Origin of the sequence: Pseudohongiella sp. O18, assembly GCF_021729085.1 — a bacterium.
Taxonomy (GTDB): Bacteria; Pseudomonadota; Gammaproteobacteria; order Pseudomonadales; family Pseudohongiellaceae; genus Pseudohongiella.
This window is the reverse complement of the sequence record NZ_JAJSAR010000002.1, coordinates 1,059,445-1,117,115: the sequence shown is the minus strand read 5'-3', so window position 1 is coordinate 1,117,115 and position 57,671 is coordinate 1,059,445. Positions and strand designations below refer to the sequence as shown.

The 57,671-nt window shown below is 56.2% G+C and carries 40 protein-coding genes and 1 tRNA gene; 15 read left to right on the top strand and 26 right to left on the bottom strand.

Features of this window, described 5'->3' with window-relative positions:
- The first annotated feature begins 7 nt into the window (after window positions 1–7).
- Window positions 8–94: transfer RNA gene (locus LVD14_RS12340), tRNA-Leu, on the top strand.
- Between the two features lie 468 nt (window positions 95–562).
- Here the strand turns inward: LVD14_RS12340 and LVD14_RS12335 are convergent.
- The 8 genes from LVD14_RS12335 to LVD14_RS12300 form a co-directional block, all read right to left on the bottom strand.
- Window positions 563–880, bottom strand: coding sequence for a CcdB family protein (locus tag LVD14_RS12335; protein WP_237134368.1), 318 nt, complete (start codon window positions 878–880; stop codon window positions 563–565).
- Window positions 880–1,125 carry a type II toxin-antitoxin system CcdA family antitoxin gene (locus LVD14_RS12330; RefSeq protein ID WP_237134367.1) on the bottom strand — a complete coding sequence of 82 codons (246 nt, stop codon included), beginning with the start codon at window positions 1,123–1,125 and terminating at the stop codon, window positions 880–882. The genes LVD14_RS12335 and LVD14_RS12330 overlap by 1 nt, the downstream gene beginning before the upstream one ends.
- 92 nt (window positions 1,126–1,217) lie before the next feature.
- Window positions 1,218–2,936 carry an ABC transporter substrate-binding protein gene (locus LVD14_RS12325; protein WP_237134366.1) on the bottom strand — a complete coding sequence of 573 codons (1,719 nt, stop codon included), beginning with the start codon at window positions 2,934–2,936 and terminating at the stop codon, window positions 1,218–1,220.
- A 22-nt stretch (window positions 2,937–2,958) separates the two neighbouring features.
- Entirely contained in the window at window positions 2,959–3,240 is a 282-nt protein-coding gene (locus LVD14_RS12320) for a DUF2160 domain-containing protein (protein ID WP_237134365.1), read from the bottom strand.
- A gap of 12 nt (window positions 3,241–3,252) precedes the next feature.
- Complete coding sequence (locus LVD14_RS12315; RefSeq protein WP_237134364.1) at window positions 3,253–4,074, bottom strand: carbohydrate ABC transporter permease; 822 nt, start codon at window positions 4,072–4,074, stop codon at window positions 3,253–3,255.
- On the bottom strand, window positions 4,071–4,967 hold the full coding sequence (locus LVD14_RS12310; RefSeq protein ID WP_237134363.1) for a carbohydrate ABC transporter permease: 897 nt from the start codon (window positions 4,965–4,967) through the stop codon (window positions 4,071–4,073). Before LVD14_RS12310 ends, LVD14_RS12315 begins: the two co-directional genes overlap by 4 nt.
- Window positions 4,964–6,043, bottom strand: a complete 1,080-nt coding sequence (locus LVD14_RS12305; protein ID WP_237134362.1) for an ABC transporter ATP-binding protein — start codon at window positions 6,041–6,043, stop codon at window positions 4,964–4,966. Before LVD14_RS12305 ends, LVD14_RS12310 begins: the two co-directional genes overlap by 4 nt.
- 1 nt (window position 6,044) lies before the next feature.
- Window positions 6,045–7,121 (bottom strand): ABC transporter ATP-binding protein, encoded by a 1,077-nt coding sequence (locus LVD14_RS12300; protein WP_237134361.1) that lies wholly within the window; start codon window positions 7,119–7,121, stop codon window positions 6,045–6,047.
- A gap of 349 nt (window positions 7,122–7,470) precedes the next feature.
- Between LVD14_RS12300 and LVD14_RS12295 the strand changes: the two genes are divergently transcribed.
- Both LVD14_RS12295 and LVD14_RS12290 read left to right on the top strand, forming a co-directional pair.
- Window positions 7,471–9,939: a penicillin acylase family protein gene (locus LVD14_RS12295; RefSeq protein WP_237134360.1), complete on the top strand. Its 2,469-nt coding sequence runs from the start codon at window positions 7,471–7,473 to the stop codon at window positions 9,937–9,939.
- 191 nt (window positions 9,940–10,130) lie between these two features.
- Entirely contained in the window at window positions 10,131–11,249 is a 1,119-nt protein-coding gene (locus LVD14_RS12290; protein WP_237134359.1) for an OprO/OprP family phosphate-selective porin, read from the top strand.
- A gap of 69 nt (window positions 11,250–11,318) precedes the next feature.
- Here LVD14_RS12290 and LVD14_RS12285 read toward each other — a convergent pair whose 3' ends face one another.
- From LVD14_RS12285 to LVD14_RS12270, 4 genes are all read right to left on the bottom strand, one after another.
- A complete protein-coding gene (locus LVD14_RS12285) occupies window positions 11,319–12,497 on the bottom strand; it encodes a hypothetical protein (protein WP_237134358.1) in 1,179 nt (392 codons plus the stop codon).
- A 17-nt stretch (window positions 12,498–12,514) separates the two neighbouring features.
- A complete protein-coding gene (locus LVD14_RS12280; protein ID WP_237134357.1) occupies window positions 12,515–13,435 on the bottom strand; it encodes a hypothetical protein in 921 nt (306 codons plus the stop codon).
- A gap of 77 nt (window positions 13,436–13,512) precedes the next feature.
- On the bottom strand, window positions 13,513–14,904 hold the full coding sequence (locus LVD14_RS12275) for a c-type cytochrome (protein WP_237134356.1): 1,392 nt from the start codon (window positions 14,902–14,904) through the stop codon (window positions 13,513–13,515).
- Window positions 14,905–15,076: 172 nt separating this feature from the next.
- Window positions 15,077–17,545, bottom strand: coding sequence for a vitamin K epoxide reductase family protein (locus LVD14_RS12270; RefSeq protein WP_237134355.1), 2,469 nt, complete (start codon window positions 17,543–17,545; stop codon window positions 15,077–15,079).
- A gap of 209 nt (window positions 17,546–17,754) precedes the next feature.
- Here LVD14_RS12270 and LVD14_RS12265 point away from each other — a divergent pair, with 209 nt between their 5' ends.
- From LVD14_RS12265 to LVD14_RS12230, 8 genes are all read left to right on the top strand, one after another.
- Window positions 17,755–18,000, top strand: coding sequence for a DUF4142 domain-containing protein (locus tag LVD14_RS12265; RefSeq protein WP_237134354.1), 246 nt, complete (start codon window positions 17,755–17,757; stop codon window positions 17,998–18,000).
- Between the two features lie 138 nt (window positions 18,001–18,138).
- Window positions 18,139–18,735 carry a nitroreductase family protein gene (locus LVD14_RS12260; protein ID WP_317622719.1) on the top strand — a complete coding sequence of 199 codons (597 nt, stop codon included), beginning with the start codon at window positions 18,139–18,141 and terminating at the stop codon, window positions 18,733–18,735.
- 66 nt (window positions 18,736–18,801) lie between these two features.
- Window positions 18,802–19,656 carry a pirin family protein gene (locus LVD14_RS12255; protein WP_237134353.1) on the top strand — a complete coding sequence of 285 codons (855 nt, stop codon included), beginning with the start codon at window positions 18,802–18,804 and terminating at the stop codon, window positions 19,654–19,656.
- The gene (locus LVD14_RS12250) at window positions 19,653–20,864 is read left to right on the top strand and encodes a class I SAM-dependent rRNA methyltransferase (RefSeq protein WP_237134352.1); all 1,212 of its coding nucleotides are present in this window, start codon (window positions 19,653–19,655) and stop codon (window positions 20,862–20,864) included. Before LVD14_RS12255 ends, LVD14_RS12250 begins: the two co-directional genes overlap by 4 nt.
- Before the next feature lie 97 nt (window positions 20,865–20,961).
- Window positions 20,962–21,603: a methylthioribulose 1-phosphate dehydratase gene (locus tag LVD14_RS12245; RefSeq protein WP_237134351.1), complete on the top strand. Its 642-nt coding sequence runs from the start codon at window positions 20,962–20,964 to the stop codon at window positions 21,601–21,603.
- Complete coding sequence (locus LVD14_RS12240; protein WP_237134350.1) at window positions 21,600–22,160, top strand: 1,2-dihydroxy-3-keto-5-methylthiopentene dioxygenase; 561 nt, start codon at window positions 21,600–21,602, stop codon at window positions 22,158–22,160. The genes LVD14_RS12245 and LVD14_RS12240 overlap by 4 nt, the downstream gene beginning before the upstream one ends.
- Window positions 22,161–22,167: 7 nt before the next feature.
- Entirely contained in the window at window positions 22,168–22,857 is a 690-nt protein-coding gene (mtnC, locus tag LVD14_RS12235; protein WP_237134349.1) for an acireductone synthase, read from the top strand.
- A 350-nt stretch (window positions 22,858–23,207) separates the two neighbouring features.
- Window positions 23,208–23,561 (top strand): hypothetical protein, encoded by a 354-nt coding sequence (locus LVD14_RS12230; protein WP_237134348.1) that lies wholly within the window; start codon window positions 23,208–23,210, stop codon window positions 23,559–23,561.
- Between the two features lie 529 nt (window positions 23,562–24,090).
- Here the strand turns inward: LVD14_RS12230 and LVD14_RS12225 are convergent.
- The 9 genes from LVD14_RS12225 to LVD14_RS12185 all read right to left on the bottom strand — a co-directional run bounded on the left by LVD14_RS12225 (window position 24,091) and on the right by LVD14_RS12185 (window position 39,286).
- Window positions 24,091–26,100, bottom strand: a complete 2,010-nt coding sequence (locus tag LVD14_RS12225; protein WP_237134347.1) for an acetoacetate--CoA ligase — start codon at window positions 26,098–26,100, stop codon at window positions 24,091–24,093.
- A gap of 2 nt (window positions 26,101–26,102) precedes the next feature.
- Window positions 26,103–26,984, bottom strand: a complete 882-nt coding sequence (locus LVD14_RS12220) for a hydroxymethylglutaryl-CoA lyase (protein WP_237134346.1) — start codon at window positions 26,982–26,984, stop codon at window positions 26,103–26,105.
- A complete protein-coding gene (locus tag LVD14_RS12215) occupies window positions 26,981–28,810 on the bottom strand; it encodes an acetyl/propionyl/methylcrotonyl-CoA carboxylase subunit alpha (RefSeq protein ID WP_237134345.1) in 1,830 nt (609 codons plus the stop codon). Before LVD14_RS12215 ends, LVD14_RS12220 begins: the two co-directional genes overlap by 4 nt.
- A 2-nt stretch (window positions 28,811–28,812) precedes the next feature.
- Entirely contained in the window at window positions 28,813–29,685 is an 873-nt protein-coding gene (locus LVD14_RS12210; RefSeq protein WP_237134344.1) for an enoyl-CoA hydratase-related protein, read from the bottom strand.
- Between the two features lie 42 nt (window positions 29,686–29,727).
- Window positions 29,728–31,329 (bottom strand): carboxyl transferase domain-containing protein, encoded by a 1,602-nt coding sequence (locus LVD14_RS12205; protein WP_237134343.1) that lies wholly within the window; start codon window positions 31,327–31,329, stop codon window positions 29,728–29,730.
- A 155-nt stretch (window positions 31,330–31,484) separates the two neighbouring features.
- Window positions 31,485–32,648: an isovaleryl-CoA dehydrogenase gene (locus LVD14_RS12200; RefSeq protein WP_237134342.1), complete on the bottom strand. Its 1,164-nt coding sequence runs from the start codon at window positions 32,646–32,648 to the stop codon at window positions 31,485–31,487.
- Window positions 32,649–33,384: 736 nt separating this feature from the next.
- On the bottom strand, window positions 33,385–34,932 hold the full coding sequence (locus LVD14_RS12195; protein WP_237134341.1) for a methyl-accepting chemotaxis protein: 1,548 nt from the start codon (window positions 34,930–34,932) through the stop codon (window positions 33,385–33,387).
- A 75-nt stretch (window positions 34,933–35,007) separates the two neighbouring features.
- Window positions 35,008–37,965 (bottom strand): EAL domain-containing protein, encoded by a 2,958-nt coding sequence (locus tag LVD14_RS12190; RefSeq protein WP_237134340.1) that lies wholly within the window; start codon window positions 37,963–37,965, stop codon window positions 35,008–35,010.
- A gap of 142 nt (window positions 37,966–38,107) precedes the next feature.
- Window positions 38,108–39,286: an aspartate aminotransferase family protein gene (locus tag LVD14_RS12185; protein ID WP_237134339.1), complete on the bottom strand. Its 1,179-nt coding sequence runs from the start codon at window positions 39,284–39,286 to the stop codon at window positions 38,108–38,110.
- Window positions 39,287–39,450: 164 nt separating this feature from the next.
- Between LVD14_RS12185 and msrA the strand changes: the two genes are divergently transcribed.
- Both msrA and LVD14_RS12175 read left to right on the top strand, forming a co-directional pair.
- Window positions 39,451–40,077, top strand: coding sequence for a peptide-methionine (S)-S-oxide reductase MsrA (msrA, locus tag LVD14_RS12180; protein ID WP_237134338.1), 627 nt, complete (start codon window positions 39,451–39,453; stop codon window positions 40,075–40,077).
- A 176-nt stretch (window positions 40,078–40,253) separates the two neighbouring features.
- Window positions 40,254–41,384 (top strand): porin, encoded by a 1,131-nt coding sequence (locus LVD14_RS12175; RefSeq protein WP_237134337.1) that lies wholly within the window; start codon window positions 40,254–40,256, stop codon window positions 41,382–41,384.
- Window positions 41,385–41,504: 120 nt separating this feature from the next.
- Here LVD14_RS12175 and LVD14_RS12170 read toward each other — a convergent pair whose 3' ends face one another.
- The 5 genes from LVD14_RS12170 to LVD14_RS12150 all read right to left on the bottom strand — a co-directional run bounded on the left by LVD14_RS12170 (window position 41,505) and on the right by LVD14_RS12150 (window position 52,517).
- Window positions 41,505–44,132 (bottom strand): hypothetical protein, encoded by a 2,628-nt coding sequence (locus LVD14_RS12170; RefSeq protein WP_237134336.1) that lies wholly within the window; start codon window positions 44,130–44,132, stop codon window positions 41,505–41,507.
- 188 nt (window positions 44,133–44,320) lie between these two features.
- Window positions 44,321–47,005, bottom strand: coding sequence for a hypothetical protein (locus LVD14_RS12165; RefSeq protein WP_237134335.1), 2,685 nt, complete (start codon window positions 47,003–47,005; stop codon window positions 44,321–44,323).
- Between the two features lie 211 nt (window positions 47,006–47,216).
- A complete protein-coding gene (locus LVD14_RS12160) occupies window positions 47,217–48,245 on the bottom strand; it encodes an MraY family glycosyltransferase (protein ID WP_237134334.1) in 1,029 nt (342 codons plus the stop codon).
- Window positions 48,246–48,374: 129 nt separating this feature from the next.
- Complete coding sequence (locus tag LVD14_RS12155; protein ID WP_237134333.1) at window positions 48,375–51,014, bottom strand: hypothetical protein; 2,640 nt, start codon at window positions 51,012–51,014, stop codon at window positions 48,375–48,377.
- 372 nt (window positions 51,015–51,386) lie between these two features.
- The gene (locus tag LVD14_RS12150; protein ID WP_237134332.1) at window positions 51,387–52,517 is read right to left on the bottom strand and encodes a hypothetical protein; all 1,131 of its coding nucleotides are present in this window, start codon (window positions 52,515–52,517) and stop codon (window positions 51,387–51,389) included.
- 147 nt (window positions 52,518–52,664) lie between these two features.
- Here LVD14_RS12150 and smc point away from each other — a divergent pair, with 147 nt between their 5' ends.
- Both smc and LVD14_RS12140 read left to right on the top strand, forming a co-directional pair.
- Entirely contained in the window at window positions 52,665–56,165 is a 3,501-nt protein-coding gene (gene smc / locus LVD14_RS12145; RefSeq protein WP_237134331.1) for a chromosome segregation protein SMC, read from the top strand.
- Between the two features lie 30 nt (window positions 56,166–56,195).
- A partial coding sequence (locus LVD14_RS12140) for a hypothetical protein (protein ID WP_237134330.1) occupies window positions 56,196–57,671 on the top strand: 1,476 nt, incomplete at its 3' end.

The following is a 57,671-nucleotide window of genomic DNA, read 5'->3' as shown; positions in this document are numbered from 1 at the left end:
CTCCCATGCCCGGGTGGCGAAATTGGTAGACGCAAGGGACTTAAAATCCCTCGGTGGCAACACCGTACCGGTTCGATTCCGGTCCCGGGCACCAACTCAAGTCGCTTTTCAGCGCATTCTACGCTTTCAGTGGCACTACCGGTTCGATGAGCTCGCCCTGCGGGCTCGGGCTTCGCCCAGCCTGCGGCTGCGCAGTTGCGCAAGCGCAACAGTCCGGTCCCGGGCACCAACTCAAGTCGCTTTTCAGCGCATTCTACGCTTTCAGTGGCACTACCGGTTCGATGAGCTCGCCCTGCGGGCTCGGGCTTCGCCCAGCCTGCGGCTGCGCAGTTGCGCAAGCGCAACAGTCCGGTCCCGGGCACCAACTCTAGTCGCTTTTCAGCGCATTCTGCGCTTTCAGTGGTACTCCTATCTTAATCGTAGTTAAAACGTAGGAGGCCAATCCATGCTGATTGCACCCGTAGGGTGGTAGCGTGCCTTGCGCGACCCACTTCGTTCTCATCCAGTGCGCTAATGATGTTCTGGCACAAAGATCTGAAAAGGCCAGCGCACGATACAAATGTTATATGCCAGAGAGCACGAAATCGACAGCAGCGATAATTTCAGATCGGTAAAGTGCAAGATCGCAAAATTCACGGCCAAGCTGTTTACGATCTATGCCAGCCATATCTTGCACCATTGCTGTAAAGCGGTTGCCATTTATATCTAGCACAGGATTCAGCTTCGAAATGGTGATATTAGCGACTGACTCCGAAGGACTTAGTGGCACTACAATGGTAGTACGCAGATCATCAAGCAGGTTGCTTTGGATATCCAACAAGTAAGGGAACTGCTCGCAGCTATTGGGATTCGGGTTCTGGTACGCAACGAATTGAGCCATCAGAACTTCCTTGCAGAGTCGCTAAATGTGCCATTCTTTTCGACATGGTCGTTGTAGGCCTGGATAGCTGAAGCGTTTTCCTGGCGCCATTGAGCCCTCCGCTGTGCACGCAATTGTTCGGTAAGTGCTTGTTCAAGTGTCGCAGACAAATTGATTTTCAGGCTTCTTGCTTGGCTAAGTAAGTCACTGTTTATACTGACGTTAGTCGGTTTTTTCGGTGCTTCAGCATTGTAGAAATCGGCCATAGTGCGAGCCCTGCATAACAAATGCGCATAGTTTATGCGCATAATAATTGCCGTGCAAGGCATATAACAATTCGATTAACTACACGCCCAATCTACTGCCAGCTTTTCACCAGTTCATCATAGTCCACTGTCAGAGGTGTGGGTTTTTCATTGGCCAACGGCGGCTTGGGCGCCCCTGGCTGGGCGAACCAGTATTCACGACTTTGCGGTTCGTTCAGACGTGGTCCGCATTCCCCCAGCACATTGGCCCGCTCCAGGCGCTGCATCAGACGATCCTGGGCTGTGGCCAGGGCAGTCATTGCCTCCTGGGGAGACTTGGCGCCCGATGCGGCATCGCCAATGTTCTGCCACCACAATTGAGCAAGGCGTGGATAGTCAGGCACATTGGTTCCGGTGGGCGTCCATTGCAATCGTGCAGGTGAGCGATAGAATTCAACCAGTCCACCCAGTTCTGCAGATCGCTCGGTAAAACTTTCGTGGCGAATATCCGAGTCCCGGATGATGGTCAGGCCCACGTGGCTTTTCTTCAGTGATACGGTCTTTGAGGTCACAAACTGGGCATAAAGCCACGCCGCACTGGCCCTGTCTACCGGTGTTGATTTCATTAGTGTCCAGGATCCGGCGTCCTGGTAGCCCAACTTCTGACCCTCTTCCCAATAGGCCCCGCGCGGAGAGGGCGCCATGCGCCATTTGGGAGTTCCGTCCTCGTTCATTACCGGCAAGCCGGGACTGACCATGTCTGCGGTAAAGGTGGTGTACCAGAATATCTGCTGGGCAATATTCCCTTGGGCCGGGACCGGCCCCGCTTCGCTGAATACCATGCCGGCAGCTTCCGGTGGGGCGTACTTTTGCAGCCAGTCAACATACTTGGTCACCGAATACACGGCGGCTGGTCCATCGGTTGCACCACCACGCTCCACACTGGAGCCGACTGGGCGACAACCATCCACACGAATGCCCCACTCGTCAACGGGCAGGCCATTGGGGATGCCGACATCACCGGCCCCGGCCATCGACAGCCAGGCATCGGTAAAACGCCAGCCCAGGGAGGGGTCTTTTTTACCGTAATCCATGTGGCCGTAAACACGGCGCCCATCGATGGTCCCGATGTCATTGGTAAAAAACTCGGCGATATCCTCATACGCCGACCAGTTCACCGGTACACCCAGCTCGTAACCGTATTTTTCCTGAAACTGCGCCTTGATTTCCGGATCGGTAAACCAGTCATAACGGAACCAGTAAAGATTGGCAAACTGCTGGTCAGGTAACTGATAGACCTTGCCATCCGGCGCGGTGGTAAACGACAGCCCGATAAAATCATCCAGATCGAGCGTTGGCGAGGTGACATCACGACCTTCATTGACCATCCAGTCGGTAAGATTGCGCACCTGCTGATAACGGAAATGGGTACCAATCAGATCAGAATCATTGACGTAGGCATCGTATATGTTTTCGCCGGACTGCATCTGTGTCTGCAGCTTTTCCACTACATCACCTTCGCCAATCAGGTCATGTGTCACTTCAATTCCGGTGATTTCGGTGAATGCCCGGGCCAGCGTCTGGGCCTCGTATTCGTGTGTGGTCAGGGTCTCGGAAACAACCTTGATTTGCATTCCGCGGTAAGGCTGTGCCGCATCAATGAACCACTGAAGTTCGCTCATCTGCTCTTCACGACTGAGGGTGGAAGGCTGAAACTCGTCCAGCCAGCGCTGCGCCGCTGCGGTGTCTGCCAGCAGCGGCGATGATGAGAGCAACAACAACGGGCTGGCGGCGCCAATCAGGGCAGCGAGGGCAGTTTTTTTGTGGAACATGAGTGATCTCCGGTTATTGTTATCAGACAAACAAAAAAACGAACAGGGCAAACAGTAGACAGGCTCCCAGTGCCCACCACAGCGGTGGGCCCGCGAACATCAGCCAGGCCATATTGATAAAAGCACTGCCCAGCAGGCTTACAAAAAGACGATCCCCTCGCGTGGTTTCAAACTGCAGGATCCCCTTGCGCGGCGCGCCACCGGGACTGACTGCTTCCCAGGCGCACATCAGTACCAGCAAGCCAGCAATCACGGCAAAAAAAATTGCTGTTGGTGTGGTCCACGCCATCCATGATAGATCCATTGATTACGTCTCCTAAACGCGACCCAGTGCAAAACCCCGGGCGATATGGTTGCGCACAAAATAGATCACCAGCGCTCCGGGGATGACAGTCAACACGCCTGCTGCCGCCAGTACGCCCCAGTCCAGACCCGACGCTGATACGGTACGGGTCATGATTGCCGATATGGGCTTGGCCTCTGTCACTGTCAGAGTGCGCGCAATCAAAAGCTCCACCCAGGAAAACATGAAACAGAAAAACGCCGCTACACCAATCCCTGAGGCAATCAGAGGCATGAAAATTTTGCCAAAGAATCGCGGGAAGGAATAACCATCGATGTAGGCGGTTTCATCGATCTCCTTGGGTACACTGGACATGAAACCTTCCAGAATCCACACCGCCAGAGGCACATTGAACAGGCAATGGGCCAGCGCGACCGCGATATGGGTATCAATCAGGCCAAATGCGGAGTACAACTGGAAAAAAGGCAGCACAAACACCGCCGGTGGCGCCATGCGGTTGGTCAGCAGCCAGAAAAACAGATGTTTGTCACCCAGAAACCGGTAGCGCGAAAACGCGTAGGCCGCCGGCAGGGCCACGGCCAGAGAAATCACCGTGTTCATCACCACGTAAATCATGGAGTTGATATAGCCGCTGTACCAACTGGCATCGGTCAGAATGGTCCGGTAGTTCTGCAGGGTAAAGTCCTGCGGCCACAGCGAAAATGTCGAGAGAATCTCCTGATTGGTTTTGAAACTCATCATCAGCAGCCAGTACAGCGGCAGCATGAGAAAAAGAATATAGAATGTGGGTAACAACCAGTGTTTGCTGGTGACAGAACCTCTGACCGCTGTCATTGGTGATTCCCTCCCTGACGGCTGTCGGTGACCGAATCACTGTCCTGATGTGTCATGACCGTGTAAAACACCCAGCTTATCAGCAGGATGATCAGGAAATAGATCAGCGACATGGCGGCGGCCGGCCCAAGATCAAACTGGCCGATCGCCATCTGCACCAGATCTATGGAAAGGAAGGTGGTGGTATTGCCCGGTCCGCCGCCCGTCACAACAAAGGGTTCGGTGTATATCATGAACGAGTCCATGAAGCGCAGTAGTACAGCAATCACCAGTACACGCCGCATTTTCGGCAACTGGATGTAACGAAATACCGCCCAGCGTGAGGCACCATCAATACGCGCAGCCTGATAATAGGCATCCGGTATGGACACCAGCCCGGAGTAGCACAGCAGCACCACCAGGCTGGTCCAGTGCCAGACATCCATCAGAATCAGGGTCACCCAGGCATCAAAGGTGTCCTGGGTATAGTTATAGTCTACGCCCAGCGCAGCCAGGGAATGTCCCAGCAGGCCGATATCGACCCGGGCAAATACCTGCCAGATGGTGCCGACCACGTTCCAGGGAATCAGCAGCGGCAGGGCCATCAGTACCAGGCATACCGATACTCCCCAGCCGCGCCGGGGCATGGCCAGTGCGACTGCAATGCCCAGTGGAATTTCAATCAACAGGATGAGGCCGGAGAACAGCAGATTGCGCATCAATGAGTTGTGGAAACGCTCGGACGCCAGCACTTCCTGGAACCACTCCAGCCCTACCCAGTAGAACTCGTTATTGCCGAAGGAGTCCTGAACCGAATAGTTCACGACGGTCATCAGCGGGATGACGGCGCTGAAAGCCACCAGCAACAGTACCGGCAGGACAAAAAACCAGGCCTTGTTGTTCTGTGTTTTCATGAGGGATGCTCCCAGCCCAGCAACTGTGAGTTCTGATAAATGTTGATTCGTTTGTTATCGAACAGAACACGAGGGGCGGTGGGGATGGTCTGATGCTCCGGGACAATGATGTCCAGGGGATGACTGCCCAGCATGGCCCGAACGATCCGGTGCCGCCCCACATCTTCAACGCCTGTTATCTGTACCGGCAGACTCTGTTCACTGTCGTCAATGTAAACAAACTCCGGTCGAATTCCCAGTTCAATCACACCTGTCAGGGACGGGTACTCGCGCGCCAGGGTCACCCGGTGTGCGTCTATCAGGGCCTGTGTGCCCTGCAGCTCACAGGGCAGGATATTCATGCCCGGTGAGCCGATGAATTTGCCAACAAATGTATGTTGTGGTGAATCGAACAGCTCCTGTGGCGTACCTGTCTGAAGCACTTCACCCGCGAGCATCACAACCACCTTGTCGGCAAAGGTCAGGGCTTCGGTCTGGTCATGTGTCACATATATCATGGTGTGACCAAACTGCCGGTGGATCTGCTTGAGCTGGGTCCGTAATTGCCATTTCAGATGCGGGTCGATCACTGTCAGTGGTTCGTCAAACAGAATGGCATTGACATCGGTGCGCACCAGTCCCCGGCCCAGTGAAATTTTCTGCTTGTCATCGGCGCTCAGACCACGGGCCTTGCGATTGGCCATGGCCTCAAGGCCAAGCATGGTGATCGCCTGTTGCACCCGCTGCTGAATTTCCGTATTCGACAGCTTGTCCGGGCCACGCCTGTTGCGCAGCGGAAACGCCAGGTTTTCGGCCACTGTCATGGTGTCGTACAACACGGGAAACTGAAAAACCTGGGCAATATTGCGCTGCTCGGTGGGCAGGGTGCTGACGTCCACATCATCAAACAATAATTGACCTTCGCTGGGTTGCAGCAGTCCGGAGATGATATTCAGCAACGTTGTTTTGCCGCAGCCTGATGGCCCGAGCAGAGCATAAGCGCCGCCGTCATGCCATTCATGCGACATAGGCTTGAGTGCATGACCACTGTTGCTGTCGTAAGAATGTGCAATATTGTTGAGTGTTATTTTTGCCATGTCAGTCTGCCAGACTATCCGGCGCCAGTACCCGTTCCCCGGACGCATCAAACAGGTAGATATTTTCAGCCGAAAAATAAAGTGGGATTGTCCGTTCCACATCCAGTTGCCGGATGCCGTGACTCAGGCTCACCCAGGGTTGTTGTGCCACTTGTAGATGGACATAGGTTTCCGACCCGGTTATCTCAGTAACGCTTACCCTCCCTTCGATTGCGCTGAGGCGTGCCGCAGACTCGATCTCCAGGTGCCAGGGTCTCAGGCCCAGGGTGTAGTCACCATCGGGCAGTGAGGCCTGTCTTTCTGACAGACCAATCACAAAACGCTCCAGCATCAGTTTGGTCCCGCGCTTGGTAACGGGCGCTGTATTAAAGGGCGGATCAGAGAAAATTCTTGCTGTGACCAGGTCTGCCGGCCGCTGAAACACATCAATGGTACGTCCAAACTGAGTAACACGCCCCTGATGAAGGGTGGCGGTATTGCCGCCAAGCAACAGGGCTTCGGAAGGCTCCGTACTGGCGTACACCAGTATGGCGCCAAGCTCGCTGAATATACGTGGCAATTCCTGGCGCAGCTCTTCGCGCAGTTTGTAGTCAAGATTGGCCAGTGGCTCGTCGAGCAAAACCAGTTGTGACTCCTTGACCAGTGCGCGGGCAATGGCCGTGCGTTGTTGCTGGCCACCAGAGAGTTCCGCAGGGCGTTTGTCCAGGAATTCAGTCAATCTGAGCAGTTCAGCGGCATGACGCACTTTTTTGTCAATACTGGCTTTTGCCACTCTGGCAACGCGTAGCGGGGAAGCGATATTTTCGTAGACACTCAAGGTGGGATAATTAATAAATTGCTGATAGACCATGGCGACCTTGCGTTTCTGGACCGGAATGCCCAGCACGCTTTTACCGTCAAGCAGAATCTCTCCCGATGTGGGTTGATCCAACCCTGCCATCAGGCGCATCAGACTGGTTTTGCCCGACAGGGTAGGCCCAAGCAGTATGTTCATCGATCCGCGTTCCAGCTTCAGGCTGACATCACGGATATGATCCTCGTTGCCCAGCCGCTTGCTCACGCCTGCCAGTTCAAGCATCTCCTGTCCTTGTTGTCGTTGTTTTAGTCAGTTTTGGACGGATGTGTCACTTTGCCCCCGTATTTCTATCACATTAAACTGACGTTTTGCAGTAGCTTTGTTGGGAAAGTATGCTGGTTGTGCCTAACCAGCCTTTACAACGTGGCGACGGATCACGGCCGGCACCGGAAAAGGTGCCAAATGGCACATCAGTTCGCATTCGAACACACGCAGACTGATGGAAATATGGCCGACTGCACTCTTGACTGGCATTACTGACGTTAAACGGGAAAAGACTACCGTTTAGATGGACAGCTAGTAGTGTGGCATTTAAGCTGGACAGATCCGTTTCCCAGACGAGAGGTTAGCAATGACCACTATCCTGTATGTGCTGCGCTGCTTCGGGGCGCCCATCTCCCGTGCCCTGTTGCTGATCCCCATTGGTCTCTGGTCTTCCACTGCAATGGCTGCAGATGAACAATCTCTGTTCCTTGATGGCCTGGAAGCGCCGGTGGAGATTCTCAAGGACGCCTGGGGTGTGTCCCACATATACGCTGAGACGGAGCGGGATCTGTTTTTCGCCCAGGGCTACAACGCGGCCCGTGACCGGCTGTTTCAGCTTGAGATGTGGCGGCGCCAGGCCACCGGCACCATGGCCGAGCTGATGGGCGAACGTATGCTTGATCATGATATTGGCGCGCGGCTGATGCGCTTTCGTGGCAACCTGCAACAGGAAATGAGACATTACCACCCGCGCGGCGACCAGATCATCCCGGCCTTTGTTGCGGGCATAAATGCCTATATAGACCACGTGCTGGCCAATCCGTCGCAATTGCCTCTGGAGTTCCGGCTGATGGAGCTGGAGCCACAGCACTGGACACCAGAAATCGTCATCTCCCGTCACCAGGGTCTGGTTGGCAACATACGCGAGGAACTGAATCTGGCACGAGCTGTGGCGCGGACCGACAGCGAAACCGTGAAAGAGCTGATCTGGTTCCATCCTGGCGAGCCGGAACTGAGCTTCGATGAGTTTATTGATACCGAACTGCTGCATGATGATATTCTGCGGTTCTACAACGCAGCTCGCAGCAGTGTATCGTTTTTGCCACAGGACATTGTGGCGCAGTACCGGGCCACCGATACAGCCAGTCGTGAGCAGGTGGTCGATCGCCTCAATGATCAATTGGCGGCAGCCCAGACCGAGGTGTTGGGGCGCAATCATGACATCGGTAGCAACAACTGGGTCGTTAATGGCTCACTGAGTGAAAGTGGTTACCCGATCATGGCCAATGACCCGCACCGAGTGGCAGGCGCCCCGGCGCTGCGGTACTTTGTACACCTGCATGGACCGGGCTGGAACATTGCCGGTGGTGGCGAGCCCTCGCTGCCGGGTATCTCAATTGGTCACAATGGATTTGGCGCCTGGGGCCTGACCGTGTTCCAGGTCGATAGCGAAGATCTGTATGTCTACGAAACCCATCCCGATGATCCGAACCGTTACCGTTATCAGGGCCGCTGGGAAACCATGCGCATCGAGGAGACCGAAATTGCCGTGCGTGGTGGTGCCACGCGAACCGTGCAATTGAAATTTACCCGGCATGGCCCGGTGGTTCACGAAAGACCTGACCGTCAGGCGGCATTTGCCCTGCGCCTTGCCTGGCTGGACATCGGAGCCGCGCCCTATCTGGCGGGACTGCGCATGAGCCAGGCGCAGTCCTGGGAAGAATTCCGCGAAGCGGCAGCTTACAGCCGTATACCGGGTGAGAACTTTGTCTGGGCTGACCGTGACGGCAATATCGGTTATCAGGCTGTTGGTGTTGCACCCCTCCGAAACAACTGGGATGGCCTGTTACCGGTTCCCGGAGATGGTCGTTATGAATGGGACGGTTATCTGCCAATCATGGCACTGCCCAATGCCACCAATCCGCAACAGGGATTCTGGAACACATCCAATGAAAATCTGGTGCCGGACAACTACCCCTTCCGAAATGCGGTAGGCTGGACCTGGACCGATCCCTATCGCAGCAGTCGGGTACGTGAGGTACTGGCCTCGGGCCGCAAGTTCAACCTGCAGGATATGGCGCAACTGCAAAATGATTCACTGTCCATCCCGGCGCGCACACTGGTGCCCCTGTTGAACGGTCTTGAGCACAGTAACAGTGCTGTGGAAGGTGCTCGCCAGCAACTGATGAACTGGGATTACCACATGGCGATTGAGTCGGTGGGGGCCGGTATCTATATGGCCTGGGAGCGCGAATTGCGGGCGCGCGTTTCGGCGCTGCTCATACCCGAGGCTGTACAGGACTACATCGGTCTGTTGCAGATGAAACCGACCATCGACCGTCTGCTGTCTCCCGATGGCCGCTTTGGCACGAATCCCACCGCTGATCGCAATCGCTTGCTGCATGATGCGCTGATGGCGGCTGTGGACGATCTGAGCGAGCGCTTTGGCAACGATATGGCAGATTGGCAATACGGCCAGGAGGGATACAAACATGTGCGCCTGCGTCATCCGATGAGCGAAGCCGTCAACGATGAGCTGCGCAGCTCTCTGGAAGTGGGACCAGCGCCGCGGCACGGCTATAGCTATACCGTAAGTAACACCGCGTACGGTGACAATCAGACCAGCGGAGGCACATTTCGCATGATTGTAGATACTGAAGACTTTGATCGCACGCTGGCCTCAAACTCGCCCGGGCAATCCGGTGACCCGGACAGTATCTTCTACGACAATCTGTTTGACGAGTGGGTCGATAATCGCTACTTCCCGCTGTTCTATAGCCGTGACAAAGTGGAGTCGGTTACTGCCGAGAGACTGCGGCTGATGCCAGGCGAATGATGCCAGGCCTGGGGCAGCGCACGATCGTATATCTGCGGTGTCGCACAGCAAGCCATTGTCACGGAAATGTCGTTAAATTGTCTTAATGTCACGAGACTGTCATATATCTGTAATAAAGTTGCGCCGTTCACTGAAATGAGGCCAGAAACCTTCTTTCAATCCGGATTAATACCGGCAATTTGGAGATAAATGTGACTACAAAACCTACCTGGATCAAACTTTCGCTAGCAACAGCAATCAGCGTCGCGGCAACCGGAACTGCCTGGGCACAGCCTGAGTTCGACCTGCGTGGACGTGCTCATTTCGATGCAGCCTTCGTCGACGCCGACCAGAATCCGGAACTGGGCAGTGGCGCTTTACTCCGTCGTGGCCGTCTGGGCGTCGATGGTGATCTCAACGATGACTGGGATTTTCAGATCGAATACGATTTTGCTGGCGGCAGCGCGACGGCCAATGACGTTCGCTTGCGCCGCTCTTTGGGCCCAGGCCGATTGATCATCGGTCAGGTGAAGGTTCCAATGGGACTGAACGAACTTGCAAGTTCCAACAATATCACTTTCATCGAGCGTTCGGCTCCCAGCAATCTGGTGGTGGATTCACGACGTCTGGGACTCAGTTACCACATGTCGCAGGGACCAGTCACCTTCCAGAGTATGGTCTACACCAAAGCCATCAACCAGAGCACTGCTGGCAACGACCCGGTAGGCGTGGCGGGGCGCGTGGTCTTCAATCCGGTTAATGACGGTGGCAATGTAATTCACCTGGGTCTGTCGGCCGCGGTCGAGGATCTGGGCACGAATGGCAGTGTTCGCCTGCGCGAGCGTCCCGAGTCTCGCCCTGCGAATGGGGTCCGGGTCATCGACACTGGCACCATCAACAATGTCAGTTCCACGGCCAAGTTTGGATTGGAACTGGCCTATCAGGCTGGTCCTTTTTCAGCCGAGGCAGAGTACCTCAACGTGAATCTGGATCGCGCCGGTGTCAGCAGCCCAAGCTTTGGTGGTTACCACGTGCAGGCCAGTTATGTGCTGACGGGTGAATCGCGCAGCTATTCGGGTGGTGTTTTTGGAGGCATCAGCCCGTCGGGCAGTAAGGGCGCATGGGAATTGGCAGCCCGCTACAGCAGTGCAGACCTGGATGACAGCGGCATTGTCGGCGGGGGGATGGACAACATCACTCTGGGGGTGAACTACTATGTTTCGTCCAACCTGCGCTTTATGGGTAACCTGATCTTCTCCGATGTCACCGATGGCCGGTTTGGCGACGAGAACGTTAATATTTTCCTGATACGCGCCGCCTACAGCTTCTGACGTAGAAGTTTCGTATCGCCGGGGCCAGGGTGCCATTGCTGATCAAGTGCAATGGCACTCTGGCCCCATTCAATTCGGCCCGGACATGCTCATATGATGCTGCATGCCCATGGCGTCGCGGGATCGGTTACGCTCCGAGCCCATAAGCTCTCCGATGGCCGGACCGCCCTGATTGTAGATGCCGCCGCGCAGCGCTGACAAAAGGTAACTCATGTCATCGGTGGCGATATCCCTATCCGTAAACTGCGCCACTTTGGCCAGAATTGCCTGCTCTCGGGTCTGCGCATCCAGCCCCGGATAGGCGATGATATCGGTGATGGCAGCATCCAGCATGTTCAGATTGTCCACGATGATCGCGGCCTCAGGTGCCAGGGTGTACAGCGTCGGCGCTATGGTCGGTACGGTGGGCATTTCCACGGGTGCGGGGAACATGCTCATGCCACTGCCCGAACCCAGTTTGTTGTTGTAGCGTGCCAGTGTCTCTCCGACCTGGCCCTCAAACTGAGGGTCCACCTGTCCACGAATCATGGCTTCCAGAGAGGCCAGGTGCAGCCATTGATTGGACCAGAGCAGGCCGCTGACGCGCGGGTAGACACGCTTCAGGCTGCCCGCATAGGCATGATCAAGATACAGGGAGGCTGGCTTGGGGCGCGCGGAAACGGTATACATGTCGTCACCCGTTAGATACGTCTCGATAACTGCCTGCGTCGCCAGTAATTTGGCGTCGATGTCCAGGTCAGGATCGGCCCAGAGCTGCCACAGCTGTTCCTCGAATTGCCGGCCCCGGGCCAGCACCATTGCAGCGTGGCGGGGTAAGTCAGCAACATTTGAATAAGCTTCGGCGGCTTCTGCGTCGCTATGATCCCCGCGGACCACCCGTGCCAGTTCGACCCGCATCCCCAGGTCCAGCTCGTCCATATCACTGTTGTGTGCATGACTGGTTTCCGGAGCCGCTGTCATGCCATGAGACATCATCTGTCCGTGATTCTGGTGGCTGGGGCCCTGGTCCTGCATTTGTTTCAGCTGCAAACGCACCTCTGCCTGCGCCTGAGCAAACCGGGGATCCCTGTCAACCTCCGCGATAGCATTCAGCGCGGCGGCATGGGTGACGGTGAAGGCGTTATAGAGGCGGGCCAGTTCGGGGCTGGCCTGACCGAGTGCGGCAGCCGGTATCAGCAGGCTCAGGATCGAGAGACTCACGAACAAGTTGACGGCGGGCCTTAAAATGTTCAGTTGTTTGCGGGTCATAGCCCAATCCCCAGTTGTTATTCAGTGACGAGGACGCGCAGATAGGCGTTGCTCCAGCAACACTGGTCCAGCGCATCGCTATCGGAGGCGCGCCAGTTGTCGAGACGGGCTCGTATCAGGTACTCACCCGGTTCTGAAAACGAGGCGGTTACCCGTGCTGGACCCACACTTTCTTTCACCGCCACGGCATGCTGCGGCGGCGCGTTGCGGCTGAGCGGCGAGGCAGGGCGCGTGTCCAGAAACGGCATCGACACATGGGCGGTAAAGCTCACTTCACCAGGCCCCTGGTGCCGGTACCACGACACGCGGGTGTCCAGTGGTTTGGCATAGCGTGGATCGTTGGGGTCGTGTTTGGATGGGTCATTGGTCCAGACCTCAAGCGTAATGGGCTGATCGACAGGAGTCTGCAGTACCTGCTCCGAGATGATGCCCTCCGGACCACTGCCGTGGGGTCCGCTCTGGCTGAAAGCGATCAGTGGCTGAACGCTTCCCTGCGGACGCGGATTCCGGTCCAGTTCGTAGGCCGTGGATCCCCGTTCGCCGGGCACCTTAAGCTCTTCGCCTTCGGAGATCAGGTGCCACCAGATCGTAATGTCCTCCATTGAGGCGGGGATGGTGACTGCAAACACACCGTGGTGTCGCCCCGGTAGAAAGTACTCTGGCTGCATGCCGCCCAGCGCTTCCGGTTCAATGCGATTGTTCTCTCCAATCGGGATCAGGACTGGCTCCCGATTGCGGTTTTGATAACCGTAGGACACCGTCACCGAGCCGTCCTCATTGGCATACCAGCCTTCCATAAAGGGAATGACAGGTGTCCCGGCGCCAGGTGCCGGTCGCAGCAGGCGATCAGTCTGTTGCGCGCCCAGGCTGGTGATCATCAAGGCATTCACCAGTAAGCACAGCGCCAATCGCAGCGCATGGGAATTCACTATTCGCATGTAACCGCCCTCCAGTCTTATTATTAGAATCCGCTCTTCAATCTGGCGGGCTCTGAACCTGCCGGCCCGGCCTGGAATCAGTTGTTCGCCGTCGCAGCCATGGCCCTTGCTTCACGGGCTTCGCGCTCGGCCAACAATCGCTGATAGGTTTCATCATCCAGATGGGAAACGGCTATCCAGGCATGCGTCATTTCATCGGCGGTTCGCTGGCCCCAGGCGACCCACTGGCGAGGATCCGGGTTGTTGGGGTTGTCGGCGGTATTGTCATACCACTGCTTGATCACCAGGACGGCGCCGGCCGGCAGCAGCGGGGCAGCATCGGGCTCGAACAGATGGCTGTGATGCCAGGTCGCGCTCCAGTCGGAAATAGAGCTGACGACCTCGGTTTCACCCGTTTGCGGATAAAAAATCTCCAGCGACGCAGCGTTCATGCGCAGGTGGCCATGAGGCTGGAAACTGTCAATCCGGACCGGATGGTCAAATGTGTGGAAGCCCTGCGTCATAATCCTGCCATGGGGCGGAATGAGCAGTTCTCCCTGATCCAGTTGATACGCTGACAGGTCCTGGATGATGTCGGCCTGGTAATCCTCGTCGTGAAGCCAGATGCCCAGCTCGACAACGTTATCCTCGATGACCCCACCGGGAGCGGTCGCACCGAGCCCGCCCGGATACAGATGGATGTCCCACTGTACCAGTTTGCCGGCTGTGGCTTTGCGGCAGACACCTTCGGGAATGATCTCGCCCCATTTGCCCATGGCGTACTCGGTCAACGGGCTGCGGGATACGTTCCCGTTTTCGTCAACTTCTGCGAAGTAGGTGTTGGCATGGTGCACCACTGACTTGGCGTCCCCGCGCGGCTTCACCTGCACGGCCTTGATGCAGCGATCCGAGGTCAGCCCGCTGTCGACAAAATGGATGTCCCACAGATCATTGCCGCTGGCCGGCACATCTGACGGGTTGGACGCCAGCACAATATCCGGCTGGCCAAACTGGTCAGCAAAATTCCATTCGGCCAGATCCGGCAGATCCGGCATGGGTGGTAGTTCGTTGAGGTTACCGGATTGGGAGCCGTTCTCTACCCAGGCGACAATGGTGTCAATTTCGTCCTGAGACAGCCGCCAGTCGCCCTGCAGGTCCTGGATGCCTATTCCATGGTCGTAGGAGTAGGGGGGCATCTTGCGACTGACCACTCTGTCCTGGATCAGAGGTGCCCACGGGCGCACCTGTTCATAGCTGGTTAACTGCATGGGCGCGATACCACCTTCGCGGTGGCAGACTACGCAGTTTTCATTGATGATGCTCGCCACATCGGCGGCATAGGTGGGTGCAGACATGGCCGTGGTGGAGCTGTGAGCGCTGGTTTCCTGGGCCATGGCATCCAGCGACAGACCGGCGACGATCAACGCCGTGAGCATCGCGGGGCCTGCGTGAGTCTTGTGTAACATGCCGGGAGTGAGTCTTGTTTTCATTCTGTTCTCCTCGATTAATGCAATGGGTCGACCTGAACACGCTCCTTTTGGGAATGGCTACAGCTTCAAAAGACTAAAATATTTACTTAAATAAACAGTACAATAATCATCAGCACAATAGAAGCCGGTATTACACCAGAATTACCAAAATATTTGTGCCCCAGACACGGCCTCACCGTATCAAGGCCGACCAGTCTCCGTACTCGCCGTTCACCGGCCCGCGCGGAATTGACGCCACCACAATTGCCGCCGCCATGGCCAGCGTGAACAGCTGAACCAACAGTGTGCCCTCAAGTACAAAGGCACATATCGCCAGAGCCATGGCCATGATTATGTTCAGCAAGCGCAGCGGACGACCGACCTCGGCCAGGGCCGATATAGAGACGGTGATCATCAGCGCACCAATAAGATGATGGGTGTCGGCCATGGCGCCCTCGGCACCCGGCAGCAGGCGGGTGAACATCAGCACCACACCCAGTGCTACACAGATCCATAAACCGGTACACCAGCGTACGCCGCCGGTAAACAGCATACGCATGACCTGCAGCGGCGGCTGTTCGAAGTGCTCCTCTTCGTACACCTGTTTATTCTCTGGCATGTCGTCCGTGTCACCGAAGATGAATGTGCGCAGCAGGGAATGTCCCTGCCGTTTGCGGCGCGCCAGGAACTGGCAGGTGGCAAGAATCTCATCCAGCGAGAAAGGAATCTGCAACAGCATCGCAGCAGCCGCCATCAGACACAGGGTGCACCAGGTGTCGAGCAGAATAGGCTGAATGATGATGAAGGTAATCGAAACCGTGCCTAGTGGTACAATCAGAATGCCGAACAGTATTGTCAGCCAGGGCATGGTTCGCCAACGACTGGATGAACCAATCAGTCCGACAAGAATCTCCAGCAGGTAAACCATTGCGCCGGCACCGGCATCGGGTACAGGCCAGGCCTCAGAAATAGAGGAGGTGATAATCTCCCCGGTACCGTTTTTACCGTCCCCATTTATGGCGCCCACAAAGAATGGATCCCATACGGTGTCGATGTGCCCGAGTTGGTAGGCTGCCATGTAGGCGGAGATAAAAAACCCGATTAGTGCCAGGATAATAATCGGCAGACGCTGCGACCAGGTCGACGGCGAATACTGCCAGCCCGGTGGAACTGTCGGGCCGGTCATCACGGCAACTGGCGACACCCCGGGGGCAGGGCGTAGCGCTACCGCAAAACCGGCAACCAGGGTGCCCACAATACAGCCGTTAAGGTAGGCAGCAGGAGATGTACTCCAGAACACGAGCGGTGCCGACATTACCCACAGACCGACGATGGCCGTAGCCCATCTGGCGACCGGCAAGCGCCAGGACATAGATAATAGCGACAGCATGATAATGGCCGCACCGGAGATCATGTCGCTGATCACCATAGCCTGGGATTCGTAGGCAAGCCGTGGCACAGAAAACAGCAGCCAGCAGCCCAGGAACACATTGATCATGCTGCCCCATAAGTTGCGGGCGTGTTCGTCCCGGTACCACTTCTCGTGTGCCTTCAGCAGTTTGTCTGGGTCATCAACCTGTTCGTCGGCGACTGCCAGCGTGTCCGGCGGTCGCATGCCGTTGCGCTGATACCAGCCAACAGGATCTTTCTCCAGATTTTTGACCATGGCTGGCAGTTTTTTGCGGATAGAGTGTTTTGGTTTCCAACCAAGCATTTCCTCAGCCTTGCTGATATCAAGCGCGTAGTGGTCAGCCGCCAGATCAATAAGAAAGGGACGCACGAACGGCTTTTCGCCGTGGTCAATGGCATCGGGTATTACCGGCTCGCTTTTTTCCTGCAACCAGGCGCCGGCTTTGGCAAGCGGCTGTGGCAGATTGACAGTGGTCCATTTGTCTTCTCCATGAATCAAATTGCCCAGTGTGTTCTGCAGCTCCGAGTAGCTCATCACCTCGGGTTCGCCGGCCAGAATAACGCAGTCATCAGGCATCTTGTTGCGGCGATCAACACAGCGTTTAAAAAGATCCAGCATGTCATCCAGATGAATGAAGGACTGGCCAGCTTCGGTATCGCCAGCATACAGATGTGATTTGGGGTGGCGCTCATAGATCCAGGCGATTTGATGCGCCAGTGTTGGTACGGCGCTGCCATCGTCATACAGACCTGCCAGGTGCAGAAATGTGCATGGGATCTTGCCACGTTGTTCGCGAATTTTTGCCTCGGTATCCGCTTTTGATTGAGGGTAAGCCCAAGCAGGCTTCAAAGGTGTGAGTTCGTTGATCGATTCACCGGGTGAGCAGGGCTGATGGACCAGCATGGTGCCAGAGTAGATGAATCTTTCGACGTCAAAATCCCGCAGCGCATTGAGCAGCCGTTCCGAGCCGCGCACATTAACTTCATCGTAAAGTTTCGATTTGTCACCGCTAAAGTCGAAGTAGGCGGCCAGGTGGATGACGGCAGCAATTTTCTTACCGTGTTTCTTGCGAAGCTGTCTAAAGGCTTCCGCCATGGACTCGTCCGACGTCAGATCAGCCTGCACATCAGCAGGCTTGTCCCGGTCCAGGCCTATCACATGATAATCAGATGAGAGTGACTTGCCGAGCGCCGTCCCGATGTTGCCGTTGGACCCGGTGATCAACACCAGTGGTTTCGACTGTCTGGCCATGGCCGCGCTCCTCCTGTCTTGCTCCTCTTCAGCTTGCTTCTGAGCTTACCGTAACACTTTCACGACGCCATTTCATGTGATGCTGCTTTTCGTACGTAGCAATTATGGACTGTATGGTGCTGAAATAAAGCCACATTGAAGTTGTCAGTAGCCAGCTCTATTGCGGTTCCAATGTTGCAAAAACATCTTTGAACTTCAGGCCATGCCTGTTGTCACATTTAGTATGGTTCTTCATTTCACCAAGCGAATTTGTTGCGGCTGCCTCTGCCAGTCATATCGCTCAGGTCGCAGCTGCCAACGCAGCACTACAGGACGGCAGCAGTGAGATCCGGGCCTACGCCAGTGAAATGTCTGAAGGCTTCGCCGAGATCAACGCTGAGTTGGGGGCCATTGCCGACGAATATGATCTGCAAATGACTGACGCCCTTGACGCCCAGCAAGTAACCGGCAGCTGAGTCAGCGATCATCACATCATCCTGTTTTTCCATGAACGAGGGTAGTCTGCTCTGGTGCTGCCGTCGTATGCCCTGATAGTCTGGGTTGAATCAACCCTCGAAGTTATGGGTAAAGCAAAACGTAAATGGAGTGCTTTCATGGAAAACATCAAACAATACCCCGACACGATCAGGCCCGATTTTTCGGCACGCGACATGCTGCCAGGCGTTGATGAGCTGATTGCCCGGCGCTGGTCGCCGCGCGCTTTTGCCAAAACTGAAATAGCCGAGGCGGATGTAAAAACGCTGTTCGAGGCGGCACGCTGGGCCCCATCGTGTTTTAACGAGCAACCCTGGCGGTTCTACGTTTCCACAGACGAAAATTTTGACGACTTCCTGGGTCTTTTGCTCGATGGCAATCAGGCATGGGCTAAAAATGCCTCACTGCTTGGTTTCGTCGTGGTAAAAAAAACGTTCAGCAGCAACGGCAAACCCAATGCTTACGCCGAGTTTGACGCAGGTGCTGCCTGGATGGCGATGACACTTCAGGCGCGCCAGATGGGGCTGTACACCCACGGCATGGGGGGCATCAAACATGATGAGGTCGAGCGCTACCTGAAACTCGATGATGATTACAAGGTTGTCTGTGGACTGGCCATTGGCGTGGCGGCTGAACCTTCAGTGTTGCCTGAGGAAGTCGCGGCGAAGGAAAAGCCCTCACCGCGCAAACCTCTGTCTGAAGTTGTGATACGCTAAGCGGCGCTTAGTCGGGGACGGGGCTAAAGCTCCGTCCCCGCCTCAATTTTACGGAGAACCTCTGACATGGCAAAAGTACTCAAAGGCGACGACAAGGATCTGGGCGGATTCTCCGTCTCGCGTGTACTGCCCCATTTTGATAAGAAAATGGTCGGCCCGTTCATCTTCTTCGACAACATCGGTCCTGCAAAATTTCCGGCAGGCAAGGGCATCAATGTGCGGCCGCACCCCCACATTGGCCTTGCCACAGTCACCTACCTGTTTGCCGGCAGCATGCTGCATCGTGACAGCCTGGGCTCGGTTCAGGAGATCTTCCCCGGTGACGTCAACTGGATGATTGCCGGCAATGGGATAGTGCATTCCGAGCGTGAAACCCACGAAGTACGTGCGACCGAGCATCCGCTGCACGGTCTGCAGCTTTGGGTGGCGCTGCCGCCGGATCATGAACGTATCGACCCGGATTTTTTGCATGTTGGCAAAAACGATCTGCCCTGCATTTACCGTCCCGGTTTGATGATGCGTCTGATTGTAGGTGCAGCCTACGGTCGCAGCTCGCCGGTGCGTACGTTCTCGCCGATGTTTTATCTGGATGTGCTGGCCGACAAGGACAGCGAGCTGGAGCACCCGGCACGTGATCAGGAGGCTGCCATCTGCATCATTTCTGGCGCTCTGGAGATTTCTGGCCAGCGTTACGAGAAGGGTGATTTCGTCCTGCTCGACAGCGATGACACGTCTTTCACAGCGCTGGAGAATTGCCGATACGTCATCATTGGCGGAAAACGCTTTGAACGCATCCCGCACATACACTGGAACTTTGTTGCCTACGAACGTGCGACCATCGACGAGGCCCGCAAGCGTTGGGACGCAGGCGAGTTCCCGTCAATCCCCGGTGATGACGAAGAGCATATCCCACTGCCATGAATACCTTACAACTGAGTAAAGGGCGCGAAGCGTCGCTGTTGCGTCATCACCCCTGGGTGTTTTCCGGTGCTGTGGCGCGTGTCACGGGCAACCCCACACCTGGCAGCACCGTGCAGGTGGTGGCGGCCGATGGCAAACCGCTGGGCTGGGCCGCGTATTCACCGGAGTCCCAGATTCGCGCACGAATGTGGGCGTTTAACGCTATTGTGGGTGACAATTTTCAGGTGGATGCAGCCAATATTGCCTCGCGTGTTCAACGCGCGCTGCAACGGCGTCAACACCTGCTGGGTGAACGCCGCACGGCGATACGCCTGATCTATGCAGAATCCGATGATCTGCCTGGCCTGATTGTTGATCGTTATGGCGACTACCTGTCCTGTCAATTCCTCAGCGTCGGCGCCGAATTCTGGCGTGACACCATCATCGCGGCACTCAATGAGCACTCGCCCAATCGTGGCATCTACGAACGTTCAGACGTGACGGTACGCAAGCATGAGGGGCTGGAGTCCCGTAAAGGACTTATCAGTGGTGAGGAGCCGGCAGAATTCATCACGATCAATGAGGCCGACCGGCTGCTGGATGTCAGCATCACCGAAGGCCACAAAACCGGTTATTACCTGGACCAGTACGACAATCGCAGCCTGGTTCAGCAGCTTTGCACACAGGCAGGGCGCCCGCTGAAAGTGCTGAACTGCTTCTCCTACACAGGTGGTTTTGGCATCGCTGCGCTCAAGGGTGGCGCAGAGCACGTCACCAACGTGGACTCATCCGGGCCAGCGTTGGAGCTGGCGGGCCGTAATCTCGAACTGAATGGATTTGACCCGGATCAGGCGGAGCTGGTGCAGGCCAATGTGTTTGATTATCTCCGCGATCTCAAGCAGCAGTCGGGCAGCCGCTACGACATGATCATTCTGGATCCGCCCAAGTTTGCCGAGACCAAACATCAGTTCAAACGGGCGTCCCGCGCCTACAAAGATATTGCGCTGCAGGCTGGTGCGCTGTTGAATCCTGGCGGCTGGCTGGTCAGCTTTTCCTGTTCCGGTGCCATCGATCCACCGCTGTTTCAGAAAATCACGGCAGATGCGCTGCTCGATGCAGGAAGACAGGGACGAATCACTCACCATCTGCATCAGTCCTCCGATCATCCGGTGGCTTTGCCATTCCCGGAGGCACTGTATCTGAAAGGTCTGGTTTGTCATGTGGACTGATGGTGAGCTGGCGGCCAGACCCAGGACGACAATGTCGTGTCACTTTACCGGCAACGGCGCTTATGCCAGGCCGCAATTCAGTTTATAATCGCGCCCCATGACCCAAGCAGATTCCTTCCAGCTAGCCGTGAATGGCCTGATCAGCGCTGGCCAGCGTATATGGCAACAGGGCTGGTGTCCTGCGACGAGCAGCAATTTTTCGCAGCGCCTGGACGACAGCAGCTGCGCAATCACCGTATCTGGTCGTGACAAGGGGCAATTGAGCGCCGATGACATCATGCGCGTGGACCTTGATGGCAGGTCCCTGGATGGCAAAAAGCCGTCGGCCGAGACCCTGCTGCACACCACGCTGTATCGTCGTGACCCTGGTATTGGAGCGGTGCTGCATACCCATTCGGTCAAGGCGACGCTGGTCTCCATGCATGCCGATGGCCCGGTAGAGTTCAAGGGGCTGGAGCTGCTGAAAGCCTTTACCGGCACGGTCACACATGAGTCCAGCCTGTCGCTGCCGGTGTTTGATAACAGCCAGGACATCGCCGCCCTTGCAAAACAGGTCGATGACCATATGAATGAGACAGGTACCGGTCACGGTTATCTAATTCGAGGCCATGGTCTTTATACCTGGGGTCCGGATTTGCCGACAACACTGCGCCACCTTGAAGCGCTGGAATTTTTACTGGATTATTACTGGCATGCCAGCCGCTGGCAGCCAGCCGAAGCACGCGAGGTCGACCGATGAGTGAACTGAGTATCTTTGCCGACAACAAGCCCGATCACGAACTGTTGCACAGCGCCGATGCCAGCGAGATCGCGCAGGAGCTGGCCAAAGTCGGCATCCGATTCGAGCAGTGGCAGGCTGGTCAGGACGTCAAGGCCGGCGACAGCAGTGAGCAGGTACTGGCAGCCTACCAGGCCGACATCGACAAACTGGTCGAAGAAGAGGGTTATCAGACAGTCGACGTGATCAGCCTGGATGCCACCGATAATCCGGACGTACAGGCAAAAGTGCCTGAGCTGCGTCAGAAGTTTTTAAGCGAACACCGTCACAGTGAGGACGAAGTGCGCTTTTTTGTCGATGGACAGGGTTTATTCAGCCTGCATCTCAACGATAAAGTGTACGAAGTGCTGTGCCAGAAAGGCGACCTGATTTCAGTGCCCGCCAACACTCCGCACTGGTTCGACATGGGGCCAAAGCCCCGTTTTGTAGCGATCCGGTTTTTTAACAACCCCGAAGGCTGGGTAGCCAACTACACCGGGAGTGCGATCGCCGAGTCGTTCTCCAGACTGGAGTCATAAAAGGACAATGAAGCCAATCGCGATCGTTACCGATATCGAAGGTACCACCAGCTCCATCCGTTTCGTCAAAGACATCCTGTTTGTATACGCCGAGCAGTTTCTGCCCGACTTCGTTCGCAAGCACAAGGAAGAGCGTGACGTGGCCCGCCAGCTGCGCGCCATGTCCGAGAGCACCGGCATCCCGCTGCGCAACACCGAGGCACTGATCGCTCAGTTGCAGGAGTGGATGCGGCAGGACAAAAAGGTGACCGAGCTCAAAGCGCTGCAGGGAATGGTCTGGGAGCAGGGCTACCAGCGTGGTGAATACCAGGCGCACCTGTACCCCGATGTCCCCGAGAAACTGCGTGAATGGCAGGAGCAGGGCATCAATCTGTATGTCTACTCATCAGGTTCCGAAAAGGCCCAGCGCCTGTTCTTCCGCTACACCACCCACGGCGACCTGCGTCTGCTGTTTGCCGGCTACTTCGATACCACCATCGGCGCCAAGCAGGAAGTCGAATCCTACCAGCACATCGCTGACTGGATAGCGCTGCCGCCCAAGGACATTCTGTTCCTCTCTGACATCGAGGCTGAGCTGGATGCGGCGGCGGAGATCGGGATTCAGACGATACGCGTGGTCCGCCCGCAGGAGGGTGATGCTGACGTGGACTCGAAGCACCGGTTGGTTCACTCGTTTGCGGAAATCACGTTCGATTGATGTAATCGCATCCGACACCGAAATTCGCAACTCTTTCAAAAGCGGGCCGGAAGGTGGGTGTCAGATCACGCCCGGATCGCATCCTTTCACCTGTCACCCGGCGGGGGGGAACTCGACCTCGCGGCAATGCCGCTCGGGACTCGGACAGTCCCGCCCGCTTTTCGGGTGACAGGCAAAAGGATAAACGCGCCCTGATTGGGCGAGATTCTGACACCCACCTCCCGGCCCTTGTGCCAGCGTCGAGCGCGAATCGTAATCTGGTATTATCAAGTTAATACAATAACTGTCATCCAATTGAAACGGGATCAGTCGATGGCTTAAAGATAGCAGCCTGAAAGATCGAGGTTATATTGATCAACAAAGCGCTTTTCCCTCTCATGTTCCTGTCGATCACCTCTGCCGTTGTTGCAGGCCAGGAAAGTCAGATCATCAACGGTGTAAGGTTTTCCGCGCCAATGAGCGCCGAAGAACAACAGAATGCCATCGAGCGAAAAATTGCCCTTGATACTGCCATGAAGGACTCACAGATTGTGGTTAAGTCCTACATCCCGCAGCTGCTTTATCCGGATAACGCTGATAAGCCACATTTGCAAGAGCAGCTAGCTTTGCCAGGGAAGCGTTTACTCATCTCTCCCCCGATGCTGTCGCGATCAGTGATGGAACAAAAGTTTTGGTTGAAGAAGTCGGCTCAACCGTTTTTGTAACTGTAGAGGCATTTGTCCCCGAGGGGTTTACCGGCGCAGATTTTGCCGCGCAAGTTACACTAGATAAGGAATCGAAGGCGCTAATCTCAGTGCTTGGTAGCAGGTAGCATTTCAATGAATGAAATCGCTACAGAGGCGACTCTGGCTAGAATTTTCTGATTTGTTGCGAATACCAAAAATCTGTTGTTCACGGTTTTTCTGAAGCCGCATTACCAGTCGATCGGGGCAGTTCATATCAGGTTTTTGTCGCTTGTCGCCAAACTGTCTTCAAGGCGTCGATTAAGCATTTTGTCGCTTCCCGAAAGGGAAGGTGTTCGACGTTGGCACAAGGGGAGGGAGGCGGGTGTTACTTGTCGCCCAATCAGGGCGCGTTTATCCTTTTACCGGACACCCGATCAGCGGGAGGACTGTCTGAGTCCTGAGCGGCGAAGCCGCGAAGTCGAGTTCCGCCCCGCCGGGTGTCCGGTGAAAGGATGCGATCCGGGCGCCAAATAACACCCACCTCCCGGACCGATCCAGAACGGAATCATCAGCGGTGGCGTTCGGCGAAGGATTCGTACTCGCGCAGGGATTGCGGATTTGCGAGAGAGTCCTGGTTTTTGACAGGTCGGCCGTGGATCGCTTCGCGGACTGCCGTCTCAGCGATCTTGCCGTTCAGCGTGCGCGGGATGTCGTGCACCTGCTCCATCAGCGCCGGCACGTGCCTGGGTGAGGCACCGTGTCGGATGATCTGGCGGATGCGGGCCTGCAGAGCTTCGTCCAGCGTGGCTTCGTCCCGCAGGCGCACAAACAGCACGATACGGATGTCACCATCCCATTCCTGACCGACCGCAACGCATTCCAGTACTTCATCCACCTGCTCCACCTGACGGTAAATCTCGACCGTGCCAATCCTCACGCCGCCCGGGTTCAGCACTGTGTCCGATCGGCCGTAGATGATCCAGCCGCCATTGGCTGTCTGTTCTGCGTAATCGCCATGAGTCCAGACATTGTCAAAACCTTCAAAGTAGGCGGCGCGGTATTTCTGCTGATCCTCTGTGTCATTCCAGAAGCCGACCGGCATGCTGGGAAAGGACTGTCGGCACACCAGTTCACCTTTTGCGCCAACAACAGGCTGGCCCGCCTCGTTATAGACGGCCACGTCCATGCCAAGACCCGCACCCTGAATCTCTCCGCGGTGCACTGGCTGCCAGGGGTTGCCCAGTACGAAGCATGAAATGATATCGGTGCCACCTGACATTGATTGCAGATGGATGCCGGGTTTGATGTCGCGCCAGACGTAGTCAAAGCCTTCTTCGCTCAGTGGCGAGCCGGTCGACATCAGTGCGCGCAGTGCGCTCAGGCGATGTGTTGTCAGTGGTTTGACACCGGCTTTCTCGGCGGCAGCCAGATACCTTGCAGAGACGCCCAGCAAGGTGATGTCGAGCTCGTCGCACAGATCAAACAGTATGTCCGGTCGCGGGTGAAACGGCGAACCATCAAACAGCACCAGCGTCGCGCCGGATGCAAGTCCTGTCACCAGCCAGTTCCACATCATCCAGCCACAGGTGGTGAAGAAAAACAGGGTGTCGTCGCGAGTCAGCTGCAGGTGCAGGTGGTGTTCCTTGCGCAGTTGCAAAAGCGTGCCGCCTGTCCCATGAACGATGCATTTAGGCACACCCGTGGTGCCCGATGAGTACATGATAAAAAGCGGATGATCAAAGTCGGCGGGGTAAAAGCTTAATGCTTCGACCTCTGTCGCCCGGCTGTTCGAGCTACTGCCTGAGCTGAATTCCACGCAGCTCTGCCAGTCGTGGACTTTGCAATTGTCTGAACCTTGGGGTTGCTCACTGGCATCGTAGAGCTCTGGCAATACGATCAAGGCTTTCAGTGAGGGCAGAGCGGTAGTCAGTCTGTCCAGGGTGTGGTGGTGACTGTGCTGCTTGCCGGCGTAAACATGGCTGTTAACAGCAAACAGTGCCACGGGCTCGATCTGCGAAAAACGATCCAGCACACCATTAACACCAAAATCCGGAGAGCATGAACTCCATATCGCGCCCAGGGAAGTGGCAGCCAGCATCGCCACCACGGTCTCTATACGATTCGCGGCAAAACCTGCAACCCGGTCACCGGCCTGCACACCCTGATCCCGAAGCCAGGCGGCGACGTGTGTCACCTGTTCTGCGAGTTGCGCGTAGCTCAGTGTCTGCCGATTGCCGCGCTCATCGGCAAATATCAGCGCTGCCTGATCATCGCGGTAGCGCAACAGATTTTCGGCGAAGTTGAGCTGAGTGCCTGGGAACCAGCGATCCTGCCAGATGTGCTCGCCACGCTCCAGCGTCACATCGCCCAGCGTGTGGGTGATGATGCCAGTGGTGGCGAGGCAGGCGCGCCAGAAGGCCTCGCGTTGAGTGATACTGTGCTGGTGCAGCGTGCTGAAGGGGACGGGCGGAGTAAACGCAGCGAGCTGCCTGTTGTGGTCGCTGTCCGGTTCCGGGCTGTGTGATGGCGTATTGTGAAGTTGTTTAAGAAGCTGCCGGAAATCGATGTCAGTGCTCATGACTATGCTTCCATTGCCTGCGCAACTTTGGAGCGGTTCTGACATTCCAGCTGCCCGCAGATCCAGTGACTGACGGCGACCAGTTGCTGGAGGTCTACACCGGTGTCCATGCCCATGCCGTGCAGCATGTAAATCACATCTTCTGTGGCTACGTTACCACTGGCACCTTTGGCGTAGGGGCAGCCACCAAGACCCGCCACTGAGGCGTCAATGGTGGTGATATCCAGTTCCAGCCCGCTGAGCAGATTTGCCAGCGCCTGGCCGTAGGTGTCGTGGAAATGCATGGCCAACTGCGCCGGGGATGCAACCGACAGGCAGGTCTTGAGAACCTGCCTGACCTGTCTGGGTGTACCGACACCAATCGTGTCGCCCAGTGAGACCTGATAACAGCCCAGTGCCAGCAGTTCTTCGATGGCCATGACCACATCAGCCTCAGGTACTTTGCCCTGGTAGGGACAACCCATGACAGTGGACACATAACCACGTACCGGAATGTTTTTGTCGCGGGCCGCTTCGCAGACCTGGGTAAAACGCTGAATGCTCTCGCGGATGCTGCAATTGATATTCTTCTGACTGAACGCCTCTGATGCAGCGGCAAACACTGCAACTTCATCAGCGCCCGCTGCCACGGCCCGCTCAAAACCCTGCATGTTAGGGGTCAGCGCAGAATAGGTCACTCCGTCCTGCCGCTTGATCAGACCAAACACGGCCTCCGAGTCAGCCATCTGCGGTATCCAGCGCGGTGATACAAAACTGCCCGCCTCAATATGCTGCAGACCGCTCTGCGCCAGTCGATCAATCAACTCGGCCTTGACGGCGGCTGGCACCATGACCGGTTCGTTCTGCAGCCCGTCGCGTGCTCCCATCTCATACAGTGTAATCATGCGTCCAGCTCCATCAGTAACTGGTCAGGCTGTACCATGTCACCCTCATTGCAGTGCAGCTCGGCAATCACGCCATCGTGAGAGGCGCGGAGCGTATGTTCCATCTTCATGGCTTCCATCACCAGCAGTGCGGAGCCGGCTTCCACTTTGTCACCCGCTTTAACCTGCAAGGCAATCACGCGGCCGGGCAGGGGTGCCTTGATGTGCCGCTGAGCCTCGCCTGCGTGGCCGGCACCGGACAGGGCCTCTGGCAAAGTGGCCGGTGAGGGGGTGCCACCAGCAAAACGCGGTGACAGATAAAGTGCATCCAGATGGTAACGGCGCGAAGCTTCTGACTGCTGCGTGCGCCAGGCGTTCAGTGCGCCCCAGTCACCGGCGTGGTGTCCCGCATGTGATGCCAGACTGGCAGTGCCTGATGCGGCATTGTTAGTTTGTGGCTGTGACATCGCGCGTGTTGCCAGTGACGCCGCAATGGCCTCATGGTGTTTCTGCAAAAACGCCGTCGTGACTTCACCACGGCGAAAGGCAGCCGTATCAACGATGGCACCCAGATAACTGGCATTATGGTCGATGCCCACAATGGTCAGTTGCGCCAGTGCTGCGGACAGACGCGCCGCTGCTTCTTCACGACAGCTGCCATGGCAAATGATTTTGCCCAACAGGCTGTCGTAATAGACGCTGATACGATCGCCGCTGCGAAAACCCGCGTCGACGCGAACCTGCTCGTCCTGCGGCCAGGCCAGGTGCGTGATGGCGCCTGTTGATGGCAGAAAATCCGGAGCGCCTGTCTCGGCATTGATGCGGGCTTCCATGGCCCAGCCCTGGCGTTTGATCTCGTCCTGCTTCACAGGCAGGGCTTCGCCACTGGCCACCCGCAGTTGCCATTCAACCAGATCCAGACCGGTGATGAACTCGGTGACCGGGTGTTCGACCTGTAGTCGGGTATTCATCTCCAGAAAGTAAAACTCGCCATCCTGATAAAGAAACTCAACCGTGCCGGCGCCGCTGTAGTTAATGGCCTTTGCCGCGTTAACCGCGGCCTCGCCCATGGCCTGACGTGTTGCTTCTGTCAGTCCTGGTGCCGGTGCTTCCTCAATCAGTTTCTGGTGGCGCCGCTGGATGGAACAGTCACGTTCATGCAGGTGAATACAGTTGCCCTGCGAGTCGGCAAAAACCTGAATTTCCACATGCCGGGCATTGGGAAGATATTTCTCCAGCAATACCTGATCATCAGAGAAAGCCGCTTTGGCTTCGCGCTTGACGCTGGCCAGTGCTTCGGCAAACTCACTGCTGGACTGAACCACACGCATGCCACGACCACCACCACCGGCACTGGCCTTGATCAGCACCGGGTAGGCAATTTCATCCGCCTGCTTCTGGAGAGTAGCAGTGCTCTGATCAGATTCATGATAGCCCGGCAGGAGTGGGACACCTGCCTCTGACATCAAGTGTTTGGCCTGCGACTTCGATCCCATGGCGGCAATCGCATCAGCCGAAGGACCCACAAAGATCAATCCGGCCTCGCTGACTTTACGCGCAAACCCGGCGTTCTCCGACAGAAAACCGTAGCCTGGGTGTATCGCCTCGGCGCCCTGCGCTTTGGCGATTTCGAGTATCAGCGCCTGATTAAGATAGGTGTCAGTGGCGCTAAATGCCTCCTTGCCGACCGAATAAAGTGGCACTGCTTTGTCGGCCAACTGCACATGCAGTGCCTGACGATCGGCCGCCGAATAAATGGCGATGGTGCGAATGTTCAGCCGGCGGGCGGTACGAATGATGCGGCATGCTATTTCGCCGCGGTTCGCAATCAGCAGGGATTTGATCATGGTCAATTCCCACCCTTGCCTGTGGGCTGTTTCTGGCTGCTTGCAATCCAGGGCGCGTCAGCCTTGTCGAAGAATGCCTGCAGACCACCCTGTGCCTCTTCAGCAGCGCGTACCCGTGCGATCAGCTCGCAGGTGTACTCAGTCACTGCCGCATCTTTGGGTACCGGCACCAGATAACGGATCAGGTTTTTGGTGTCGGCCATCGCGCCAGGTGCATTGCGCAGCAGTTGAGCTGCCAACTCGTGCGCGCGTGTCATCAGGGAAACAGCCGCCACGGTTTCGTGGATCAAATGCACCGCAGATGCTGCTTCTGTATCAAACACCTCTGCAGTCAGGAAATAACGACGCGCCAGGTGCGGCCCCATCCGACTGATTACAAAAGGACTGATCACCGCAGGTACCAGTCCGAGTTTGACCTCACTGATGCTGAAGCGGGTATTCTCGGCCGCCACTACCAGGTCCGAACAGCAGATCATGCCGGTGGCGCCGGCGAATACGTTGCCATGCACCGCAGCAATGATCGGTTTCGGGAAGTCATGCAGCGCCCGCAACATGGCCGCAAGCCGGGCCGCATCGGCCACATTCTCTGCATGGCTGTAGTTCACCATGGACTTCATGTACTTCAGGTCAGCGCCAGAACAAAAACTCTTGCCACGGCCAGCGATGATCAATACACGCGTGTCCGCATCAGCGGCCAGTCGTGTGATGGTCTGATGGATGCGCGCGATCAGTTCGGGATTAAATGCGTTATGTTTATCTGGCCGGTTCAGCCACATTTCTGTAATGCCGGGGGCAGGGCGCACAATTTCCAGAATGTCGGTGTCAGCACCCTCTGTCAGCGATACCTTGTCCGTGTTCTTCTTTGCTGTAGTCATAGTGTTTAGCCTGTTCTGATCCGCTATCCGAATGCAGCTCTGTTACATACGGAAAATGCCAAAGTCAGTTTTGTTCTGTGGCGCGTGACGCGACGCAAACAGAGAGAGTCCCAGAATCTGACGCGTGTCAGCCGGTACCACAATGCCGTCGTCCCAGATTCGGGCGCTGGCGTAGTAGGGGTGCCCCTCACGTTCGTATTTTGCCTCTATTGGCGCCTTGTAGGCCTGCTCCTCGTCCGCGGTCCAGGCCTGTCCCTTTGCCTTAAGCATGTCGCCACGCAGTTGCCCGAGCACGCCTGCTGCCTGCGCGCCGCCCATTACCGAAATTCGGGCATTGGGCCAACTCCAAAGGAAGCGCGGATCAAAGGCGCGTCCCGCCATACCGTAGTTGCCGGCCCCAAAACTTCCGCCAATCAGCGTGGTAATCTTTGGTACGCCGGCGGTGGACACCGCGTTGACCAGCTTGGCACCGTTCTTGGCGATGCCTTCATGCTCGTACTTGCGACCGACCATAAAACCGGTGATGTTCTGCAGGAACACCAGCGGAATATTGCGCTGGCAACAAAGCTGAATAAAGTGAGTACCCTTCAGGGCACTTTCAGAAAACAGAATACCGTTGTTAGCCAGAATGCCGACGGTTTGACCGAAGATTTCTGCAAAGCCACAGACCAGCGTGGCGCCGTACAGCGGTTTGAACTCATCGAAATAGGAACCATCCACGATACGCGCGATGACTTCACGCACATCATAGGGGCTGCGAACATCCGCCGACACGATGCCGTAGATTTCGTCCGGATCATAAGCGGGTGCAGCTGCTGACACATCAATGGCAGGTGAGCGGCGACCCAGCCTGGCGATACTGCGGCGCACCAGTGCCAGTGCGTGCACGTCATTATCCGCCAGGTGATCGGCAACGCCGGAAATTTCCGCGTGAACACGGCCGCCACCCAGTTCCTCAGCAGTGACTTCCTCGCCAGTGGCGGCTTTTACCAGCGGCGGACCGCCCAGAAAGATGGTGCCCTGGTCGCGTACGATGATCGATTCATCGGCCATCGCCGGTACATAGGCGCCACCCGCTGTGCAGGAGCCCATCACCGCAGCTATCTGGGCGATACCAGCAGCGGACATGCGCGACTGATTGTAAAAAATACGACCAAAATGATCCCGGTCCGGAAACACTTCTGCCTGATGCGGCAGGTTGGCACCACCGGAGTCCACCAGATAAATGCAGGGCAGGTGGTTCTCCATGGCGATCTGCTGCGCACGCAGATGTTTCTTCACCGTCAATGGATAATACGTGCCCCCTTTTACCGTAGCGTCATTGGCCACGATCATGCACGCCTGCCCCGAGACCATGCCGATACCGCTGATCATGCCGGCGCCGGGTATATTGTCTTCGTAAACCTGGTAGGCGGCCAGCTGCGACAGCTCCAGGAACGGAGAGCCGGTATCCAGCAGCGCTTCAACGCGTTCGCGTGGCAGCAACTTGCCGCGAGACACATGGCGCTCCCGTGCTTTCTCGTCGCCACCCAGAGCCAGCGTGGCTGTCAGCGCTTGCAGTTCGTCGCGCAGCGCGGTGTGGTGGGCGTGGTTGCGTTTGTACTCCTCAGATTGCGGGCTGATCTTGCTCTGCAACTTATTCACGCTGTCTGCACTCCTCTTGCCTCGATACGTAGTTCAACGCATCCGGTGCTGGAACCAATGTGGCAGTCCTCGTCAGGTTTTCCTCGCTCCTTGCCACATTGTTCCCAACACCTCGATGAACTGTGGTGCTGCATCTGTATGCAGGCTGTTTGAGGTCAAGCGGTTTCACGGAAGAGCTCCCGTCCGATCAGCATGCGTCGGATCTCCTGGGTGCCGGCGCCGATTTCGTAGAGCTTGGCGTCGCGGAGCAGGCGGCCGGTGGGGTAGTCGTTGATGTAGCCGTTGCCACCGAGGATCTGGATGGCATCGAGCGAAAGTTTAGTGGCGTATTCGGCGCTAAAAAGGATGGCGCCGGCGGCGTCTTTGCGGGTGGTTTCACCGCGGTCGCAGGCGCGTGCCACAGCGTACACATAGGCGCGCGAGGCGTTCAGCGCAGTATACATGTCGGCGACCTTGCCCTGTATGAACTGGAACTCACCGATCGCCTGACCGAACTGTTTGCGGTCATGCACGTAAGGGACGACGACATCCAGGCAGGCCTGCATGATGCCCAGCGGGCCGCCAGACAGCACCACTCGTTCGTAATCCAGGCCGCTCATCAGCACCTGCGCGCCCCGGTTTTCACCGCCCAGAATATTGGTCGCGGGTACCCGGCAGTCGGCAAACACCAGCTCGCAGGTGTTGGATCCGCGCATGCCCAGTTTGTCGAGTTTGGGGGAACGGGAGAATCCTGGCGCGTCGCGTTCGACTATAAATGCAGTGATGCCGTGCGGCCCGGCGCTGGCGTCAGTTTTGGCGTAGATGACATAGACGTTTGCATCCGGACCGTTGGTAATCCACATTTTGCTGCCATTCAGTACAAAGTGATCGCCGTCGCGTTTGGCGGACAGCTGCATGCTGACCACGTCGGATCCGGCATTGTGCTCACTCATGGCCAAAGCGCCCACGTGTTCGCCGCTGATCAGTTTCGGCAGATATTGCGCCCGTTGTTCGTCGGTGCCATTACGATAGATCTGATTGACACAAAGATTCGAGTGCGCGCCGTAGCTGAGGCCGACGCTCGCAGACGCGCGGCTGATTTCCTCCTGCACCACCACGTGCGCCAGATAACCCATATCAGCGCCGCCATATTCATCAGACACGGTGATGCCCAGCAAACCCAGGTCACCCATTTTGCGCCAGAGCTCGGCAGGGAACTGATTGCTGCGATCAATCTCGGCCGCCATAGGTGCAATCTCACGTGCCGCAAACTGCTGCACCTGTTCCTGCAGCATGCGCAGGCTTTCGTCGAAGTCGAAGCTAAGTTGGGGGTAGTGCATGGGTGCGCTCTCATTCTAATTTTAGTTCGGGCTTGTCCCGATTCTAAACCAAAACTGAATGGATTCACACAAGGCTGCTGAACGCCCAGCGGGATCGCTTCCTATTGCAGATCGGTCCGGAAGGCGGGTATTGGTCATCGCCCGGATCGCATCCTTTCGCCTGTCACCCGGCGGGGCGGAACTCGACCTCGCGCGCTACGCGGGCTCGGGACTGAGTTCATCGCTTCCGGCCTCGGAACTAGGGTGGCAGTCCTCGTCAGGTTTTCCTCGCTCCTTGCCACCCTATCCCCGAGACCTCGATCTGACCGCAGTGCCAATCCCCCACAAGGCTCAGTTCGGAGTTCAACTAGTGATTGCCCGGACGGACCTTAAGGATAGTGTGGGTTTCCATCAACCCAGAAAGTTGTGTCTTATTAGACTTTGGCACAAGGGGAGGGTAGCGGATTGCAGAATTGCGCCCAATCAGGGCGCGTTTATCCTTTTGCCGGTCACCCGATCAGCGGTAGGACTGTCTGAGTCCGGAGCGGCAACGCCGCGACGTCGAGTTCCGCACCGCCGGGTAACCGGTGAAAGGATGCGATCCGGGAGCAATCTGCAACCCGCTGCCTGGACCGTAGCTTAATACGAAGCACTGCTTTCGGAGCCGTAAGCGCTGAGGTTTCAGTTGGCAGAGCGGGCAAAAAGAAGCCGGAAGACAGACGATACTACATTGCCTGCCGACCGGCTTGAGGAGCGATCAACGCGATGAAAACTGACGAACAAGCTCATGCATGGCAGAAATATCCTGCGCCAGACGCTTGCTGGAGTCCGCAGTCGAACGCGAGGCCTCGCTGGTGCGCTCCGACTGCGTCTGAATATTAACGATATTGCGGTTTACCTCTTCAGCCACCGCACTCTGCTCTTCCACAGCTGTTGCCACCTGGAAGGTCATGTTGCGGATATCCGAGACTGCCTGGCTGATGGCACTGTAGGCATTGCCGGCGTCCTGGTTGTACTTGACGCAGTGCTTGGCCTTTTCCTGCGCGCTGGCAATCGAGTCCACGCAGCTTTGCGTGCTGCCCTGGATGCGGTTAATGATGTCCTTGATCTGTACGGTGGAATTCTGGGTGCGCTGTGCCAGAGTGCGCACCTCATCGGCTACCACTGCGAAGCCCCGGCCCTGTTCACCGGCGCGAGCAGCCTCAATCGCCGCGTTCAGAGCCAGCAGGTTGGTCTGCTCAGCGATACCGTTAATCACCTCGATGACAGAGCCAATCGCGTTGCTATCATTACCCAGGTCCTGGATCATGCGGGTAATATCGTCGATATTCGCGGCCAGTTGAGTCGTAGCTGACAGACTCTCGTCAATCGAGTGGCGACCTTCTCCCACACTGTGGTCTGCCTGTTCGGCCGCAGTGGAGGTGTTGGAGGTGTTGCTGGCCACTTCATGAATAGCGCTGGACATCTCTGTCACAGCTGACGACACAGAGTCGATTTCTGCCTGCTGCTGTGCAATGGCCTGGTTGGTCGTAGCAACTGCCTTGTTCGCCTGGTTTGCCAGGCGGTCGAGGCTGGCGGCCGACTCGTCGACACGTTTCAGAATGGTAGTGACTTCTGAGCTAAGCTTTTTCATGGCCAGTTCTACGGTGCCAAGCTCATTCTTGTGGCTGGTGTACACGGCCCGCGAAAGTCTGTCGCTGGCGATTTTTTCGGCAGCGTCGATCAGCGGGTTCATCTGAGCAAGCAGGACTGCGCCGGCTGCGACACCGCCTACAGCGCCAAGGGCTGCCAGAGTCCAGCCCAATACGCCACCCAGCGCTGGGAACGTCAATCCAGCAATCACGACCAGCAGACTGAGAACCTGAGCTGCGAGTATGCTTTGACGCCACCCAATCACGGCATTCAGGCGAACGGACGCACCACTGCGCAGGCGGGCGTAGAGGCTGCTGGCAGCTTTTACGTGCTTCTCGTCTGGCACTGAACGGACTGACTGGTAGCCGGTCACCTTGCCATTTTCAAAAACTGGTGTGACGTAAGCATCCACCCAGTAATAGTCACCGTTCTTGCAGGCGTTTTTGACCATACCCATCCATGGTTTGCCGCGCTGAACAGTTCCCCATAGCGATTTAAATGCTTCTTTGGGCATATCCGGATGGCGCACGATGTTGTGCGGGGAGCCGATCAGCTCCTTCTCGGAATAGCCTGATATTTTAATGAATTCTGGGTTTGCGTAACGAATATAGCTGTTCAGGTCAGTGGTGGAAACCAGCTTTTCGTTAGTGGAGAATAACTTGCGTTCGGCCATTTTGCGTGTCTCGCTCTATGACAGGGATTGTCAAAATAGCTAGCGGCATTGGCCTGCAAAACTTGAATAATATCCCTACAAATTTTGTGTTTGTTTTAGGTACCAGCTTACAAACTCATCAGACGGCACTGGTCGATGATAGAAGAAGCCCTGAATCTGATCGCACTGGTACCGGCTTAGCAATGCCAACTGATCCGGTGTTTCCACACCTTCGGCAACGACTGCCATCCCCAGTGTCTTGCCCATGGAGATGATGGCCTTGCTGATCGCCTGGTCTTCCCGGCTGTTGGCCAGGTCGCGGACAAAGGCGCGATCGATCTTGAGGGTGTCGATAGGGTAGTGGCGCAACTGGCCCAGCGATGAATAGCCAGTTCCAAAATCATCCAGCGCGAAACGCACGCCGGTAGCTTTGATCGCCTTGATCACAGCAATGGCATGCTCCGGATTCTGTATCATCAGGCTTTCGGTGATCTCAAGCTCCAGGCGCTGTGGGTCAATGCTGGCGGCGCTTAAAGCGTTGATGATGAACTTGCCAAGCTCCGGGTAATTAAATTGTCTGGCCGACAGATTGACCGCCAGATTCAGCGGCGGCAGATTCAGTGCGTCCCATTCGTGAAGCTGTTTTATGGCCTGCGTGATAGCCCATTCACCGATGGGAATGATCAGTCCGTTATCTTCGGCAATCGGGATGAACTGGCTGGGAGACACATCGCCCAGCTCCGGGTGATGCCAGCGCAGCAGTGCTTCTACACCGACCGCCTGACCAGTGTTCATGTCCAGTTTTGCCTGGTAGTTCAGACTCAGCTGATCGTGCTGCAGCGCCTGGCGCAATTGCAGTGACAGCCCGGCTCGGCGCTGGGTGTGCTGATGCAGCTTGGCGGAGTAGCAGTGCACGTTGTTGCGGCCATCTTCTTTGGCGGCATACATGGCCGTGTCTGCGTGATTCATCAGTTCTTCTTCATTAAACGCATCAATGCCAAACAGGCTGACACCAATGCTGCAGCCGACCATGAATTCGCGGTCATCCACTTTCACGGGCTGTGAGAAGGTCTCAAGAATATGGTTGGCAGTGGTCAGCGCCAGTCCGCGAGCACTGACCTTGTGCAGCAGGACCACAAATTCGTCGCCGCCCAGTCGGGCTACTATGTCGCTGCTGCGCAGTGGCTGTCGAAGTCGCTTGGCAACTTCCACCAGTAGCCGGTCGCCGGCGTGATGCCCGTAGGTGTCATTGACTGTCTTGAAGCGATCAAGATCGATAAACAGGACAGCAAAGGCATTATCTTTATAGCGGCTGGCAGTGCGGGTTGCGTTGCGCAGCAGCTCGGTGAACATCACGCGATTGGGCAAGCCTGTCAGGGTGTCGTGAGTGGCCAGATGACGAATGCGGTTGTCAGCGCGCTTCTTGTCGGAGATGTCCCGCGAGATGCCGCGATACCCGGAGAACCTGTGCTGATCATCAAAAATGGGTTCGCCTGCCAGCGACAGGTGATAAATCACACCCTCTGCGTTGGTGAACGAAAATTCAAAGTCGCGGAAGGCTTTTTCCTGGCGTAACAATCGGCGAAACTTGCGCCAGTTCATGGTGTCAGCGCGTACACCCGGCATATTCCACAGATGGCGCCCAATCAGCGTACGGACGGCCTTCTGGTTGCTCTCACCAATAATGCGTCCCTCGTACTGGATAAAGTGCAGGCTGGCATCCATCTCCCAGTAGAAATCGGAGGTCAGGCTGGTCAGGCTGCGAAAGCGTTGTTCATTGCGCCGGATGGCTTCCGCTGCCCGCTGTTGTTCTTCGTCGGCGGCAAAACTGTCCAGGGCAAAGGAAATATTGTCGGCCATACTCTGCAGAATGGACTGATTCTGCGCGTCAAAAGTGTCAACTGGCCCGGCGTAGAACAGCATCACTGCGATGCACTGCTTGCGCTCGAACAGTGGGTAGGCGGCGGCACTGCCGATGTCGAACTGCCGAGCCAGGTCATGCCATGGACTGGTGCGCGGATCAGTTTTGAAATCGTTGCTGCTTTGCGCCTTTCCGCTCCGAAAAGCCTCACTGGTCAGGCCGCGACCCTCCGGTATGTCGGGCGTCGTGGTGACCAGTACCTTTTCGGGCTGGCGGGTATAGTTGCCGGCATTGGCAATGGCCTTGAAGCGACCGCTTTTCAGGGGAGCCAGTATTGATGTTGTCGTGAACAGGCCGGATGACACGGCGGCTGCACAGACATCCTCAAACAGGTCCTGGCGACTTTCCGCGCGCAGTATGGCCTCGTTGGTCAGGCTCAGCGCCGAGAAAATACGCTGCAGTCTCAGTGCACGATTTTCTGCCTGCTTGCGGGCAGTGATGTCACGGCCCACACCAATGATCACCCAGCGTCCCTGAATCTCCGTGGCACGGCTGTATATCTCGATAATGGTTTCGCTGTTGTCAGAGCGCCGCAGGCGACGTTCGATTCGGCTGCTGACACCCTGTTTGATCAGTCGGTCATAACGTTCATTCAGCTCGGCATCAGAGAAGCCCATCACTTTGCCAGGGCTTTGAGAGATAAGCTCCTCACGGCTGACTTCCAGGCTCAGGCAGGCAGTGTCGTTCGCATCAATAAAGGTGAGTGTTTCGCGATCGACCAGAAAAATCATGTCAAGCGACATGTCCATGGCGGCGCGAAAGCGTTCCAGGTCGGCATCGTGGCTGCGTACGCTGGTGATGTCGACGGCCATGCATTCGTAGTGGCTGAACTTGCCACGCTGATCCATCACCGGCGTGGCGGCGATCTGCAGATAGCGGTGGCCCTCTGCTGTATTGACGCGGCATTGCCAGCGCCTGAAGGTATTCCCGCCATGCAGCTGATGGAGCCAGGCTTCCCGGTCTTCAAGGGCGATCAGCTGGTCAAAGCTGTGCTGTCGCAACTGTCTGGCCACAGCGTCTGTGCTGGTTGAGAAACTGGCCACCTGATGGCAACGGCCATCGGCGCCCTGGCACCAGTACAGGTCGGTGCAAAGAGAAAGCAGAGTATGCTGCGGTTGCAGGGCAGGGGTCATCAGGTCTTATTTTTATGTTGTTGGTTTATACCTGCACTGTCGACCACATTTCATGTAACAGACAGATGGGCCTTGTCACAGTTTGTGACAAGGCCGCTAATCTAGCAGGGAAATATTGATATGCCAAGCGTACGTTCGATATTTAGACGGGCAGGCTGGCGCAGGCTTTCTCGAGTGAATTCAAGGCCTCATCGATTTCCCGAGGGCTGACCACCAGAGGTGGCAACAGACGTATGGAGTTGCCCCCGGCTTTCACCGCCAGCAGGTGATTTTTCTGCATGGCCTTGATCAGGTCGGCGTTGCTGGCCACGCAGCGCAGGCCCACCATCAGGCCCAGGCCGGTGTGTTCGGCCAGCACTTTGGGATAACGTTTAATCAGCTTATCCAGCCCGGCGCGCAGCTGGGTGGATCGTTCGGTGACCGTCTCCAGAAAACCCGGGTCGGTCAGCACATCCATGACTGCATTACCGACGGATGTTGCCAGCGGGTTACCGCCGAAGGTGCTGCCATGGGTACCTGCCGTCATGACCTCAGCTACCCGCTCGGTCGACAGGCAGGCGCCAATCGGGAATCCGCCACCCAGCCCCTTGGCGGACGCCAGCACGTCAGGCGTCACGCCCAGCGCCTCGTGTGCAAACAGGTAACCGGTGCGGCCCATGCCAGACTGGACTTCATCAAACATCAGCAGAATGCCATGTTCGTCACACAGGGCCCGGACCGCCTTCAGGTACTCGGCAGTGACGGGGCGAATGCCGCCTTCACCCTGCACCGGCTCCAGAATCACGCCAGCGGTCTGTTCCGTTACGGCCTGACGCAGGGCCTCCAGGTCACCAAACGGCACCTGGTCAAAACCACCGTCACCAACCAGGAAACCCTCGGTGTGCAGCGGATTGCGGCAGGCGGCCACCGGGGCCAGTGTACGGCCATGGAAGGACTGCGCCAGGGTAATGATGCGCACGCGCTCCTTGCGACCGTGATGATAGTGGAAGCGGCGCATCATCTTGAAGCCACACTCAACCGCTTCGGTGCCGGAGTTGGCAAAAAACACGCGATCGGCAAAACTTTTTTCAACCAGGCGCTTCGCCAGCCGCTCAGTGGGAATATTGCTGAACAGGTTGGAGGTGTGCCACAGGGTTTCGGCCTGGGTTTGCAGCGTGGATACCAGGTGAGGGTGACAATGCCCGAGACAGTTCACAGCAATACCGGCCGTAAAATCCAGATAGGCATCGCCGGCTTCCGTATAAAGATAGCATCCCTGACCCCGGCTGAACTGCAGGTCGGGGTGTCCGTAGTTGGCCATCAAGGCAGATTGATTCTGCATAGCTGAGGTCATTCGCTGTTTGTCCTGTAATCGATTCCTGTTTTCAGACCCATTCACTGGATCTTGTGTTCGGTTCAACTCATGGCTGGGCACCTGAGTATGGTATTCTAGGCAGCCTGCCTTCAGATGTATAGCAGGGGTGCACACCCCGGGAGTATGTAATCATGTGGTTCAATGACAAAACCAGAATGGTAACGGCCGATGCGGCGCTGCCGGGTCGCGATAAGCCACTGGAGATTTCGGGGCGTCACACCGTTACTGGCAATTCCATGGTGCCACCGCTGCCGGAATCACTGGAAGAGGCCGTGTTCGGTCTTGGCTGTTTCTGGGGAGCCGAGCGGGTTTTCTGGCGTCAGCCGGGTGTTTTCAGCACCGCTGTTGGTTACGCCGGGGGCTTTACACCTAACCCGACCTACGAAGAAGTGTGCAGCGGACAGACCGGGCATACTGAGGTGGTCCGGGTGTTTTTTGATCCGGCCAAAGTAAGTTATGAAGAACTGCTTACTTTGTTCTGGCGCTCTCACAATCCAACTGAAGGTATGCGCCAGGGCAATGACCGTGGCACGCAGTATCGCTCAGCCATCTATACCGTCAATGACAAACAGCTCGAAGCTGCCAAAGCCAGTCTGGATGTGGTTCAGCAACGTCTCAGTGCTGCCGGTCATGACGCCATCACTACAGAAATCAAGCCACTGGCCGATTTCTATTATGCCGAAGAATATCATCAGCAATATCTGGACAAGAACCCCGCTGGCTACTGTGGTATCCGCGGGCTTGAGTGTCTGATCTGACAGTATTTGGCGTTTGTCATGATAGTGTCATCTAATTGTAGATAATGCGTCACGAAACTGTCGTGTGACGTATAATTTACGAATTCGTGACACGCAGCCATTCGGTCAAGAATCGCGCGATCAGCATACGTGCTGACGCGCGATTGTTTACTAGTTTTTAAAAGGGGAGATCCTACGTGAAGTATACCTGTTGGGCACTGAGTGCAGCGGTGGCAGCTGCCATCAGTTCATCTGCGCTGGCGCAATCCACCGAATTTTCCGGTGACCTGCGCTTTGGTTACTATGCTTTCGACCGTGACGAACGCAACGGTACCAACCGTGACGATGGTCAGTGGCGACTGCGCGCCCGCGCAGGTCTGCTTTGGACCATCAACGACACCTACAGCGTCAAAGGCCGATACGCCGCTCGCGTCCACCATGAAGATAACGACAGCGAATTCCGTCTGTACCGCGGTCTGAATGGCGGCAGCAGTATTCAGCCCGGCCAGAGCACACTGGACGAGCTCTACGTACGCGCCCGTTACGGCAACTGGGATCACCGCATCGGCCGTTTCCAGAGCAACAACCGTCTGGTTGGCGTGGCGGCAAAGTCATTCAGCCGTACCAACTCCACCAGCTGGGATGTGGGCTGGACCGACGGTATCCAGAGCACCTGGCGTGGCCCTAATGGCTGGAACCTGACCGGCATCATCGAGCGCAACGACAAAGAAGAGGGACCGACCAACCTGCGTCGTGCCCCGCTTGGTTTCGACAAGTCAGAAAGCCGTGCCACCTATTACCTGGCACTGGACAGCCGCGAGACTGATGGTCTCTGGGCACAGCGCTCAGTGGACATCACCTACATTCCTTCATCGCTGTACTACAACGGCTATGCAGCGGGTCTGACAGAGGATTACCTCGGTATCACCGGTCGTCTGGCCACTCAGGTTGCCATTCGCAATGAGATGACGTTGGTAAGCGGTGTTGAGCTTGCCTACGCGCCTGACACCCCACGTAATGCCGTGATGAACCTGCCGGGTGCTGGCGATGCAGATGGTTTTGCCTGGCAGGTCTCCATCAACCTGATGGACATCGTCCCGGGGCATAGCTTGGGTTTTGTGCATGGTGAAAACGATGCTGGCTGGCTGCTGTCCACCGACTTTGGCAACAACGCTTCACTGACCGAGGTGCGTTATGCCTGGCGCCCCATGTCGGGCCACCTGCTTGAGGCGCGTGTCCGTCAGCGTGAAGACCTTATTCAGCAGCGCACGGCTCTACGCAAACGTTCCGAGCAGGACTTCTACGTGCGTTACAGCATCAGCATCTAATGCCTGGGAAATTCTGCTGAAAAAAAAGCCCCCGTCAGCTGAAACTGTCGGGGGCTTTTTGTTTCTGAGGCGGACCGGGGGGGGTGGGCTGGCCGGAAGAGTCTCCAGCCAGCACTGCCATCAGTTCACGCCATAGAACAATTGGGTTCCAGTGGCTGAGATCACTTTGTAGTCCATTTTACCGTCGCCATTCACATCCATGGCCTGGTAGGCCAGGCCAAAGCTGTCCTTGTTGGCATCAAAGTAAGTCACTTCGGCAGCGGTGCGCGGGCTGACAAAGAAACTGGGCTTCAGGACACCCACGCCGCTGACCGTGATGAAGCCAGAGCTGCGGTCTGCATTCACGCTCAGGCCGGCGGCCGTCACACTGTCAATGAACGAAGTGTTGTCCGGATAAGGTACCACACGCTGAGTGGTGCCATTGGCGCATTTCACACCAAACGCATACTCGGCTTTGTTAACCTCAGTCGTCGGTTCAGTAAAGCTGACTGCGCCACAGTTAGTGATCGTCTTTCCGCTCAGGTTGTCGTAAGCGAAGGTACCGGAGAAGGTATTGCCGGCGCCCAGATTCAGGCCAAATGAGCCATTGTCTCGTCCCGAGAACTGATAGCCGGCGGTTTCAGCCGCTGCACCGAAGGAGAGCACATCAACTGCCATCGGCGCCAGCTCTACCGCAACACCATCCGTCACAATCACGGTGTTGCCGTTGCGACGCACCCGGATACCGTTGGGCACAGTTGCAGGAACCGACTTAACAGCCACGATCGCGCCTGCATAGGTTTCGCCGGGCAGGATGACTTTCACCGCACCGGTCACGTTATCCACTTCAATGTCTGCCTGGGTGGTGTGGGTGGTGCCGGCGATACCGCCAAAGCGACCGGTTTCGTCGGTAATGGCCAGGCTAAAGCCTTGAGTGCCGCTGCCACGGAACAGATTGCGCAGTCTGTCGAGAATGTTGACGCCGTTAACAACCACCGAAGTCGGCACCACAAAGTTGTCACGGGTGGCATCGGCAAGTCGTGCGCGCTGCACAGCATTCAGGCTGGCAGTCGCCTGGGCGTTATTAACTTTTTGCTGTCGTTCAGCTGACGTTTCAACCACGGCTGGTGGAATTGGCAGGGCCAGGTTTAATACCTGCTCGGCCAGACCCTGGTTCTGCTGAAGCAGGGTGGTGATTTCAGCCTCTGACACATTGGCGCCTGCCACGGCACGAATTGCAGCAGTCGCGATTTGCGCGCTCGCGTTGGAAACCGCGGTCACCAGTGCCGTATCGGCAGCTACGTTAAGGCGCCGGTTGGCATTGATGGCCTGGGCTGCGGCGGCTGCGGCGGCGCGGATGTCTGATGTAGAACTGGACTGCGTGCTCAGAGTTGATGCTGTGGACAGCAGGTTCGTCGTTGCCGTTTTTACCTGAGTCACCTGAGTCGCAGAAAGTGTCGGCGTGCTGCCACTCTGCGTCTGGCTGGCCAGTGTTGACAGCACGTTGGCTGTGGCGTTAAGAACGAACCGGGAAGAGGCAAGCTGTTCCTGTTTCGCATCAGCATTGGACGTCGCAGTGGCCACGGTTGCACCCGTGCTGCCTGCTTTAGAGGCTAACAGAACAGTGTTCAACAAGTTGTTGGTATCGACAGCGCCACCTTGTGCCAGTGTGGTACCGACGCGGAGAATATTATTCGTAGCATCGTTTGTCGCCAGTATGGCCTGATTAACGACATCCTGTGATGCCTCGCCACCCGTGTTGATGACCTGGTCAATCACATTAGACAGATTGTCTACCACCTCATTCTGCTGGTTCAAGGTCTGTTCATCAACAACGACTGTGCCGCCTCCGGTATTACCACCACCCGTGCCCCCGGTTTCCACCGCGCAGGTCTCGGTAAAGGTCGACAGCGCAGCCGTAGAGGCGCTCTGTCCGACACCAAATTTACCCTGTACCGCGTAAGCCAGTGAAAACTGACTGTTAATGCGATAGCTGCTGTTATTCACGGTGCCCAACAGACGGAAAACGCCGCTGTCGCCGCCGAGCTGGGAGGATGGTGCGGCCTCGCAGGTGGTCTGCACACGCGGGAAGGCAGTAAAGGTGTTGTTTACCACGCGCCCAAAACGGTTGGAAGGCGACCCGGAGGTTTGCTCCATGACCACACGGAAAGTGTATTGCCCGCCAGCATCGAAGGCGTTCAGTATGGTCTGAAACGCCGCGTTAGCACTCGTCAGTCGATTCACCAGATTGGAACCACTGAAGGTCACGCTGCCGCCACTGATGGTGACTGGCCCGTTGGCAGCACCGTTATTGCTGATCACAGCGGTGGCATTAACGGCGCCATCGCGGGCAATCACAATCAGATCCTGGTTGCCGGGGATCGTGCCGGTGACGGTGCTGCCATTGATATTCAGTGTCAGATTGCCGATGAAGGCTTCAAAGCGACGGTTGCTGTTGGTATCGCTGGAGATTGCCACGCCCACTTTAAAATTATAAGTGCCGTTGGTCGGTGTGGTCGCCGAGTTGACCAGATCAAAGCTGAAGTTTGGTATACCAAAACTGTTGCTGGCCGGGACGTTGTTGACCGACTCCAGAATGCCGTTAGACCCGACAGTGACTGTCTGTGAGAACGTGCCGTTGCTGATGGTCAGCTGGCCATTATTGATGCTGAAATCATTCGCCAGTGCCTGTGCGCTCACGCCGGCAATCAGCGAGGCTGCAACATACTGCGCAAGACGTTTTTTCACAAAGCCTTTGTTGTTCTTCATTGTAGACCCTTGTCATAAGAAAAACTGGAGTAGTCAACGCGTCGATTAAAATATCAGACGCCCCAGGTTTCCACAATCGGCCCGAATGAGAAGTTTTTTATACAAGGCGATCAGTAAGGGAGGCCGGAATTCGTGTCAGGCGACGAACAGTCATCGCCGCCTGACAGAATCGCGGTACAGCATTGTGATTAGTTAGCGCTGTACAGCACCTGGGTTCCGGCGGCTGAGATCACCTTGTAGTCCATTTTGCCATCCGCGTTAACGTCCATGGCCTGGAAAGCGATGCCGTTGGCGTCCTGATTAGCCGTGCGATAGGCCGCTTCGGCTGCTGTCGACGTGTTGACGAAGAAGCTCGGCTTAAACGTACCTACGCCGGTGACCGTGACAAAACCGGTGTTACGGTCTGTTGTCACGTCCAGGTTGGCAGCCGTCAGGCTGCTATAGAAGTTCGCTTCGTAAACATACGGAAGAATGCGCTGACTGGCGCCATTGGCACAGTTCATCACAAAGGCGTACTCTGGGCGATTCACTTCTACGGTTGGCTCGGCGAATGTTACCTGGCCACACGTGGTGCGGTTAATGCCAAAGTGGTTCTCAAACCCAAACGTGCCGGAGAAGCGTTGACCGCCCGCCAGCTCCAGCGAGAACGTGCCATCATCGCCCCGAGTCGTCAATGGGAAGTTCAGCGCTTCAATGCCCGCTACAAAGCTGACCGTATTAATGGCAGCTGGCGCCAACTCAAAGGCAGCTCCTGTGCTACGGATGACCAGTGCACGGCCGTCATCAGTAAACGTCACAGAGTCGTTGGCACCGGCCGGGATCGATTTCACACTCAGCGTTGTGGCCAGATAGGTCTCGGTTGCAAACTTAATCGTTGCTGAGTTATCTGCCTCAACAAAGTCCACGCCCGGCGTCTGCGTGCTGCTGCTCAGCGCACTGATACCGCCACTCCTGCTTAGATTGCCAGGGTTAAAACTACCCGTACCGAAAATCTGCGCGAAGCCAATAAAGTCATTGGATGCCGTCACGAATTGACCACTTGGCAGTGTACGCTGGGTGCGCGTCAAGTCTGAGGAGTTACTTTTCAGGGAAGCGATCGATCGAACGGTGTCATCGGTTATCTGAAAACCAGAACCTCCAAAATTCTGGATGTTCTGGCGAGACTCTGAGTCCGTAGGGAAACTGGTTTGTGGCAGGCCCGCCAGGGTCAGCGTGCTTTTGTATACCTGACTATTTCCAGAGTTAAACTGCTGAACAATATTCTGATCCGTGACTATGGCGCCAAACTTAAGTTCAAAATCCTTTTTAAGGATATCTCGTGAGGCGTTTGACAGCGTCGTCACCGTATCATTATCCACAGGCGTCTGCAGACGAATAAGATCCTTGCTGAAGTTGTTCAGGGATCGGTTGATATCCGATAGATCGTCAGGATTGGTCAGTTTGGTTGTTATCTGGGCAGAGCCGCTAACGACATTCTTAAAGGTATTAGCAACCAGAGTTTTCTGAACGGAGCTTAACACCGACTGAGTAGCGTCCTGGACCGCTTTCAGGGTAAGTTGCCTCATAACGTCCGTGGTGCCCGTGATCAGAGTCTTGGTCTGCGCTACCAGCTGGGTAGTGTCCGCATTGGTATTGGCCGCCGCTTTGCCCGAAGTGCTGACGGCATTGGACGCTGTTGACAGTGCATTCAGGGCGTTGTCGGTGTTCACCGTGGTGCCGGGATTGTTAAATGCGTTCAGTACCGTTGTGACCTGGTTGTTCGCATTACTTGTGGTCTGAGTAACGGTTGTCACGGTGGACTGAGAAACGTTACCAGTTGAAATCTCATTGTCGACAGTAGTCGTCACCTGAGTGACCGTGTTGCCCAGGTTGGTAATATCTTCGGGATTAACCGGGTTAACAGGCTGGTTGGTGCCACCGCCCGTACCTCCACCGCCCGTGCTGCCGCCACCCGAGCTACCGCCGCCACCACTGCCGCCAGTGTCAACCACACAGGTTTCGGTAAAGGTTGAAAGCGCACCCGTAGAAGCGCTCTGACCAACACCAAATTTACCCTGTACCGCATAGGCCAGTGAGAACTGGTTTTCAATTTCATAGGACTGGTTGTTGACAGTGCCCAGCAATCTGAACACACCGTCGTCGCCACCCAGCTGTGATGAAGGCGCTGCCGAACAGGTCGTCTGTACACGCGGGAAAGCTGTGAACTGACTGTTCACCACTCGTCCGAAGCGAGTAGAAGGCGATCCGGAGGTCTGCTCAATGATAACGCGGAAGGTATACTGACCACCGGCATCAAAGGCGTTCAGAATGGTCTGGAAGGCGGCATTGGCGCTGGTCAGGCGATTCACCAGGTTGGTACCACTAAAGGTCACACTGCCACCGCTGATTGTGACCGGACCATTGGCTGAACTGTTGTTGCTGACCACAGCCGTAGCATTCACTGCTCCGTCGCGAGCGATGACGATCAGGTCCTGACCGCCGGGAATCGTACCAGTCACAGTGCTGCCGTTTACGTTAAGTGTCAGGTTGCCCAGATAAGCCTCAAAGCGGCGATTGCTGTTAGTGTCACTGGAAATGGCAACGCCTACTTTAAAGGTGTAGGTTCCGTTACTGGCTGATGATGCCGAATTCACCAGATCAAAGCTGAAGTTCGGTATACCAAAGCTGTTGCTGGCCGGTACGTTGTTAATCGACTCAAGAATGCCATTGGACCCCACGTTCACTGTCTGTGAGAACGTGCCGTTGCTGATAGTCAGCTGCCCGTTGTTAATAGTGAAATCGTTTGCCAGTGCCGGAGTGCTCACGCCGGCGATCAGGGAGGCAGCAACATACTGCGCAAGACGCTTTTTCACGAAGCTTTGGTTGTTCTTCATTGAGGATCCTTTTACATCGGGCGGGATTGAGAAAAAAATTCGGGCGCTAAAGTAACAAATGCACCACAATATCTCAATCGACCTGTGTGCAAAATTCTTTAATTACAAGATGATAAGGAGGGAGGACAGGACGCCTGTCAGGCAATATCAGACTGCCTGGCCGGCACGAGCAGTAACTACCGCATTGGGGTCAGATAGATCACAAATTCTGTCAGGAAATGGTGTCAACGTGCCGTTGTTGTTCGTCGGTGTTCAGCTTGAGTACACGTTTGGACAGCTGCAGATAAATCGCAAACACGGCCAGGAACAGCGCAAACATCAAGGACTCGGGCGCGCCAGTGAAGTGGCCGATCAGGCCGATGCCACCCATGCCCAGCGCTGTGCCATGAATGATCAGCACGGTTTTGCGGGGGCTAAGGCCAGCGTTAAGCAGACGGTGGTGCAAATGATCGCGACCGGGTGAGAAGGGCGAGCGGCCCTGGAGAGGGCGGCGGATCAACAGGCTCACTGTATCAATCAGGGGTATGGCCAGGAACCACAGTGCGTAAACGGGCGCAATAAACGCATTGCTGCCCTGACTCGCGGCAATCACCAGCCAGGCGACAATAAAACCAAGCAGTGTGCTGCCGGCATCACCCAGATAAACCAGGGCGCTGCGTTTCCAGATCAGCCGGAAGTTAAAGGTCAGAAAAGCCAGCACGGAAACAATCAGAATCTGGCTGAAGCTGAGCATGGCACTTTGACCGGCACCCATAGCCGCTATTGATAATAGAATCAGGGCAATAACGACCAGTCCGCCGGACAGACCGTCCAGGCCATCACTCATGTTCACCGCATTAATCACGCCAACCGTAGCGAACAAGGTGACTGGTACGGCCAGCAGACCCAGTTCAAGTGGGCCCATAAACAGTATGTCGCCGAAAGACGTTATCTGCACACCTGCGCTGACTGCCATGACCCAGGCGGCGACCGCATGCACGGCCATGCGCACTGATGCACGTATGTCATACAGGTCGTCAATAACGCCCACTACTAGCACAAAGCCCGAGACTGCAAGAAGAATCTGATAGTTTTGCATCACTACCGGGGAGAGGAGACAAATGGCGACAGTGCCCAGGTAAATACCCAGGCCACCAATCATCGGTGTTGGCTGCTGATGGCTTTTGCGACCACCCGGCATATCCAGCAGGCCAATTCGACCTGCCAGAGGGCGGAGCACCACCAGGCAGAAGGCCGTCACGAGAAATACGCTTGTTAGAGCTGCCAAAGTCATTTTTTGTTGCTATCCCTGATCTGGTGTTGCAATTGGAACCCGCCAGTCAGCTACGGCCTGGGGCCGACTGACGGGTTCGCATTCCAGCGTCGATGTTTAATTAACGCCGTAGAACAGTTGCGTTCCTGTCGCTGAGATCACTTTGTAATCCATTTTGCCATCGGCGTTGACGTCCATCGCCTGATAGGCGAGGCCGAAACTGTCCTTGTTGGCATCATAGAAGGTGACTTCAGCGGCAGTCCGCGGGCTTACAAAGAAGCTGGGCTTCAATACACCAACACCGTTGATGGTGATAAAGCCAGAGCTTCTATTGGTAGCTACCGTCAGCCCTGCTGCTCTCACACTGTCGAAGAATGACGTGTTACTTGGGAAAGGCAGGACGCGCTGAGTGGTGCCATTGGCGCAATTGATGCCGAAGGCATAGTCAGCTGCGGTCACTTCGCGGGTTGGCTCCGTGAAGCTTACAGTGCCGCAATTGCTTACGTTTGCACCGGTCAGGTTGTCGTAGGCAAAGGTGCCGGAGAAACTGTTACCACCGCCGAGATTCAGACCGAACGAGCCATTGTCACGTGTTGAGAACTCGTAACCGGATGACTCAACAGCTGCACCGAAGGCCAGCACATCCAGGGCCATGGGCGCCAATTCGACAGCAACACCATCGGTTACGATGACAGTACTGCCATTGCGACGGACGCGGATGCCGTTGGGAACGGTCGACGGGACGGATTTCACTGACACAATCGCACCGGAGTAGGTTTCACCGGGCAGTATCACCTTGACAGTGCCCGTTACGTCATCCACTTCGATGGCGGCCTGAGTGGTGTGGGTGGTACCAGCAATGCCGCCGAAACGACCGGTTTCATCGGTAATCGCCAGGCTGAAGCCTGTCGTACCAGTGCCTCTGAACAGGTTACGCAATTTGTCGAGAATGTTCACACCACCAACAACCACTGATGTGGGCACCACGAAGTTGTCCCGCGTTGCGTCGGCAAGACGGCTGCGTGCGGCGGCGTTGAGGTTGGCAGTGGCAGAGGCGTTGTTGACCTTGTCCAGCTTTTCCTGCCGGGATTCAACCTGGGCCGGAGGGATTGGCAGTGCCAGGTTCAACACCTGCTCAGCCAGGTCCGGGTTTGACTGCAGTGCAGCCGTAATTTCGGCGTCGTTCGCGCTGCTATTGCCCAGTGCGGCACGAATGGCTGCCGTCGCGATCTGCGTGCTGGCGTTAGAGATTGAGGTCACCAGCGCTGCGTCAGCCGCCACGTTAAGGCGTCGGTTGGCGTTAATGACTTCGGCGGCTGCGCGGGCTGCCGCAGCAATGTCCGTCTGACTGGTCGATTGTGTGCTCAGTGTCGATGCAGTGGACAGCAGATTGGTGGTTGCCGTTTTTACCTGAGTGACCTGCGCGGCCGTCAAGGTTGGGGCAGTACTACTTTGGGACTGAGCAGCCAGCGACGTAAGTGCTGTCGCGCTGGCATTGAGAACAGTTCGCGAGTTGGTGATCAGCTGTTCTTTAGCAGTTGCGTCGGCGGTTGCGTTGGCTACTGTCGCACCGGTACTGCCTGCCTTGGCAACTACCGAGATGGTGTTCAGCAGGTTGCTGGTGCTGACAGTGGTACCAGTATTGATGCTGTTGACCACATTATTGATATTGGTGACCGCGGTATTCGTGGCTGTATTTGTCTGGGTGACGGTCGAATCCGACACAGTACCACCACCGGAGAGCTCCTGCTCGACCGTGTTGTCCAGATTGTCCAGCTGCTGATCCTGCTCGTTCAGTTCGTCTTCGTTAACGACGACAGTGCCACCGCCAGTATCACCGCCACCACCACCGTTGCCGCCACCACCGCCGGTGGTCTGCTCGGTACAGTCTTCAGTGAACGCCGTCAGGGCGCCTGCCGAAGCTGCCTGCTGCACGCCAAACTTGCCTTGCACCGCGTAGGCGTTCGACAGCAGCGTTCTGATCGCGTAGGGCGCATTATTCACGGTTCCATTGAGCGTGAAGACGTTGCTCAGCTGGGAGTTGGTGGCCAGCGAGCACACAGTTTGAACACGAGGGAATGGTGAGAATGTGCCATTCACAATTCGACCGAACCGGGTTGCCTGGGCACCGGTGGTCTGCTCAATTGCCACAGTGTAGGTGTAAGAGCCACCGGCGTTAAACGCATTCAGAATGGTCTGGAACGCAGCATTGGCATTAACCAGACGGTTGACCAGGTTGGAGCCGCTGAAGGTCACGCTGCCGCCGCTGATGGTTACAGCGCCATTGGACGCGGAGTTATTGCTGATCACCGCGGTAGCGTTCACAGCGCCATCACGGGCCAGTACCACCAGGTCCTGATTGGGAATTGTGCCGGTAACTGTGCTGCCGTTGACTGTCAGAGACAGGTTGCCGAGGTAAGCCTCAAAGCGACGATTAGCAACACTGTCTGACTGGATGGCCACGGCCACTTCAAATGTGTAAGTTCCGTTGGTTGCTGTCGCCGCAGAGTTGACCAGGTCAAAACTGAAATTCGGGATGCCGAAGTTGTTACTGACAGGCACGTTGTCAACGGATCCTACGATGCCGTTGGCACCCACGGTGACGGTTTGCGAGAAACTGTTATCGTTACTGATCGTCAGTTGACCATTATTAATCGTGAAGTCATTAGCCAGCGCCTGTGTGCTCATGCCGGCGATGAGCGAGGCTGCTACATATTGCGCGAGACGCTTTTTCACGAAGCGTTGATTGTTGTTCATTGCGTGTCCCTCAAAATGCGATTGCAATCGAAATATTTCGTGAATTTAAAAGTGTTTCAATGCCTTACGTCACAAGCCTGCCATGTTGGATTAGATAGCGGCGAAAGCACAGATTTAGACATATCAGATTCTGCCATAGATATGTGTCAAAATGTTAGCGCATTCTGAAATAATTCTAATTACTTTTCGTGACTTAAGCTCGCGACCTAAGCGCAAATTTACAGGCAGTCTGCCATTTTTTGATCGCAGGTTCGATTAGCCGGATGGCTAATCGAACCTGCGCACCACTTAAATGCACGTGCGCACGCCCAGGGTGCAAACTTGTCCCGACGTGCCGCTTCCAGCCTGCCTAAACCTGCACCAGCTGTCCCGTTACTGTAGCGCTGCAAATTTTACGCCAAGCGTCAATTCCAGGTGGCCGTAGGTAATGTCTGAAAAACTGCCACTCAGCGGATTGTTAAAATGCGGCATGATGCCGGTGTACTGGTTGCGATACAGCTTGCCAGATATCCCGGTATAGATATGCGGGCTGATCCAGAAGTTCAGTGACCCATACAGTGTGTGATTATTGTCCGCGCTGGCATTCAGATTGCTGCCGCGCAGGAAGCCCGGGACCAGCGGACTGCTGCTGCTGTTGATCACAGCATCCCGGTTACGGATGTTGATGTATTCGTAGCCGATCTGAAGCGGCAGACGGGGCGTGATCTGCCAGTTCAGGCTGACACCTGCGGTCAGCAATTCCTCTGACACATCAAAGGTCTGCAGAAATGCATTTTGCAGCGACGTCTGCTCGATCTCGGTACTGGTACCGGAGCTGGAGTCCTGCTCACCATAACCCGCCCAGTAGCTCAGCGCCAGGCGATCACCCATACCATGGGTGAAAATCAGCTGGGCCTGCCAGCCGTCATCCTTCAGGCGGTCCAGGCTGAAGCGCTGTGGTGGATCGAGTTGAATCGTAATATTGGCGTCAAAGCGCAGGGTTTCCAGAAAGCCGCCAAAATCGTCGCTTTCATTTTCCGTGTATTTCACCTGCAGTGCGGCGCTGGTCCAGGGTCGCTGCGGCACCGGATTGGCCGTCTGATAAAACACAAACTTGCCGCCCCAGGAGGTACTGGTAGTCTGCAGCTTCTCATCCAGATCCGCGATGTCCACGCGAGAGTTGGGCGCAACTTTCAAGGTCAGATCCTGTTGCTGGCGGTTGTAGAACAACTCCATGCCGCGCCAGATGCCTACGCGCAGGTTGCCGCGCGAGCCTTCCAGGTCGCCGCTGTTGCCAGTCAGTCGGTTGTTATTGGCCAGCACTTCCTCACGCAAATCGAGGAAATCAATGGTGTCATCTACACGCAACAGGCTGCCGCTCAGTTCAAATTCGCCTGCGCCCAGCGTGTAGGCACTGGTATGGCCGTTGCCAATCCAGCCGGAGGGTTGTTGTGCCTGCGCCAGTCCTGAGAGAGAAAGCGTAGAAAGGGAAAGTGCGGTAGCCAGCAGCGTGGTGCGTTCCATAAGTCCGGGTCTCGTTCTGAAGGTCCTTGCAAGCCCCAAAGCTTAGCAGTTATCACTAAAAAAATAATCCCTCCGGCTCGGCTTTTTAAGCTACACTCTCCCGTTGATAACAAATACACAACAGGACGTTAGAGTAAGCTTCACAACATGCGCTTAAAAAGTATCAAGCTCGCCGGTTTCAAGTCTTTTGTGGATCCCACCACGGTCAACTTTCCCAGTAATCTCTGTGCCGTCGTTGGCCCCAATGGCTGCGGTAAATCCAACATCATCGACGCCGTGCGCTGGGTGATGGGCGAGAGTTCCGCCAAAAACCTGCGCGGCGAGAACATGACCGACGTCATCTTTAACGGCTCGGGGGGGCGCAAACCAGTGGGCCAGGCCAGCATCGAACTGGTATTTGATAACAGCGACAACCGCATCAAGGGCGAGTACGCCAAGTTCAGCGAAATCTCCATCAAGCGCAAAGTGACCCGCGACGGTCAAAACGTCTATATGTTAAATGGCACCAAGTGTCGTCGTCGTGACATCACCGATATTTTCCTTGGCACCGGTCTGGGTCCGCGTAGCTACTCCATCATCGAGCAGGGCATGGTTTCGCGTCTGATCGAGTCCAAACCGGAAGAGCTGCGTATCTTCATTGAGGAGGCAGCAGGTATCTCCAAATACAAGGAGCGCCGACGCGATACCGAAAACCGCATCAAGCGAACCCGCGAGAACCTGGAGCGCCTGACCGACATCCGCGAAGAGCTGGACCGTCAGCTTCAGCATCTGCATCGTCAGGCGCAGGCGGCAGAAAAATACAAGGAATACAAGGCTCAAGAGCGTGATCTTAATGCGCAGTATAATGCTATTCGCTGGCGTGCCCTGAATGAGGAAGTGGAGTCCAAACAGTCCGTCATCAAGGATCTGGAGCTGCAGATTGAGGCTGTCATCGCCGAGCAGCGTGCGCTGGACGCCCAGCATGAACAACTGTTGCTGAACCAGACCGACCTGAACGACAAGCTCAGTGAAGTGCAGGGCCGCTACTATTCCATTGGTGGTGATATCGCCCGTATCGAGCAGTCCATCGAGCATCACATCGAACGCATGAAACAGCTGCGCGCTGATCTTGATGACAATCGTCGCAATTTCTCCGAATCACAGGCAGAGATGGATGTCGATGTGCAGAAAATGGACACGCTGCAGGATGAACTGGACGGCCTGGAGCCCGAGCTGGAAATGGCCGAAAGCACTGCCGAGGAATCTGCCATTCAGCTGGAAGAAGCTGAAGAGCGCATGCAGAACTGGCAGCACGAATGGGACACCTTCAGTCAGCGCTCGGAAGAGCCCCGTCAGACTGCCGAAGTTGAACAGTCTCGTATCCAGCAGCTGGAAAAGATTGTTGAGCGCGGCATAGAGCGGCGTGCACGATTAAAAGAAGAGCGCGAGACCCTGGGTGAAAACCCCGAGCAGGATGCGATTGATGAGCTGTCCATGCAGGTGGCTCAGATGGAAGACACGCTGGATGCCGAACAGACGCGCAATTCCGACCTGGCTGGCAGCATCGAACAGGAGCGTGGTCGTGGTCAGCAGCTGTCGCAGTCGCTGGATCAGACCCGCTCTGAGTTGCAGAAATACAAAGGGCAGTTCGCCTCGCTGGAAGCGCTGCAGCAGGCCGCACTGGGGCAGAAGAATGACAAGCTGAACAAGTGGCTGGATCAGCGCGGACTGTCGCAGCGGCCGCGCCTTGGCGAGCTGGTTCGTGTCGCCGAGGGCTGGGAAAAAGCGGTTGAAGCGGTGCTGGGTGACACATTGCAGGCTGTCTGCGTAGAGGATCTTGGCGGGGCGATCGGCTCGGACGTGGCTGATGTGCCCAGCGTGACGCTGGTCGGCGAGGGAGCTGGCTCCCAGTCCTCGTCAGATGCCGCCAGTCTTGCCAGCAAGATTAGCGGCAAGATCGACGTCGGCCCCATGCTGGCGGGTATTCTGGTTGCCGACACGCTGGAACAGGCCATGGCGCAGCGCGCCAGTCTGCGCGATGAGCAGTCCATTGTTACGCGCGACGGTGTCTGGCTGGGTCGCAACTGGATTCGCGTGCGCAAGACTGTGGATGCCAGCGAAGGTCTTTTGGCCCGTAAAGGTGAGATGGCCCGTCTGAGCGAGCAGATGGAAGAACTGCAGGCGCGGGTCGATGATCTGGTCGAGCAGCAGCAACAGAGCCGCGATGCATTGCGCGACCTGGAAGCGCAACGCGAAGATGTGCAGCGTCAGATTGCACAGTTGAGCCGCGAATACAGCGACCTGAAATCGCGCCTCAGTGCAAAGATCATGAAAGAAGAGCAGACCAACCAGCGCCGCCAGCGTGTCCAGCACGAGCTGGAAGAACTGCAAAAGCAGCTGGAGTTTGAACAGGACAATATCACCCAGTCGCGCGAGCGTCTGCAGGCCGCACTGGATACCATGGAGCAGGATGTGGAACGCCGCGAGCAGCTGCTGCAGCAGCGCGATGATCTGCGCCAGACCCTGGATCAGGTGCGCCAGAAAGCCCGTCACGACAAGGATCATCATCATCAGATCAGCATGCGTGCGCAGCTTCTGAACTCACAGATCAGCTCATTAAAAGACACCATGGCGCGCATGAATACCCAGGTGCAGCGTTCCCGCGAACGTATTGAATCCATTGAGAGACAGCTGTCCGAGTCCGACTCGCCGCTGGAAGGCAAGCGTGCCGAGCTGGAAGAGCTGCTGCAAAGACGCCTGGAAGTGGAAGAGCAGATGAACACTGCCAAAGCCGCAGCCGACGACAACGAACATCAGCTGCGTGCCATGGAGCAGCAGCGTGCCGGCTTTGAACGTCAGGCTGCAGGCTTGCGTGAAAAGCTGATGGAGAACCGCCTGAAAACAGAAGGCGACCTGGTCAAGCGTGAAGCCCTGTCGGAACAACTGCGTGAGGCGCGCTATGACCTGGATACCGTGCTCACCAATCTGCCCGAAGATCTGACCGCCAGTGGCTGTGAGCAGGAACTGGAGTCACTGGGTCAGCGTATAAGCCGGCTGGGTGCCATCAACCTGGCAGCGATTGAGGAATACCAGCAGCAGTCCGAACGTAAAGTCTACCTGGACGCGCAGAACGAAGACCTGGAAAAGGCACTGCTCACGCTGGAAAACGCTATCCGCAAGATTGACCGCGAAACGCGTACCCGGTTCAAGGAGACCTTTGACAAGATCAACGCCGGCCTGCAGGAGCTGTTCCCCAAAGTCTTTGGTGGCGGCCATGCCTACCTGGACATGACCGGTGACGATCTGCTGGATACCGGTGTCGCCATTATGGCGCGCCCGCCGGGCAAACGTAACAGCACCATTCACCTGCTGTCGGGTGGTGAAAAGGCCATGACGGCCATCGCGCTGGTATTCTCGATCTTCCGTCTGAACCCTTCGCCATTCTGTATGCTGGACGAGGTTGACGCGCCACTGGATGACGCCAACGTTGGACGCTATAGCCGGCTGGTCAAAGAGATGTCCGACACGGTACAGTTCGTGTTTATCACGCACAACAAGCTGACCATGGAAACCGCCAATCAGCTGCTGGGTGTCACCATGCATGAACCCGGTGTCAGCCGAATCGTGGCGGTAGATATTGAAGAAGCAGCCGAACTGGCTGCGATGTAAGGCCCGTGCGCTTAAAGGAACTGCAAAACAATGATGTTACGGGAATTTCTCATTTTGATTTTGATTCTGGCGATCATCGTCGTGCTGCTGCGTGGCATTTACGTGGCCATGCGTCGTCGCAAAAACAAAATCAAATTCCAGCTGGAAAAAAACATTCCCGAGTATGACCTCGAAGAACTCGAGCTGCGCGAGCTGCCCAGCGGTGGTGCCAGGGTTGTAGAGCGTTCCTTTGCCGAGGTGATGCGCCAGCACGGTCTGCCCAACGACCGTATTCCGGCTGCACGTGGCCCCGGCAGCCTGTCATCGCCGACCAAGACCTTCCCAAAAAAGACAACGGATACCTTCGCGCGTGCAAAGGGTCATTTAAAAGAAGGCCAGCTGAAAAATACTACAGCAGCGGCAGCGGGAGTTGCTGCCAGTACCGTGGCAAGCCAGGAATCCACATCTCCTTTAGTCGAGGAAGAGGGCAGCTGGCAACCGACAGAGCCGTATTCCCTCGAGCCAGAATTAGCAGTTGAGCCGCAAGCAGAAGAGCCTGCTGCCGAGCAGTCGCAGGATCATCAAACTGCCGAGGCAGCGGAACAAGTGGCTGACTCAAACGTTGGGCCTGAAGAAGAACCTGTACATGAGCCTATAGAAGAGGCAACAGACCTGGCCGCCGCCGACGCTGATACTGATACTGATCAGGAGTGGGGTGCCGCGGTCGATCGTGCCTCGGCTCACAGTTATGACGACGACAATGACGACTGGCTGGATGATGTATCACCAGTAAGGGAAGTGAAAGTGGCGGCTGATAGACGCTCCGACGAAACAGCATCACGAACCGAACCAACCTTTGACGCCAGTGCATCCGGGGACTGGGATACTGAATTTGCTGAGACTGATGCGGATTCCACTGATGATGAGCTGGTTGAAGATGAAGCGGTGGATGCGGAATCAGAGCTTCAGTATGAGCCAGAGCCAGAGATTCAGCCTGAAGCTGAGCCAGAGCAGTCCTATCAGGACATGCAAGAGAGTGAGACTGGTTTTGATACCGTAATGGAGCCAGTCACTGAAGAAGACCCGGAAGACAGTGAAGACGCTGATTCCGACACAGAATTTGAGTTCTCCTCAGCAACATCGTTCGGCGCTCAGCGCGGAGCCGACGATGAAGTGAACATGGATGAGCAGGTCGCGGACGACAGCAGCGACAGCTGGGACGGTCAGGGCTGGCAGGACTCTGATCTGGAAGAGCTGGAGTCTGACCTTCATGAATCTGAACTGGATGAACTGGATCCGGAAGAGTCCGGTCTGGATGAACCGGACTGGTCTGAGTCCAATCTGTATGAGACAGATGAGGATGACGAAGCAGAGGTGAACGGCGCTGGTGATGCCGAGGAATGGCATGCCGCAGACGAAGAGCCGCCGGCAGAACAACCGCGTCGCCGCGCTGAGCCAGAAGAATTGGATGATGTGCTTGATGAACTGCTTGAGCAGAGCGGTGTCTCAGTTCATGCTGCTGTCGAG

Excerpts from the sequence above, each read along its gene's own strand:
- LVD14_RS12150 (WP_237134332.1), bottom strand. The coding sequence starts at position 52,517 with ATGGAACGCACCACGCTGCTGGCTACCGCACTTTCCCTTTCTACGCTT.
- LVD14_RS12320 (WP_237134365.1), bottom strand. The coding sequence starts at position 3,240 with ATGGATCTATCATGGATGGCGTGGACCACACCAACAGCAATTTTTTTT.
- LVD14_RS12305 (WP_237134362.1), bottom strand. The coding sequence starts at position 6,043 with ATGGCAAAAATAACACTCAACAATATTGCACATTCTTACGACAGCAAC.
- LVD14_RS12240 (WP_237134350.1), top strand. The coding sequence starts at position 21,600 with ATGAGTGAACTGAGTATCTTTGCCGACAACAAGCCCGATCACGAACTG.
- mtnC (WP_237134349.1), top strand. The coding sequence starts at position 22,168 with ATGAAGCCAATCGCGATCGTTACCGATATCGAAGGTACCACCAGCTCC.
- LVD14_RS12165 (WP_237134335.1), bottom strand. The coding sequence starts at position 47,005 with ATGAAGAACAACCAAAGCTTCGTGAAAAAGCGTCTTGCGCAGTATGTT.
- LVD14_RS12155 (WP_237134333.1), bottom strand. The coding sequence starts at position 51,014 with ATGAACAACAATCAACGCTTCGTGAAAAAGCGTCTCGCGCAATATGTA.
- LVD14_RS12335 (WP_237134368.1), bottom strand. The coding sequence starts at position 880 with ATGGCTCAATTCGTTGCGTACCAGAACCCGAATCCCAATAGCTGCGAG.
- LVD14_RS12170 (WP_237134336.1), bottom strand. The coding sequence starts at position 44,132 with ATGAAGAACAACAAAGGCTTTGTGAAAAAACGTCTTGCGCAGTATGTT.
- LVD14_RS12330 (WP_237134367.1), bottom strand. The coding sequence starts at position 1,125 with ATGGCCGATTTCTACAATGCTGAAGCACCGAAAAAACCGACTAACGTC.
- LVD14_RS12270 (WP_237134355.1), bottom strand. The coding sequence starts at position 17,545 with ATGGCCAGACAGTCGAAACCACTGGTGTTGATCACCGGGTCCAACGGC.
- LVD14_RS12185 (WP_237134339.1), bottom strand. The coding sequence starts at position 39,286 with ATGCAGAATCAATCTGCCTTGATGGCCAACTACGGACACCCCGACCTG.
- LVD14_RS12315 (WP_237134364.1), bottom strand. The coding sequence starts at position 4,074 with ATGACAGCGGTCAGAGGTTCTGTCACCAGCAAACACTGGTTGTTACCC.
- LVD14_RS12325 (WP_237134366.1), bottom strand. The coding sequence starts at position 2,936 with ATGTTCCACAAAAAAACTGCCCTCGCTGCCCTGATTGGCGCCGCCAGC.
- LVD14_RS12200 (WP_237134342.1), bottom strand. The coding sequence starts at position 32,648 with ATGCACTACCCCCAACTTAGCTTCGACTTCGACGAAAGCCTGCGCATG.
- LVD14_RS12195 (WP_237134341.1), bottom strand. The coding sequence starts at position 34,932 with ATGGCCGAACGCAAGTTATTCTCCACTAACGAAAAGCTGGTTTCCACC.
- LVD14_RS12295 (WP_237134360.1), top strand. The coding sequence starts at position 7,471 with ATGACCACTATCCTGTATGTGCTGCGCTGCTTCGGGGCGCCCATCTCC.
- LVD14_RS12310 (WP_237134363.1), bottom strand. The coding sequence starts at position 4,967 with ATGAAAACACAGAACAACAAGGCCTGGTTTTTTGTCCTGCCGGTACTG.
- LVD14_RS12190 (WP_237134340.1), bottom strand. The coding sequence starts at position 37,965 with ATGACCCCTGCCCTGCAACCGCAGCATACTCTGCTTTCTCTTTGCACC.
- LVD14_RS12250 (WP_237134352.1), top strand. The coding sequence starts at position 19,653 with ATGAATACCTTACAACTGAGTAAAGGGCGCGAAGCGTCGCTGTTGCGT.
- LVD14_RS12275 (WP_237134356.1), bottom strand. The coding sequence starts at position 14,904 with ATGAAAACAAGACTCACTCCCGGCATGTTACACAAGACTCACGCAGGC.
- LVD14_RS12255 (WP_237134353.1), top strand. The coding sequence starts at position 18,802 with ATGGCAAAAGTACTCAAAGGCGACGACAAGGATCTGGGCGGATTCTCC.
- LVD14_RS12245 (WP_237134351.1), top strand. The coding sequence starts at position 20,962 with ATGACCCAAGCAGATTCCTTCCAGCTAGCCGTGAATGGCCTGATCAGC.
- LVD14_RS12210 (WP_237134344.1), bottom strand. The coding sequence starts at position 29,685 with ATGACTACAGCAAAGAAGAACACGGACAAGGTATCGCTGACAGAGGGT.
- LVD14_RS12285 (WP_237134358.1), bottom strand. The coding sequence starts at position 12,497 with ATGACCCGCAAACAACTGAACATTTTAAGGCCCGCCGTCAACTTGTTC.
- LVD14_RS12300 (WP_237134361.1), bottom strand. The coding sequence starts at position 7,121 with ATGCTTGAACTGGCAGGCGTGAGCAAGCGGCTGGGCAACGAGGATCAT.
- smc (WP_237134331.1), top strand. The coding sequence starts at position 52,665 with ATGCGCTTAAAAAGTATCAAGCTCGCCGGTTTCAAGTCTTTTGTGGAT.
- LVD14_RS12260 (WP_317622719.1), top strand. The coding sequence starts at position 18,139 with ATGGAAAACATCAAACAATACCCCGACACGATCAGGCCCGATTTTTCG.
- msrA (WP_237134338.1), top strand. The coding sequence starts at position 39,451 with ATGTGGTTCAATGACAAAACCAGAATGGTAACGGCCGATGCGGCGCTG.
- LVD14_RS12280 (WP_237134357.1), bottom strand. The coding sequence starts at position 13,435 with ATGCGAATAGTGAATTCCCATGCGCTGCGATTGGCGCTGTGCTTACTG.
- LVD14_RS12225 (WP_237134347.1), bottom strand. The coding sequence starts at position 26,100 with ATGAGCACTGACATCGATTTCCGGCAGCTTCTTAAACAACTTCACAAT.
- LVD14_RS12215 (WP_237134345.1), bottom strand. The coding sequence starts at position 28,810 with ATGATCAAATCCCTGCTGATTGCGAACCGCGGCGAAATAGCATGCCGC.
- LVD14_RS12220 (WP_237134346.1), bottom strand. The coding sequence starts at position 26,984 with ATGATTACACTGTATGAGATGGGAGCACGCGACGGGCTGCAGAACGAA.